Annotated in this window: 39 protein-coding genes, 3 pseudogenes and 2 riboswitches (1 of these 44 only partly in view); of the genes and pseudogenes, 21 read left to right on the forward strand and 21 right to left on the reverse strand. The window is 69.6% G+C overall.

The window, feature by feature from the left end; genetic code table 11:
- From glpR to FRANCCI3_RS20410, 6 genes are all read right to left on the reverse strand, one after another.
- Nucleotides 1–912: the 5' portion of a gephyrin-like molybdotransferase receptor GlpR gene (gene glpR, locus FRANCCI3_RS28405; RefSeq protein ID WP_011438405.1), read on the reverse strand. The gene continues 441 nt to the left of window position 1, outside the view; 912 of the gene's 1,353 nt are visible here — the first part of the coding sequence; the start codon lies at nt 910–912; its stop codon lies beyond the left edge, outside the window.
- A 644-nt stretch (nt 913–1,556) separates the two neighbouring features.
- Complete coding sequence (locus tag FRANCCI3_RS20390) at nt 1,557–2,189, reverse strand: GNAT family N-acetyltransferase (RefSeq protein WP_011438406.1); 633 nt, start codon at nt 2,187–2,189, stop codon at nt 1,557–1,559.
- A gap of 9 nt (nt 2,190–2,198) precedes the next feature.
- A complete protein-coding gene (locus tag FRANCCI3_RS20395; RefSeq protein WP_011438407.1) occupies nt 2,199–2,792 on the reverse strand; it encodes a MogA/MoaB family molybdenum cofactor biosynthesis protein in 594 nt (197 codons plus the stop codon).
- Entirely contained in the window at nt 2,789–3,292 is a 504-nt protein-coding gene (gene moaC / locus FRANCCI3_RS20400; RefSeq protein WP_011438408.1) for a cyclic pyranopterin monophosphate synthase MoaC, read from the reverse strand. Before moaC ends, FRANCCI3_RS20395 begins: the two co-directional genes overlap by 4 nt.
- Nucleotides 3,289–4,686, reverse strand: a complete 1,398-nt coding sequence (glp, locus tag FRANCCI3_RS20405) for a molybdotransferase-like divisome protein Glp (RefSeq protein WP_083494902.1) — start codon at nt 4,684–4,686, stop codon at nt 3,289–3,291. The genes moaC and glp overlap by 4 nt, the downstream gene beginning before the upstream one ends.
- 373 nt (nt 4,687–5,059) lie before the next feature.
- A complete protein-coding gene (locus FRANCCI3_RS20410) occupies nt 5,060–6,034 on the reverse strand; it encodes a UTP--glucose-1-phosphate uridylyltransferase (protein WP_023840985.1) in 975 nt (324 codons plus the stop codon).
- A 343-nt stretch (nt 6,035–6,377) separates the two neighbouring features.
- On the opposite strand from FRANCCI3_RS20410, the gene FRANCCI3_RS20415 reads away from it, so the two are divergent.
- Together FRANCCI3_RS20415 and FRANCCI3_RS29220 are read left to right on the forward strand one after the other, a co-directional pair.
- Nucleotides 6,378–7,238 (forward strand): 5-formyltetrahydrofolate cyclo-ligase, encoded by an 861-nt coding sequence (locus FRANCCI3_RS20415; RefSeq protein WP_023840986.1) that lies wholly within the window; start codon nt 6,378–6,380, stop codon nt 7,236–7,238.
- A 44-nt stretch (nt 7,239–7,282) separates the two neighbouring features.
- Nucleotides 7,283–7,660, forward strand: a complete 378-nt coding sequence (locus FRANCCI3_RS29220; RefSeq protein WP_011438412.1) for an FmdB family zinc ribbon protein — start codon at nt 7,283–7,285, stop codon at nt 7,658–7,660.
- Between the two features lie 362 nt (nt 7,661–8,022).
- On the opposite strand, the gene FRANCCI3_RS20425 is transcribed toward FRANCCI3_RS29220, so the two are convergent.
- Complete coding sequence (locus tag FRANCCI3_RS20425) at nt 8,023–8,253, reverse strand: hypothetical protein (protein WP_173645797.1); 231 nt, start codon at nt 8,251–8,253, stop codon at nt 8,023–8,025.
- A 77-nt stretch (nt 8,254–8,330) separates the two neighbouring features.
- Between FRANCCI3_RS20425 and FRANCCI3_RS20430 the strand changes: the two genes are divergently transcribed.
- The 4 genes from FRANCCI3_RS20430 (at nt 8,331) to FRANCCI3_RS20440 (ending at nt 10,616) form a co-directional block, all read left to right on the forward strand.
- Nucleotides 8,331–8,627, forward strand: coding sequence for a hypothetical protein (locus tag FRANCCI3_RS20430; RefSeq protein ID WP_023840988.1), 297 nt, complete (start codon nt 8,331–8,333; stop codon nt 8,625–8,627).
- Between the two features lie 277 nt (nt 8,628–8,904).
- The gene (locus FRANCCI3_RS27175) at nt 8,905–9,048 is read left to right on the forward strand and encodes a hypothetical protein (RefSeq protein ID WP_023840989.1); all 144 of its coding nucleotides are present in this window, start codon (nt 8,905–8,907) and stop codon (nt 9,046–9,048) included.
- Nucleotides 9,049–9,439: 391 nt separating this feature from the next.
- Complete coding sequence (locus FRANCCI3_RS20435) at nt 9,440–9,721, forward strand: metal-sensitive transcriptional regulator (protein ID WP_011438415.1); 282 nt, start codon at nt 9,440–9,442, stop codon at nt 9,719–9,721.
- A 202-nt stretch (nt 9,722–9,923) separates the two neighbouring features.
- Nucleotides 9,924–10,616 carry an alpha-ketoglutarate-dependent dioxygenase AlkB gene (locus FRANCCI3_RS20440; protein ID WP_011438416.1) on the forward strand — a complete coding sequence of 231 codons (693 nt, stop codon included), beginning with the start codon at nt 9,924–9,926 and terminating at the stop codon, nt 10,614–10,616.
- A gap of 131 nt (nt 10,617–10,747) precedes the next feature.
- On the opposite strand, the gene FRANCCI3_RS20445 is transcribed toward FRANCCI3_RS20440, so the two are convergent.
- From FRANCCI3_RS20445 to FRANCCI3_RS20455, 3 genes are all read right to left on the reverse strand, one after another.
- Nucleotides 10,748–13,498, reverse strand: coding sequence for a serine/threonine-protein kinase (locus tag FRANCCI3_RS20445; RefSeq protein ID WP_011438417.1), 2,751 nt, complete (start codon nt 13,496–13,498; stop codon nt 10,748–10,750).
- Nucleotides 13,499–13,684: 186 nt separating this feature from the next.
- On the reverse strand, nt 13,685–14,323 hold the full coding sequence (locus FRANCCI3_RS20450) for a response regulator (protein WP_023840991.1): 639 nt from the start codon (nt 14,321–14,323) through the stop codon (nt 13,685–13,687).
- Nucleotides 14,324–14,459: 136 nt separating this feature from the next.
- Entirely contained in the window at nt 14,460–18,680 is a 4,221-nt protein-coding gene (locus tag FRANCCI3_RS20455) for a hybrid sensor histidine kinase/response regulator (RefSeq protein WP_011438419.1), read from the reverse strand.
- A 172-nt stretch (nt 18,681–18,852) separates the two neighbouring features.
- Here FRANCCI3_RS20455 and FRANCCI3_RS20460 point away from each other — a divergent pair, with 172 nt between their 5' ends.
- Both FRANCCI3_RS20460 and FRANCCI3_RS20465 read left to right on the forward strand, forming a co-directional pair.
- Nucleotides 18,853–21,153, forward strand: a complete 2,301-nt coding sequence (locus FRANCCI3_RS20460; RefSeq protein ID WP_011438420.1) for a SpoIIE family protein phosphatase — start codon at nt 18,853–18,855, stop codon at nt 21,151–21,153.
- Between the two features lie 225 nt (nt 21,154–21,378).
- Nucleotides 21,379–22,224 carry an ATP-binding protein gene (locus FRANCCI3_RS20465; protein ID WP_011438421.1) on the forward strand — a complete coding sequence of 282 codons (846 nt, stop codon included), beginning with the start codon at nt 21,379–21,381 and terminating at the stop codon, nt 22,222–22,224.
- Between the two features lie 238 nt (nt 22,225–22,462).
- On the opposite strand, the gene FRANCCI3_RS20470 is transcribed toward FRANCCI3_RS20465, so the two are convergent.
- Both FRANCCI3_RS20470 and FRANCCI3_RS20475 read right to left on the reverse strand, forming a co-directional pair.
- Nucleotides 22,463–22,909, reverse strand: a complete 447-nt coding sequence (locus tag FRANCCI3_RS20470) for a hypothetical protein (protein ID WP_011438422.1) — start codon at nt 22,907–22,909, stop codon at nt 22,463–22,465.
- A 372-nt stretch (nt 22,910–23,281) separates the two neighbouring features.
- Nucleotides 23,282–24,736, reverse strand: coding sequence for a diaminopimelate decarboxylase (locus FRANCCI3_RS20475; protein WP_011438423.1), 1,455 nt, complete (start codon nt 24,734–24,736; stop codon nt 23,282–23,284).
- A 648-nt stretch (nt 24,737–25,384) separates the two neighbouring features.
- On the opposite strand from FRANCCI3_RS20475, the gene FRANCCI3_RS20480 reads away from it, so the two are divergent.
- The 6 genes from FRANCCI3_RS20480 (at nt 25,385) to FRANCCI3_RS20505 (ending at nt 36,128) form a co-directional block, all read left to right on the forward strand.
- Complete coding sequence (locus FRANCCI3_RS20480; RefSeq protein WP_011438424.1) at nt 25,385–27,007, forward strand: diaminobutyrate--2-oxoglutarate transaminase family protein; 1,623 nt, start codon at nt 25,385–25,387, stop codon at nt 27,005–27,007.
- Between the two features lie 161 nt (nt 27,008–27,168).
- Entirely contained in the window at nt 27,169–28,833 is a 1,665-nt protein-coding gene (locus tag FRANCCI3_RS20485) for a pyridoxal phosphate-dependent decarboxylase family protein (RefSeq protein WP_011438425.1), read from the forward strand.
- Nucleotides 28,830–30,848: an IucA/IucC family protein gene (locus tag FRANCCI3_RS20490; RefSeq protein WP_011438426.1), complete on the forward strand. Its 2,019-nt coding sequence runs from the start codon at nt 28,830–28,832 to the stop codon at nt 30,846–30,848. Before FRANCCI3_RS20485 ends, FRANCCI3_RS20490 begins: the two co-directional genes overlap by 4 nt.
- 71 nt (nt 30,849–30,919) lie before the next feature.
- Nucleotides 30,920–32,362: a lysine N(6)-hydroxylase/L-ornithine N(5)-oxygenase family protein gene (locus tag FRANCCI3_RS20495; RefSeq protein ID WP_035941600.1), complete on the forward strand. Its 1,443-nt coding sequence runs from the start codon at nt 30,920–30,922 to the stop codon at nt 32,360–32,362.
- Complete coding sequence (locus FRANCCI3_RS20500) at nt 32,359–34,509, forward strand: IucA/IucC family protein (RefSeq protein ID WP_011438428.1); 2,151 nt, start codon at nt 32,359–32,361, stop codon at nt 34,507–34,509. Before FRANCCI3_RS20495 ends, FRANCCI3_RS20500 begins: the two co-directional genes overlap by 4 nt.
- An 11-nt stretch (nt 34,510–34,520) precedes the next feature.
- Complete coding sequence (locus tag FRANCCI3_RS20505) at nt 34,521–36,128, forward strand: glutamine synthetase family protein (protein WP_011438429.1); 1,608 nt, start codon at nt 34,521–34,523, stop codon at nt 36,126–36,128.
- Here FRANCCI3_RS20505 and FRANCCI3_RS20510 read toward each other — a convergent pair.
- Nucleotides 36,088–38,439, reverse strand: a complete 2,352-nt coding sequence (locus FRANCCI3_RS20510; RefSeq protein WP_011438430.1) for an MMPL family transporter — start codon at nt 38,437–38,439, stop codon at nt 36,088–36,090. The two genes, FRANCCI3_RS20505 and FRANCCI3_RS20510, sit on opposite strands and share 41 nt — an antisense overlap.
- 109 nt (nt 38,440–38,548) lie before the next feature.
- Here FRANCCI3_RS20510 and FRANCCI3_RS20515 point away from each other — a divergent pair.
- Nucleotides 38,549–39,316: pseudogene (locus FRANCCI3_RS20515) on the forward strand (TetR/AcrR family transcriptional regulator).
- 90 nt (nt 39,317–39,406) lie between these two features.
- Here FRANCCI3_RS20515 and FRANCCI3_RS20520 read toward each other — a convergent pair.
- The 4 genes from FRANCCI3_RS20520 to gcvPB form a co-directional block, all read right to left on the reverse strand.
- The gene (locus tag FRANCCI3_RS20520) at nt 39,407–40,477 is read right to left on the reverse strand and encodes a hypothetical protein (RefSeq protein WP_011438432.1); all 1,071 of its coding nucleotides are present in this window, start codon (nt 40,475–40,477) and stop codon (nt 39,407–39,409) included.
- 620 nt (nt 40,478–41,097) lie between these two features.
- On the reverse strand, nt 41,098–42,882 hold the full coding sequence (locus FRANCCI3_RS20525) for a GGDEF domain-containing protein (RefSeq protein WP_011438433.1): 1,785 nt from the start codon (nt 42,880–42,882) through the stop codon (nt 41,098–41,100).
- Between the two features lie 577 nt (nt 42,883–43,459).
- Entirely contained in the window at nt 43,460–44,200 is a 741-nt protein-coding gene (locus tag FRANCCI3_RS20530) for an FkbM family methyltransferase (protein WP_232235106.1), read from the reverse strand.
- A gap of 331 nt (nt 44,201–44,531) precedes the next feature.
- Entirely contained in the window at nt 44,532–47,750 is a 3,219-nt protein-coding gene (gene gcvPB / locus FRANCCI3_RS20535) for an aminomethyl-transferring glycine dehydrogenase subunit GcvPB (protein ID WP_011438435.1), read from the reverse strand.
- Nucleotides 47,751–47,805: 55 nt separating this feature from the next.
- Nucleotides 47,806–47,929: riboswitch (glycine riboswitch) on the reverse strand.
- Nucleotides 47,930–48,027: riboswitch (glycine riboswitch) on the reverse strand.
- Between the two features lie 1,045 nt (nt 48,028–49,072).
- On the opposite strand from gcvPB, the gene FRANCCI3_RS20540 reads away from it, so the two are divergent.
- From FRANCCI3_RS20540 to FRANCCI3_RS28420, 4 genes and pseudogenes are all read left to right on the forward strand, one after another.
- Nucleotides 49,073–49,960 carry a hypothetical protein gene (locus tag FRANCCI3_RS20540; protein WP_049761005.1) on the forward strand — a complete coding sequence of 296 codons (888 nt, stop codon included), beginning with the start codon at nt 49,073–49,075 and terminating at the stop codon, nt 49,958–49,960.
- Between the two features lie 230 nt (nt 49,961–50,190).
- On the forward strand, nt 50,191–51,381 hold the full coding sequence (locus tag FRANCCI3_RS20545) for an ISAs1 family transposase (protein ID WP_011434597.1): 1,191 nt from the start codon (nt 50,191–50,193) through the stop codon (nt 51,379–51,381).
- A gap of 58 nt (nt 51,382–51,439) precedes the next feature.
- Nucleotides 51,440–51,847, forward strand: a complete 408-nt coding sequence (locus tag FRANCCI3_RS20550; RefSeq protein ID WP_035959121.1) for a hypothetical protein — start codon at nt 51,440–51,442, stop codon at nt 51,845–51,847.
- 20 nt (nt 51,848–51,867) lie between these two features.
- Nucleotides 51,868–52,113 (forward strand): annotated as a pseudogene (locus FRANCCI3_RS28420) (IS607 family transposase); the annotation flags it as partial.
- Between the two features lie 86 nt (nt 52,114–52,199).
- Here the strand turns inward: FRANCCI3_RS28420 and FRANCCI3_RS20555 are convergent.
- Nucleotides 52,200–52,982: a PIG-L deacetylase family protein gene (locus tag FRANCCI3_RS20555; protein WP_011438437.1), complete on the reverse strand. Its 783-nt coding sequence runs from the start codon at nt 52,980–52,982 to the stop codon at nt 52,200–52,202.
- Nucleotides 52,983–53,278: 296 nt separating this feature from the next.
- Here FRANCCI3_RS20555 and FRANCCI3_RS28425 point away from each other — a divergent pair, with 296 nt between their 5' ends.
- Nucleotides 53,279–53,590, forward strand: coding sequence for a hypothetical protein (locus tag FRANCCI3_RS28425; protein ID WP_035732692.1), 312 nt, complete (start codon nt 53,279–53,281; stop codon nt 53,588–53,590).
- A gap of 137 nt (nt 53,591–53,727) precedes the next feature.
- Here the strand turns inward: FRANCCI3_RS28425 and FRANCCI3_RS20565 are convergent, their stop codons facing one another.
- Nucleotides 53,728–54,723: an AAA family ATPase gene (locus tag FRANCCI3_RS20565; protein WP_011438438.1), complete on the reverse strand. Its 996-nt coding sequence runs from the start codon at nt 54,721–54,723 to the stop codon at nt 53,728–53,730.
- Between the two features lie 1,179 nt (nt 54,724–55,902).
- Between FRANCCI3_RS20565 and FRANCCI3_RS27180 the strand changes: the two genes are divergently transcribed.
- Nucleotides 55,903–56,067: a hypothetical protein gene (locus FRANCCI3_RS27180; RefSeq protein WP_023841005.1), complete on the forward strand. Its 165-nt coding sequence runs from the start codon at nt 55,903–55,905 to the stop codon at nt 56,065–56,067.
- A 110-nt stretch (nt 56,068–56,177) separates the two neighbouring features.
- Here the strand turns inward: FRANCCI3_RS27180 and FRANCCI3_RS20570 are convergent, their stop codons facing one another.
- A complete protein-coding gene (locus FRANCCI3_RS20570) occupies nt 56,178–56,495 on the reverse strand; it encodes a hypothetical protein (RefSeq protein WP_023841006.1) in 318 nt (105 codons plus the stop codon).
- A 449-nt stretch (nt 56,496–56,944) separates the two neighbouring features.
- Nucleotides 56,945–57,094 (reverse strand): annotated as a pseudogene (locus FRANCCI3_RS29225) (ISKra4 family transposase); the annotation flags it as partial.
- Nucleotides 57,095–57,671 lie beyond the last annotated feature (577 nt).

Genomic DNA, 57,671 nt, shown 5'->3' on the forward strand with positions numbered 1-57,671 from the left:
GGCGCAGGCGATCGCGAGCTCCTCGTCGGTGAGCTCCTCCACCGGCTGCTGGCCAACCCGCTCCTCCAGGGAGTCCGGTCCCGGCTGACGCTGCCGGTAGGCGAAGGAGGACCCGATCGGGGGCCGTCGGCGCCGGGCGGCCCGCTCGGCCTCGATCCGCCGGTCCATCGCCGCACGCGCGGTGGCCAGCCGCCGCTCAGTCTGCGCCGACCGGCGAAGATGAACGAGGTACGCGCCGAGTACGGCATCAACGAGGAACTGCCCGGCGATCCACAGCCCGCCGAGGACGGCGGCCAGCACGATGCTCACCGCAAGCAGGACGAGCAGGACGAGCAGGCGCTGCCGACGCACCCGCATCAGGGCGGCACGCTCGGCGTCCGCCCGACGCTCGGGACCGCGCGCAGGAACATCCACCCGCGGATCGTCGGGGTGCGCACCCGACCACCGTGGGCGGCCGGGGCACCCGTCCTCCGAGCCCCCGCCCTCCGGATCCTCGCCAGCAGACCCGCCACCGGATAGCAACGCGCCACCGGTCGAAGCGTCCTCGACGATCGGCGTGCCGGCCGCGATGGGCATCCCGGGGACGACCGGCTGCCCGCCGGGGGCTCCGGCCTCCCGGGACGGCTCGGCGGACACCGAATCCCCGAGCTCCGCGAGGTCGACCGGTCCATCGAAGAATTCCGCGTGCGACATTCCCGTTCCTCCCACGGTGAAGACGCCGCCATGATCGCCGCCGAAACGATCGACGACGGCACCGCCCCGGCCGGGCGGCCGTCGGGAGAGCACCCGCATCGCAACCGTGAAACGCTCGGTGGACCGCTGCTGCGCCGTCGTGTCGTGACGGCGCAGCCACATCGGGATCAGCACGAACCCCCAGACCGCGACGATCGCCACCCAGATCAACGCGCTCATCGGATCACACCTGCACGACCCTGGTCGCTCCCATCATCGACCACCATGATCCCGCCCGCCCCCATACTCCCACCCGCTCCTGTGGTTACGTTGTCAATCTCGCGGGATCTGTGGTCTCCGTGGTGTTCGCCGTTATCGGGGGGAGGGAACGCCGCGGGAAACGCGTCCCACCCACCACCCACTGGATGCGCACCATCCGCGGCGAGCGCGGCGGGTGCGGGCGCTCTGACCATGAGGAGCCTCTTCTCGACACCAACGATTGCGATTTCGTAGTCGACGCTAGTGAGCGAAATCCACGTGGTCACCGACCCGGAGCCCGCGTGTCGCATCCGCAACCGGATGGGCGATGGTGGATGTGTGGTCGTCAAAACGCACCGTGGCACCCCACCAGAACCGCGCATGGCCTATGGAAGCCCTCGTAGAGAGCATCGGCATCCGGTCAGGACCTTCACTTTGTCACCGGATTGAGATCCGGAACGACGGGCGGTGACTAGAAGGGACTACATCCGGTAACCGACACCGTCCCGGTGGCGGAGTGGAACGTGTCACGCAAGCCATGGATCCAGGCATCGTTCTCAGGCGCGGCGGCACCGTCGGGCACGGCACCGTCCGGGCACGGCACCGTCGGGCGGCGCGGCGGCCGCTCAGGGCCGGCTGTACCGGGTCTCCCGCCAGCGGTGCACCAGGCCCTCGGGGACGTCCTCGGTCGTCAGCGCGAATCCGATGTGGTCGTGGTAGCGGCCGTCGATGGCAAGGAAGTGCCGGTGCAGCCCCTCCTCGCGGAAACCGAGCTTCGCGAGCACCCGCCGGCTCGCGGCGTTCTCCGGGCGCACATTCGCTTCCACCCGGTGCAGCCCGACCGGCCCGAAACAGTGGTCGACGACGAGCGCGAGCGCGGTCGGCGTGATGCCTCGACCGGCGTACTCGCTGTCGATCCAATAGCCGACCTGAGCGCTGTTGAACGCCCCGCGCACGATTGTGGACACGGTCACCTGACCGACGAGCCGCCCCTCGAAGGTGATCGCGAACGGCAACGTGGCGCCGAGCCGGGCCTGCTGGCGCAGGCGGTGCCACATCTGACGGTAGATCGAGAGGGTCTGGCGCTGCGCCCAGGTCTCGCGGACCATCATCACTCCGGGTGGGGTCGCCTCCCACGGCGCCAGCCAGTCGGCGTTGCGCAGCCGCACCTCGACCCACGTGGAGGCGTCACGCAGACGAAGCGGCCGCACCTGGACCCGTCCGTCAGTCAGGACTGCCGGCCAACCCGGAGCTCCCACCGTCGCGCCCTATCCGGCGTCAACGGCATCGACGGCAGCGGCATCGACGGCAGCGGCATCGACGGCAGCGGCAGGGCCCGCGGACCCCGCGGCCGGGTGCCCGTGGTCGTCGGCTCCGCGCAGCTGGGCGACGGCATGACCCACCACCCCGGCCAGCACGCCCAGCCCGTCGCGTACCCCACCGGTCGAGCCGGGCAGATTCACCACCAGGGTGGCGGCGACGGTTCCGACGAGCCCACGGGAGAGCATCGCCGCCGGCACGGTCTCCCGACCCGCCGCGCGCAGCGCCTCAGCGAGTCCGGGCACGGCCCGCTCAATCACCTCGCGCGTCGCCTCGGGGGTGACGTCGCGGGGACCGAGGCCGGTGCCACCGGTGCTCACCACCAGGTCCACTCCGTCGGCGACGGCGGACCGCAGCGCCGCGACGATCTCATCCCGCCCGTCCGGGACGATCGTCGCCGCGCCCACCTCGAAACCGAGCTCGACGAGCCCGGCGACGAGCAACGGGCCCGACCGGTCGGCATAGATCCCTCGGTACGCCCGGTCGGAGACGGTGATGACCCGGGCCCGGGCACCCGCGGGAAGGTGGCGCCTGCCACTCATTCCGCGGACCCCGCGTCCGGCGGGGGGTCGGCATGCCAGTCTCCGGAGCGCCCCCCGGTCTTCGCGATCACTCGCACCCCGGTCAGCTCCGCGGCGGGATCCACCGCCTTGACCATGTCGTGCAGCGTAAGCCCGGCGACGGCGACGGCGGTCAGCGCCTCCATCTCGACGCCGGTCCGGTCCGCCGTCCGGACGGTGGCCATGATCACCACACCGTCGTCCCGTACGTCCAGCTCGACCGTGACGCCGGAGATCGCGATGGGATGGCAGAGCGGAACGAGATCGGGCGTGCGCTTGGCCCCCATGATCCCTGCGACCCGGGCGACTGCGAGGGCGTCGCCCTTCGGTAGCCCCTGCCCGCGCAGCAGCGCCACAACCTCGGGAACGACCCGCAGCATACCGGTGGCGGTCGCGGTACGGACGGTGACGTCCTTCGCCGACACGTCGACCATGCGGGCCGCGCCGCGATCGTCGACGTGGGTGAGCCGGGCGGCGGTCACCGGGCCGCCGATCCGGCGGCCCGGGGCACGGCCGCGTTCCCCCGGCCGGCTTCGGCCCGCGGGCCGAAGCCGGCCGGGGAAGCCGGATCCGGGGAAGCCGGATCCGGGGCATCGACGTCCGCAGTGTCCGCAACCACCCAGGCCATGCCGGAGAGAATGGCCCCCGATGCGTCCGGGAGCAACAACGCCGGCAGCCGGCTGCCCGCCGGCACCTCGGTAACCCCCTCGGGGATGATCAGCAGCGCCTGCGCTCCCGCCAGCGAGGTGAGCTGATGTGACCCCTGCCCGCCGGCCAGATGGGCGACGGTGGCGGGTTCCAGGCGCCTACCGTCCCCGCTCCGCTCCAGCCCCACCCTCGGGAAGGACCTCTTCCCGAGGGGGGAACGCAGGTCGGATCCGACGGTCACGACAATCCGCGGGAGCCCGGTGCCGGCGAGACCGCGCATACGTTGCAGGGCCGGGCGGACGAACAGCTCGAACGAGATGAGGGCGCTGACCGGGTTCCCCGGCAACGTGAAGACGGGCACACCGTCGACCAGGCCGAAACCCTGCGGCTTGCCCGGCTGCATCGCGACCCGATCGAACCGGACAGTCCCGGTCCGCGCGAGCACCTCCTTGACGACGTCATATGCCCCGACGCTGACGCCACCGGTCGTCACCACAGCATCCACGTCGGGAAGCACCCCGTGCAGGGCTGCTGCGAAGGCGTCCGGCTCGTCGGGCACCCCGGCCAGGCGGCGTACCACCGCGCCGGCCTCCCGTGCCGCGGCGGCGATGCCATGGCTGTTCGAGTCGACGATCTGCCCGGCGCCCAGCGGTGTACCGACCTCGACAAGCTCGGTCCCGGTGGACAGCACCGCCACCCGCGGCCGGGGATGCACCGGCGGGCAGGCCACGTTGACCGCGGCGAGCAGGCTGATCTGCGCGGAGCCGATGATCGTCCCGGCGGGGAGCACCAGGGCGCCCGGGGCGACGTCCTCCCCCGTCCGGCGGATGTGCAGGCCACGGCGCGGCGCCCGCTGGACCGCAACGGTCCGGCGGCCACCGTCGGTCCACTCGAGCTGGACGACCGTATCCGCTCCCGGGGGCAGCGGGGCCCCGGTCATGATGCGTACCGCGGCGCCGGGGAGCAGCGCGGCCGGCGAACCCGGACCCGCGGGGACGTCGCCGATGACCGGTAGGGAGACGGGAGTGGCCGCCGACGCCTCGGCCACGTCGGCGGCCCGGACGGCGTACCCGTCCATGGCCGAGTTGTCGAACCCGGGAAGCGCGACCGTCGCCCGGACGTCCGCGGCGAGCACGCATCCGTGCGCCTCGTCCAGCCTGGCCTGCCGAGCGCGGGTCGGCCGCACCGTAGCCAGGATCCGCTCGAGGTGTTCATCCACCGAAGTCATGGGCGCCCGTCCAATTCTCTGCCCTTCGATGCACCACTCGTCGCACGCCGGGTCCGGCATCACCCAGGCTACGGCCGTCGAAGCCCGGACATCTCTTACCCGCAGTTACCTTCAGGTATTACCCGCAGTTACCTTCAGGTAGCTCCAGCGGTCGGGGCGGGGGGCGTCCGCTCCGGGCCTCCCGCTCCGGGCCTCCCAGTCCGAACGGCATGCCGCGACCGCCGGGCGCTGGCCGGTTCCGGGAGCGTTCCGGTCCTTGCCGGAGTCGTCACCGGAGTCGTCACCGGAGCCGTCAAGGCCTACCCGAAGAGAAGCCGGCACATCCCGGCACCCTCAGGCGATGAAGCGGATAAATTTAAGCAATATGGATAAATCAGGACAATGCTGCCTTCGGACCACCGGACGCGACATACTCCTCGATCCACGGGTACAGCTCGGGGCCAAGGTCGGCGCGCTCGCACGCGAGCCGGATGACGGCCTTCAGGTAGTCCACCCGGTCACCGGTGTCGTACCGCCGACCCGTGAAGATCACCCCGTGCACGGGCTCGGCGGCAGTGTCGGTGCCGGCGTCCCCCGCGGCACCGGCCGGTTCGACCGCCCGTAGCGCCAGGATCCGCAGGGCGTCGGTGAGCTGGATCTCCCCGCCCCGTCCCGGCTCGGTCCGCCGCAGGACGTCGAAGATCGTCGGCGAGAGGATGTACCGCCCGATGATCGCCAGATTGCTCGGGGCCTGCGCGACCGGTGGCTTCTCGACCAGGTCACGGATCCGCACGATCCCGTACCGGTCGTCGGCACTGCCGGTGCCGGCACTGGTGCCGACGGACTCCACCGTGGCGACGCCGTAGAGGGAGACCTGGTCCTCGGGCACCTCCATCAGGGCGATGACGCTGCCCCCGAAGCGGCGCTGCACGGCAAGCATCTCCTCGAGCAGCAGGTCCCGCTCGTCGATGAGATCGTCACCGAGGAGGACAGCGAACGGCTCGTTTCCCACGTGCGCCGCCGCGCAGAGCACGGCATGACCGAGCCCACGCGGCGACTGCTGGCGGACCGAGTGGACCTCGGCCAGTTCCGCCGACACCCGGACCCGACGGAGACGAAGATCGTCACCCTTCCGTTCGAGGGCCGCCTCGATGTCCGCCTCACGATCGAAATGATCCTCGATCGCCTTTTTCGTGCGGCTTGTGACAAGCAGGACATCGCGCAGGCCGGCGCGGGACGCCTCCTCGACGACGTATTCGATAGCCGGCCTGTCGACGACCGGCAGCATCTCCTTGGGGACGGCCTTCGTCGCCGGCAGGAAGCGGGTCCCCAGACCCGCGGCTGGAATGACCGCCTTCGTTACTGGCATAGCCGAAACCTTAGTCGGGTCCGTGGACACGGGCACCGTCCACGGCCCCAGCACAGGCAATGCACAGCTCACGGCGGCCGCCGGTCCCGCCCGCCGCCCGCCCGGACATGCGCCGCGGGTCCGAGAACGAGCCCGCGGCACTCCGTGCCACCCGGTCCACCACCGACAACACCCCTACCGGTAACTGACAACACCTCCACCAACAATCGACAAATCACCATCAGTAACTATGGGTGCCACAATTGGTAACCTGCGCTCCCTCCGCCCGACATCACGCCCACGTTCGCGTGCCGTATGCCGCGGCAACCCCCCGCTGGCGGCCAACCTGCGGGAGGCTGTCGGTGTGCAGTGGAATGACCGGCCTCCGGGTGATCTCGACGAAGAGCTCACCGTCGAGCTGACGATCCGTCCGCATCCCGGACCGGTGTCCGGACGCGGGAGTCGGCCAGCGGACCCGGGGCGTGCCCGCCCCCGCCACGACGGTGTCGACCGAACCCCCGGCACCGGCCCCGAGGCCGGCGGCGGCTCCGGGCAGATCGCACCCGCCCTAGTCGGCGGCGCGTCGGCGCTGGGTGAGACGAGCGAGGCAGGCGAGGCCAAGGCTCGCCTGCGGGCCCGGCTACTGGTACAGCGCCGCGCATCCGTGGCCCTGCGTCGGGGCTCGCTGTCCAGGTCGGATGCGTCCCGACTGGCCAACCGCATCCAGCGGCTGCCCGAGGTGGAGGCCGCGCGGTGCGTGGCGGCGTATGTGGGGCTGCCCGGCGAGCCGGACACCGCCGAACTGCTCGATCGACTGCTGGCTCGCGGAGTGCGGGTGCTGTTGCCCGCCCTACGCGCCGATCTCGATCTGGACTTCCGGGAGCACGTCGGAACACTGGTGCCCGGCGCGCTGGGTACCCGCGAACCACCGGCGGCGGCACCCCGTGGGGTTCTCGCCGAGGCCGACGTGGTGATCATCCCGGCGCTCGCGGTCGACCGGACGGGCCGGCGTCTGGGGCGCGGTGGGGGCTCCTATGACCGGGTGCTGGCCCGGGTGGGCGCCGACGTTCCGGTGATCGCCGTCCTGCACGACCAAGAGGTTCTGGATGAGATCCCCATGGAGTCCCACGATCACAACGTGAAGATCATCATCACGCCGAGTCGTACGCTACGGTGCGAACCAACCGATGGCACCGGGGAACATCTCGGGCCCTCTACAAGCTAAAGTTGGCAGTCTCCACGTCAGAGTGCCAACTCCGGGAGGAGCACGTGCCTACCTACCAGTACCGCTGCACCGACTGCGGGCGTGACCTTGAGGCCGTACAGAGCTTCAGCGACGTATCACTGACGGAGTGCCCGGCCTGCGCCGGACGACTTCGTAAAGTGTTCGGTTCGGTGGGCGTGGTGTTCAAGGGCAGCGGCTTCTACAAGAACGACAGCCGGTCCAACTCCTCCGGCGGGTCCACGCAGCACCGCCCCAAGGACGTCGGCGACGCCACGGCCACGGGTGGCAGCAGCGAGGCGACATCCGGGGGGAGCACCAACAGCTCCGTCAGCTCGGACTCGTCGTCCTCGACCTCGTCGGGCGGCACCGCCACGGCCTCCTCGACGACGTCGACTCCGGCCTCCAGCACCGCGGCGGCCTGACCAGCCGCTGGATCCGCCCAAGGCGTCCGGGCATCTCGGCCTGGACGCCTTTGGCATGCCCGGACACCGAGCACCCAGCTCCTCCCCGCCGCGGCTCACCCACCGGCCCCCGGATGCGGTAACCGGGAGATGCCGGCGAGGGTTTCCAGATCTTGCGTCACACCATGACCTTGGAAGCCATCTCTTCAGGCCCGGCTACGGCCAGCCCGGAGTTCGGACTTACTCATCTAACGGAAGCCCTTCCGCCCCACTGGCGGCGTTTTTCGGCCACCCTGAACCGGCCGCGCCACCGGGGTGGCCCGGAGCCGCTGGTGCCGACAGATCTGACCTGATGCGGTGGCCTCGGCCGATGGCCGGGACGCCTACTGTTTGCGCCGCCGATAGTGCTCCACGATCCAGGCGTCTACCTCTCGCTTGCGCCAAACCCGGGTGCCTTTGGCACCGCTACCCATCGGCGCGTTGATGACCTGCAAGGGCGCCGGAAACCGGGAGTCCTTGCGTGTCCAGTAGTCCACCGCCTGGCGAGTGATCTTGAGTTGGAACGCGATGTCCCCGATGCCGACCAACTGCTCACCGTCGTCCACGCGGAACATCGTAACCACTTTGCTCTTCCTCAAGAACCTCGCTAGGGTCTAATTTGCTGAGTAGCAAATAGATGGAGGAGGAAACCATGCCCCCCACCCCGCGCCGCCTGGATGAGGTCCGGGCGCTGTTAGACCGGGACGAGGACTACGACGAAGATCCGGTCGGCGATCCGCCGATCACGGTGAGCCGCTACCGGGCGTCGATACGGGCGCTCCTGGCCGCCCGGGTACCGGAGCCCGGGATACTCGCTTCTGCCTGGTCCCAGCGGGAGACGGATGCCTTCCTGGCGGGAAGCCGGGCGACCCTGCGCCTGGTCGTCGAGATAATCGGGCACGCCCTAGCGGCGGCACCCACCGGAGACGGCAGCGGCGGCGTAGATTGACCGGCGGCGAGCGGGCGGCCAAGCGGCCGGGTGGCCGGGTGGCCGCCCGCTCGGTAGCATGCCGGCGGCCATCGGGAAGTAATAAGCACACTCCGGGCAGCCCGCCGAACAACGGCCGGCCCTAACCCGTACCCGGCCGGAGTCCAATCCCGCATCCAATCCTGCAAACGATTCACCCGAAGCACTGTCGGGATCGCGACACCAGACCGCGGCACCAGGCCGTATCCCGCGCCGGGACCTCCGTTGCGAACAACCTGCGCCACACGAGGGGAAGATCATGGGGGCCACAGAGCCGCACGACGACAAGCTGTTCGACGACGAACGCGAGATCGGTTGGGGTGACGAGTCATTGTCCGAGGAAGAGGACCCGGACATCGAACGACTCCTCGCCGATCTTCCACCGCACCACGTCGACCGCTGATCCGGCGGCGAACCCACTCGTCACCACCAGCCCCCGCCACCAGGGCGAGAAAGTGCACCACTCGGCACTTTCCTGGCGCAATTATGGGGCGCCGGGTGCGGTTTGCCAGGAACGATCCGTGCCGGGTACCCAGCCAGCGGGGCGGCGTCCGCGCAGTTGGGCAGGACGTGAACGGGCAACCCGAGCCTGTCCTGGAGGACCCGCGCCGCTGATACCGCACGGGCGGAGAATTCTCACTCACGGTGATGATTGTGGGACGTGTCACCGCCGGGAGGAGCCTCGGTTCGAATTCCAGTCGGCGGTTGGCGCCGGTATCTCACCGAATCCCAATCCGACGACCGGCTCCGGCCCAGGTACCGTAGGGGGGTACCTGGACGGGAAGGCGCGATGGATGCACGGCTACACCAACACCAAGGACGATTACACCGCTCGGCTTCGCCGCATCGAAGGCCAGGTCCGGGGGCTACAGCGCATGATTGCCGAGGACAAGTACTGCATCGACATCCTCACCCAGGTCTCGGCGACGACCCGGGCGTTACAGTCGGTCGCCCTCGGGCTCCTCGAGGACCATCTGACGCACTGCGTGACGCACGCCGCCGCCGAAGGCGGTCCGGTGGCCGACGAGAAGATCCGGGAGGCGTCGGCCGCGATCGCGCGGCTCGTTCGGTCCTGACCACGGCGGTTGCGGTGAAGGCGGTTGCGGTGAGACGACGGACATCGCTTTCGAGGTTCGTCGAGGTCCCCGGGTCGGGTGCTGCGCAGGTCATCCTCGCCTGTTCACCTTCACGGAATATGCCTCCTGGATCTCGCAGGTTACGCCGGACGGCCCCGGACCGGGGCCTGCCGGATGGCGTCGGCCGGGTAGCGTCGGCCGGGTGACGAGCGAGACCGACGGCACCGCGGTGCCCGCCAACGGTGCGGTCGACCGCACCGCGTCGGTGCAACGGATCTGGCTGGACGACCGGTCCTGGGTCGACGTCACGCGCGGATGGCTACGCGAGGCCGACCAGCTGTACGAGACCCTGCATGCCGAGATCCCCTGGCGACAGGGAACCATGTGGCGTTACGAACGCCACGTCACCGAACCACGGATGAGCGCCTGGATCCCGCGGGGTCGGCCGGTCGCCTTTCCCGCCCTGCTCGACGCCTACCGGACCCTGCGGCGGACCTACGGCGTGGAGTTCGACGGCTTTGGCCTGTCGCTGTACCGGGACGGAGCCGACGGCGTCGCCTTCCACCGGGACCGCGAGATGCGCTGGCTCGACGACACGGTGATCGCCATCCTCACCCTCGGTGCCCGGCGACCGTTCCTGATCAAGTCTCGCCACCTGCCGCCCGGCCGACGGATCCTCAACGACCCGGAGGCATCCGGCGCTCGCGACCTCTCCCCGGCCGGCGGTGATCTGATCGTGCTGGGAGGTCGGGCCCAAGCCGACTGGCTGCACGCGGTGCCCAGGGTCCCGGAGCACGTCGCCGGACGCATCTCGGTCCAGTGGCGATGGACGTCCCGGACGGGCCGCCCGGAACAGGGCCCCGGTTACGGCGCCGCGCGCCACTTCTCGCGATAGCCGCCGCCTGCCGGCTCCCCGAGGCATCCTCACCTGCCCGCACCCGCGGCACCACCACCAGCAGCAGGCCGGACATCACGAGGAACGCGACCAACCCGGCCGGTCACCGGGCGGGCCGGTCACCGGGCGGGTCAGTCACAGGGCGGGTCGTAGTGCCGGTGACCGAGGTAGGTCCGCCACTGCTCCCGATTGATGCGGCCCTCGGCCCTGGCACAGATCTCGTCCTCGGCCGCGAGCAGGTCGAGCTGCCAGAGACGGACGGCGTCACCGGCTACGACTGCGAGGACGCCCTCATGTCCCAGAGGTCCGAAGACCGTCGCCGTCGGCGCGGTGCCGACCGGCAGGGTGGCCCGCTGCACCGGCCGGGATGGTGAGCGCATGTCCCAGAGCGTTACCTGACCGGCCGGGGTACTGACAGCGAGGACCCGCCCGTCGGCGGAGAGCGCGATCGAACCGGCCTGGCCTGGCCGGCTCGCGATGGCGGTGAGGCGGTGCAGTCCCCGGGGGCTGTCCAGCCCATAGATCTCCGTCAGCGAGCCGCCGTCGGAGGTACTCGCCACGGCGAGCCACCGGCCGTCCGGGCTGACGAGGAGCTTGCGGACAGTGGCGGGGGCGGTCAGCTGGGCCCGGCGGCGCGGTTGCCCGGCAGCGGTCACATCCCAGACGGAGAGATGGCCTACCCCCCCGACCGCGAGCGAGTCGCCGTCGGGGGTGAAGGCGAGGCTGGTGACCTCCGCCGGCTGGGGCAGCTCGGCGAGGGCGCGAGGATTCTGCGGATGGCCGATGTCCCAGAGACGGACGACGCGATCGGCGCCCGCCGAGGCCAGGGTTCGACCATCCCCGCTCACCGCGACGCTCGCCACCGCACCCGTGTGTCCCCGCAACTCGGCGAGCAGACTCACCCGTTGACCGGTGTTGATCGCCGACTGAAGGTCACCGTCGTCCGTGGACCCGGGCTGGGCCAGCCGCCATAACCGGATCACCCCGTCCGTCCCCGCCGTCACCATGATCGTGGACGCCCGCACACCCGTGGCCGGACCGGATGCGGGTATCAGCGCGACGGCGAGCAGGCCCTTCACCGCGGCCGCCGGGGCGACCCCGGCCGCGAGGGGGCTGCGATCTCCCATGGCCGCGGCCACCGCGGGCAGGTCGGTGATGTAGCGCACCCGGCCAGGGCCGATGATGTTCCACACCGACCCGCCGAAGTCACCGACGATGATCAGATATCGACCATCCGGGGTGATCAGCAGATCGCGGATCGCTCCCGTCGCCGGCCCGATCTGCCGGATGCTCGCATTGACCAGCGCCTCCGCCGCAGCCGAGGTCGGAGCCATGCGGTAGGCCGAGACGGCGAGTTGGCCGGCGAGATCCGGTTCCCGGTCGAGAAGGCGCATCGCGCCACGGGCCGCCTCACGCGACGTGGCCGCCGCGCTGCGCTCCCGCAGCGTATCGACGATCACAACGGTCGAGAGGACGAGCACCGAGACCGCCACGCCGATCGAGAGCACGCGTCGAAGCCACCCGCGGTCCAGGTGATCCCGCGGTGACGATGGTGATGACAAGGCGGAGACATTCCCGGTGCCCTCCTGGACGTAGCTTGCGCGCGCTCTCGCGGCCGCGGTGGGCAGTGGGGCGGGCACACCGGCCAGAGCGGCCGACGGACCGGGAGACGACGGAGCGGGAGACGACGGACCGGGAGACGACGGACGCATCCGCGGTTCTGCTCCGGTACGGACGGCGCCGAGGGCGACCGCGGCGGCCGGCGGGACGGCCGTGATCTCCGCGGCCGGCGGGACGGCCGTGATCTCCGCGGCCGGCCCGGTCCCGAGCACGGTCACGGTTTCGAGTACGGTCACGGTTTCGAGCACGATCTCGAGGCCGTGGATGGCACCGATGGCAGGAGCGGCGAGGTCGCTCGTGCCTACGACCTCCGGTTTCGTCTCGGACTCGACCGTCCGCCTCGTCTGCACCGGCACCAGCGTCTCGATGACACCCGCCGGCAGGGCGAGACGCCGGGTGGGTTCGACCGCCGGCTCCGCCTCGCTTCGTGTCGGATAGGCCATCAGCTGTTCGAGCAGTTCGGCCGCGGCCGGCCGGCGCTTCGGGTCCTTGCGCATCGCCGCCGCGACCAGCTCTCGCAGCTCCGGGCAGAACACGGACAGGTCGGGTTCCGCGTAGACGGCCCGCTGCAGCAGGACCCGGGGCGTTCCGGCACCGAATGGCGGCCGGCCGGTCGCGGCGAACAACAGCATGCCGCCCCAGGTAAAGACATCCGATGCGACGGTGGCGGTCTGCCCGAGAGCCTGTTCGGGCGTTATGAACGCAAGTGTTCCGATACCGGACGGCGGTCCGCCCGGATTATTGATGCTTACCGCATTCATCGCTCGGAAGAGCCCGAAGTCAACCAGCCGCACTCCCTGCCCGGAAAGAACCACATTGATAGGCTTCAGGTCGCCGAGGAAAATTTCCAATTCGTGCAGTGCGGCCAGAGCCGTCGCCAGCCCGACGGCGAGCCGGTAGGTGTCTGGTCCGGACAACGCTGCGCCGCCGGCGACGGTTGCGGCGAGAGTCGGAGCGTCGATGAACTCCGCGACGACGTATGGGGGGCGAGCGCCCGTGTCGAGGTCGAGGATGGCGGCGAGGCAGGACGGCGCCAACCGGCGGATGTTGTCGAGGTCGACGCGCAGGCGCCGACGGAACTCTGCGTCCCGCCCGAAGGGCGCAGTAATCGTCTTGACGAGGACCGGACGCGCCTCGCCGTTACGTGCAAGAAACACTGGTCCTGTCCTGGCGTCGACCAGCTTCCGTTCAACTGTATACGGACCGATAGTCTGGAGATCAGTCCCGGTGAGCCCAGGGAGGTTGCGCCGGGATATCGCCATACGACGAAACCTCCTACGACTGCACAAACCGGCCGTGCCGGCACGGCGGCGGATCTGGTCGACAAATTCATGTTATCGGCGCGAGCCATGGGCCGGGCGCCCCCTTGTGGTGGTCGAGCACCCACACCCACGCCATCCCGCCTAATGTTGGCGGGAGGCCGGATGCCCGCCGACGGGCGTGGACGATCAGGCGTTCGTCGGCCGGGCGAAGGGCTGCAACCGGGTGACGAGTCCGCGGACCTCGGCCCCGGCCGCAGCCAGGGTCTCCTCGGCGGAGCTGCGGCTGCTGCCCTCCAGCAGGACGTCCAACGCGATCAGCCGCTCCGCGATCTCCGTCATCAGATCAAAGTCGCGAACACGCTGGTGGACCAGTTCGGCCAGCCGCTCGTTCTTCTCGAACAGCTCGACGAAGACGCTGACCTTGGCCCGGAGCAACCAGGGGTCGAAAGGCTTCGCGATGTAGTCGACCGCGCCGACAGCGTAGCCGCGGAACGCGTGATGCGGCTCGCGGTCGATCGCCGTCAGAAAGATGATCGGAGTGTCTCGGGTACGCCCCCGCTGCTTGATCCGGTGCGCTGTCTCGAAACCGTCCATCCCCGGCATCTGGACGTCCAGCAGGATCACCGCGAAGTCGTCCACCAGAAGACGCTTGAGAGCTTCCTCACCCGACGACGCCGTGACGAGATCCTGATCCAGCGAGGCGAGAATCGCCTCCAGGGCCATCAGATTGTCCGCTCGATCGTCGACCAGCAGGATCTTGCTGCGGGGCCGTTCCGTGCTCGGCCCACCTTCGCCGTCGACGGAACCGCCGGTCCGCTCGGTCACCCGCCTGCCTCCTCCTTCGCGATCGCCCTGCCGACCCGTGGTGGGCGTCGCCACCCCTACATGATCACTGATCGCTCCCGGCGGCATCTCACCACCCCACCGATAGCCACCCGAATGCGCACCATACGCGATCTGATCAATACAGATACGACCGCATCACCCCGAGGAGGTGCTCCAGATCCACGGGCTTGGTGATGTAGTCGGTGGCTCCGGCGGTGATGCTCTTCTCCCGATCTCCCGGCATGGCCTTGGCGGTCAGCACCAGGATCGGCAGGTCCGCGAACGCCGGCATGTCACGGATCATCGAGGTCGTTTCGTTGCCGTCCATGCCCGGCAACATCACATCCATCAGCACGAGGTGCACGGGCGGGGTGTCCTGCTGCAGCATACGGATCGCATCATGACCGTTGTCGGCGTAGAGGACCCGCATTCCGTACATCTCCAGCGCGCTGGTGAGCGCGAAGACGTTGCGGACGTCGTCGTCGACGACCAGCACCGTGGTGCCGACCAGGGGATCGGATCCTTCCGATCCCTCGGTCAGCGGGCGGCTGGCGGACTCGGTGGACTCGGTGGACTCGGTGAGGAACGGAGTCCCCACCGTGACGGGCTCGCTCGGCCGCCAGCCCGACGTGAAGGCCGCCGAGCCCTCCGCCGGTCCGCTGGCCGCGGCGGACCAGTGGGCGCCGCCGATCCCACCCGCGTCCCCGTGCCCGGCGGTTCCCCCCGCGCCGGGCCCGGAACGGGTCGGGGACAGGGACGAAGACGAAGACGGGGACGAGGGCGCGAGTGCCGCCGTGCCGAACCGGTCGGCGTCGGGGTTCTGCCATCCGTTCGCGGGCCCGGCATCGCGGCCGGCGGACGGCGCGGGTCCGCCACCCGGTTCCGCGTCCACTCCCTCACCCGACCGCCGCCCGAGGTACTGACCCGACGGATCGACGATCATGAGAACGTTGTCTGGCTCGCCCGGCGTGACCCCAAAGGGCGGCGTCTGCGCCGGCGGGGCCGACGGCAGGTAAAGGGTGAAGGTGCTCCCACGGCCGACCACGCTGGAGACCGCGATGGCCCCGCCCAGCAGGCGGGCGATCTCCTTGCTGATCGACAGGCCGAGCCCGGTGCCACCGTAGCGACGCGACGTCGTGCCGTCCGCCTGTTGGAACGCCTCGAAGATCATCCGAAGCTTCTCGACGGCGACCCCGATTCCGGTGTCGGTGACCGCGAACGACAACACCGTGCCCGCGGAACACAGGCTCGGCGAGAGGAAGGGCAGATCCGGCCGGGCGACGGTGACGTCCAGCCGGACGGTGCCGGTGTCGGTGAATTTCACCGCGTTCGACAGGAGGTTCTTCAGCACCTGCTGGAGGCGCTGCTCGTCGGTGACGAACTCGGCCGGCACGTCGGGAGCGAGGTTGACCTGGAATGACAGGCCCTTCTCCTCCGCCACGGGGCCGAAGACCCCGGCGACCGCGTCGCAGAGCGCCGCCGTGCGCACGGTGGTCGCATCGACGTTCATCTTGCCGGCCTCGACCTTCGACAGGTCCAGGATGTCGTTGATCAATTCGAGCAGCTCGGAACCGGCGGAGTGGATCGTCTCGGCGAAGTCGATCTGCTTGCGGGAGAGGTTACGGTCCGGGTTGTCGGCCAGCAGCTTGGCGAGGATGAGCAGACTGTTGAGCGGCGTGCGCAGCTCGTGGCTCATGTTCGCCAGGAACTCCGACTTGTACTGCGACGACAGCGCCAGCTGCTCGGCCTTCTCCTCCAACCCGATGCGGGCCAGCTCGATCTCGTGGTTCTTCTCCTCGAGCAGCGCCGCCTTCTCCTCAAGCTCGTTATTCGTCCGCTGCAGCTCGACCGACTGCGAACGCAGCTCCTGGGTGAGCCGCTGGGACTGGGCCAGCAGCTCCTCCGTCCGCGCGTTCGCCATGATCGTGTTCAGCACCACCCCGATGGTGTCGACGAGCTGGTCGACCAGGGTGAGGTGCAGCTCGGAGAACGGCGAGAACGAGGCCAGCTCGATGACGCCGAGCACCTGGTTCTCGAACACGACCGGCACGACGACCAGGTCGCACGGCGGCGCCTCACCGAGTCCGCTGCGGATGTTGAGGTAGCCGGCTGGTACGTGCTCGACTCGGATACGGTCGCGTTCCAGGGCCGCCTGCCCGATGAGTCCCTCGCCGAACAGGAAGGTGCCGTCCGAGCGGCGCCGGGGCACCGAGCCGTAGCCGGCGACGTAGCGCAGCTTGTCACCCTCGATGAAGTCGAGCAGGTAGACCGTGCCCTGCTGGGCGTTGACCGCTGGCGTCATCTCACTGATGATCATCTGGCAGACCGCGTAGAGATCGCGCTGGCCCTGCATCTTGCTGCCGATCCGGGCCAGGTTGGACTTCAGCCAGTCCTGCTGGGCGTTGACCTCGGTGGTCTCGCGCAGTCGCGCGATCATCTGGTTGATGTTGTCCTTGAGCTCGGCGACCTCGCCCTCGGCCTCCACCGAGATGGACCGGGTCAGGTCACCGCGGGTCACCGCGGTGGAGACGTCGCCGATCGCCCGCAGCTGGATGGTCAGCGTGGACGCCAGCTGGTTGACGTTGTCGGTGAGGTCCTTCCACGTTCCGGCGACTCCGGCTACGGTGGCCTGACCGCCGAGCTTGCCCTCGACGCCAACCTCCCGGCCCACCCGGGTGATCTCCGCTGCGAACGAGGAGAGCTGGTCGACCATCGTGTTGACGGTGTCCTTCAGCTCGGCGATCTCACCCTGCGCGGTCACGGTGATCTTCTGGCTCAGGTCGCCGCGGGCCACCGCCGTGGTCACCAGCGCGATGTTGCGGACCTGACTGGTCAGGTTGCCCGCCATCGAGTTCACCGACTCCGTCAGATCCCGCCACACCCCCGACACCCCGCGCACATGCGCCTGCCCGCCCAGGTTGCCCTCGGTGCCCACCTCGCGGGCGACCCGGGTCACCTCGTCCGCAAACGACGACAACTGGTCCACCATCGTGTTCAGGGTGTCCTTGAGCTCCAGGATCTCACCCTGGGCCGCCACGGTGATCTTCTGCGACAGGTCGCCGCGGGCGACGGCGGTGGCGACGAGCGCGATGTTGCGGACCTGACTGGTCAGGTTGCCCGCCATCGAGTTCACCGACTCCGTCAGGTCCCGCCACACCCCCGACACGGCCCGCACGTGCGCCTGCCCGCCCAGGTTGCCCTCCGTGCCCACCTCCCAGGCGACCCGGGTCACCTCGTCCGCAAACGACGACAACTGGTCCACCATCGTGTTCAGGGTGTGCGCGAGGCCCGCGACCTCGCCCCGGGCGTCGACGGTGATCTGCCGGGTGAGGTCGCCGCGGGCCACGGCCGCCGCGACCTCGGCGATGCTGCGAACCTGGGTGGTGAGGTTGCCGGCCATGACGTTGACCGAGTCGGTCAGGTCGCGCCAGACCCCGGAAACGCCCTTGACCTGCGCCTGGCCGCCTAGCTTGCCCTCGGTGCCGACCTCCTTGGCCATCCGGGTGACCTCGTCGGCGAACGCGGAGAGCTGGTCGACCATCGTGTTGACGGTCGACTTCAGTTCGTGGATCTCACCGCGGGCGTCCACCGTGATCTTCTGACTCAGATCACCCTGCGCAACCGCGGTGGTGACCTGAGCGATGTTACGGACCTGGCTGGTCAGGTTGCCCGCCATCGAGTTCACCGACTCGGTGAGGTCCCGCCACACCCCCGAGACGCCCTTGACCTTGGCCTGCCCGCCCAGGTTGCCCTCGGTGCCCACCTCACGGGCGACCCGGGTCACCTCGTCCGCAAACGACGACAACTGGTCCACCATCGTGTTCACCGTGGTGCCGATCCGCAGGAACTCCCCGCGCACCGGCTGGCCGGCGATCTCCAACGCCATGTGCTGGGACAGGTCCCCCTCGGCCACCGCCGCTATGACCCGCGCCACCTCGTGGGTCGGCCGGGCCAGGTCGTCGATGAGGGAGTTCACCGCCTGCGTCATGTCGGACCAGCCGCCGGGGTTGCCCAGGTCCTCCATCCGCAGGGTGAGCCGACCGTCACGGCGGATCACCTTACTGACCCGGGCCAGCTCACGCGCGTGGCGCTCCTGGATGGCGGCCAGCTCGTCGAACTTGCGCACCACGTCACCGGCGTAGCCGTCCCGCGCCGCGAGGCGGGTCGAGAAGTCGCCCTCGCACAGGCGGGTCAGCCCGTGCAGGAGATCCGCGATCAGCTCGTCGGCGGCGGCCCGCGACGCCCGAGTGTCGTCCACGGGAAGGGATGCATGGGGCACGATGGTCGCGGTAGCGTCACCGCCTGGTGCATCCAGATCATGACGAGCCGAGGGTTGCGGGTCGTATGCGGGGCTCATTGGTCTCCTACCTGAGCTCAGTCGACACGATCGTCTCGGGTCCCGGGCCGGGCGGAGGGCCCGGGTCAAGGGCGGTCTCCCACGGGCACCGGCGTGGGGCGGCGTCGGTGGACAGGTGACACCAGCCGCCAGTATCCGCCTCACGATGGACAACGCAGGAGAGACTGAGTACATGTATGGCGCAGCAGGGGGTGGGACGATGCCGGCGCGCGCCATCGCGTTGCCACCGACGCCCGACTCCCCCCGGGCCGCCCGGCGCTTCCTGCTCGAGGCGTTGCACGGGCAGCTGGACGACGACCTGCTGGACTCCGCGCTTCTGCTCGTCACCGAGCTGGTCACCAATGTCGTCGTGCACGCGGGCACCTCGGCCACCGTGGAGGTGCGCGCGGACGGTGACGGCGTGCGGGTCGGGGTCACCGACCGGCATCCGGTCCGCATCGGCATGGCCCGGGTAAAGAAGGTCGAGGACGCTGACTTCGGCATCGACGGGCTGCGCGAGGACGGCCGCGGCCTCGCCCTCGTCGACGCGCTCGCGACGAGCTGGGGGACCGAGCACGGCCGCGGTGGCAAGACCGTCTGGTTCCGCCTGGAAACCGCCGGCGACGGCTCGCCCACCGCTGCTGTGACCAGTCCCGCTGTGGCTGTGACCTGTCCCGCGCCCCGCCCGGTACCGGCCCCCGTGGTACCGGCGCCGCGTCCGGTCCGGCTGATAGCCCGGGACACCGCCCGTGCCCTCACCGCCGAGGGCGAGGTCAGTGAGCTGCTCGCGCAGCTGGTGGACGCGCTCGCGGTCACCGCCGGGCTGGTGCGGCGTCCCGGGCGCGACGGCGGCCGGTCGGAGACCGTGGCCACGCTCGGGGCCGTCGGCCCGGTTACCGAGGCGCTCTTGTTCCCGCTGGATCCGACGCAGGAGAGCCTCGGCGAACTGCTGCTCTGGCCGGCGGCCGGCGGCCGCCCGAGTGGTTCGGGCGGCACCAGCGATTCGGGCGGCACCAGCGATTCGGGCGGAGTGGGTGTCCCCGGCGACGTCCGCCGGATGGATGCCGCCGCGGCGGCCGGGCTGGACCTGGAACGCATCCGCCTGACGACCCGATGGATGGCCCTGGCCCTCGGCGGCGGCGACATGCGACGCGCCGAGGAGCGCCGCATCGGGATGCTGTCCTTCCTCGCCGAGGCGTCCGATCTGCTGGCGGGCAGCCTGGACCTGAGCCGCTCGCTGGCGCTGCTCGCGCGGTTGCCGGTCCCGCGGCTGGCCCAGTGGTGCGCGGTGTACCTGCACCGGGAGAACGCCGATCCCGCCCTGTGGGCGGCGGCACACGCGGAGGAGAACGCGGCGGGCGCCCTCACCGCTGCCGCGGTCGACCCGGACGGCCCGTTGATGGCGGCGGTGCGCTCCGCGAGCGGAGACCGAGTGCGTTCACTGACCGCGCTCGGCGGACCGGCGCTCGTGATGGTGCTGCGGGCCCGGCGGCGGGTACTCGGGGTGCTCGCGCTCGGCCGCCCCGAGGGCAACGCCTTCGCCGCGGACGAGATCGATCTGCTCGCCGACCTCGCGCGCCGGGCCGCCTTCGCGGTCGACAACGCCCGGCTCTACAGCCGGCAGGTGGAACTGGCCGGCACGCTCCAGGCGGGTCTGCGCCCACCGGAGCTGCCGATGATCGAGGGACTGGATCTCGGTTCCGCCTACGGCGCCGCGCAGTCGGCGGGTCTCGACGTCGGCGGCGACTTCTTCGACCTGCTGTGGGGTCCGCTCGGCTGGACGATCGCCATCGGCGACGTCTGTGGCAAGGGTGCAGAGGCCGCCACCGTGACCGGGGTGGCCCGCGCCGTCCTGCGGCTGCTGACGGGCCGGGGTACGGAGCTCGGCGAGGTGCTGCTCGAGTTGAACCGGACCCTGCGCGACGCCGCGTCGTCTCATCCGAACGGGCAGAGTCGGTTCTGCACCCTGGCCGCCGCCACGATCATGGCGCCGGCCGGCGGACCCGCGGAGGGCGAGCCCGCCGACACCGACACCAGCACCAGCACCAGCACCAGCACCAGCACCAGCACCAGCACCAGCACCAGCACCAGCACCAGCACCAGCACCAGCACCAGCACCAGCACCAGGATCCGACTGCGGCTGTTCCTCGCCGGCCATCCCCAGCCGGTGGTGCTGCACGCCGACGGGCGCGCCTCGCTCGTCGGTCGCCCGGGAACCCTGCTCGGCGTCCTCGACGACGACGAGGTCTCGTTTCCGGGGTTCGAGATCGTCCTGCGCCCGGGCGAGTCACTGGTCTTCTACACCGACGGGGTCATCGAGGCCCGCAATGGCGGGAAGCTGCTCGGCGAGGACCGGCTCCTCGACGCGATCGGGGGATGCGCAGGCCTGTCAGCGCAGGGGATCGCGGATCGCGTCCTGGCCGCCGCCGAGCGGTTTGCCGGCGGCAACCTGCGCGACGATGTCGCGATCCTCGTGGCGCGCGTGCCCGGCTGACCGGCATGATGGACGCTTCGGGGTACCTCCGAGGCGCCTCCGCTACGCCCGCGGGCGTCCCCCCGGGCCCCGCGGGCACGAAGGCCCACGGAAAGGAGGCGCCACCGGCACCGCACCGGATGCCAGATCGACATAGCCTCAAGAGGTGCGATCCGGAAACAGAGGCTTCAATCCCCACCCAGTGGGTAGAGCCACCTCGATATCCTCGCACAGGCTTGGTGGTCGATGAGCGCGTCTTCGGTCCCGATGGATGTGGTACGGCAGGCAACGTCCAGTTGCCCACCCGCAACCCACATACTCGCCGAGCTCCCCTATCTGCCCTCCGCCGTCCCGCAGGCCCGCAGGGTGCTCCGCGAGGGCATCCGGCTGGCGGACCTTCCCGAGGACCTGCGCGGCACCGCCGAGCTGCTCGTCAGCGAGCTCGTGACGAACGCGGTCAAATACGGGCAGCCGCCGCTGTGGCTGCTTATCGAGATACGGCCCGGTCTGATCCACGCGTCCGTGTCGGACACCTCGACGGTTCTGCCGCAGCGGCGTGAGGTCGCGCCGGACGCCGAGGGCGGTCGCGGCCTGCTGGTTCTCGACACGTTGGCGGGCAGCTGGGGGACGGTGGCGGTCGAGTCAGGGAAGTACCTGTGGTTCGACCTGCCCGTGCCGGTTCCGCCGGCGCCGGTGGTGGGTCGGCGGTCCGCCTCCGTCCCCGAAGCCGACGGCGCGGCCTCCCCGGGCGCCGGGAGCTCCTCGCTGCCCGAGGGGCCGTCGTCCGCCGACGGGTCGTCACCCGCCGAACCCACCGAACCTACCGAACCCACCGAACCCACCACTGTGACCCGCTCTGCCCCGGCCGCCCGGTACTCCCCACCGATCCGTCCCGCGCCACGTCCCCCGGCCGCCTCCGCATCGGCCCTGCTGTCGTCCGCCTTCGGGATGTCCCCCTTCCCGGTCCTGTCGAGGCGGCCGGGATCGGACCGTGCCGGATCAGGCCGCACCGGAGCGGCACGCGCGGGTTGGGAGGCGGCCCGGCCAAACGACGCCGAGGCGGCCGTCACGATCATCACCAACGGCCCCTGACGCCGTCACGTCATTCCCCGCCCGGCCCTCCCCCGCAGCGGATGGGTCCGGCATGGTTGGCGAATCACCCGATCAGCGGCTCAGCGGGTCAGCGGGTCAGCGGGTCAGCGCAGAGGTTCTGTGACGCCGGTTACAAAAGGGCGTGCGCTACTTGAAAAGCAATGCGGCACTGAATCGTGACGCCGCGTGACGTCACGATCGTCCAAGCGGGCCTCGCCCCGCCGCGGGCCACGTCCCGTCAGACGACGGACGTCCATCCCTGCCCGACGACGCACCGCCAGATGCGGCCACCCGAACCGGTCGAGCCCCCGATGACGAGCTGGCCCGTGGTCACGCAGTCGGCGGGCTGCGGATCGGTGACGCTGATCCGCACCCAGGGATGCAGGATGTCGTTGCCCTGGTGGACGTTGAAGTTGTCCCCGAACACGCCGGCGCCGCCGGCCTTGTTGACGGCGAAGATGGGTTGGTTCAGATGGTCGTAGACGATGAACAGCTGGCCGTTGGGCCCGCCCGTCGACTGGATACGAAGCCCCTCAGCGCTCTGGTTGGTCGCCCGGAACACCCAGGGGTTGCCGGTGAAACCGCTCTGCGCGTAGGCGTAGCCACCGCCGCCGAGCAGCCCGCCGACAAGGGTCGCCGCGCCGAGCACGCTGATGGTCCTGAGACGATGTAGGTACGAAAACATGGGTCTTCTCCCCGATCGATACTCCCGGCCGTGTCCTGATGTGACTCCCGATCGGCAGTCACGGCTGATCTGATAGGAATGCCACTATAGATTGCTAGTTATCTATTCATTGTGACAGAAGTCCTACTTTTGACCAGCCGAACGGGCCAGAACCACGACACATCGGCCCCCGCCGTCCGCAATGTCCCGTTTGGGCGCCAAGTCGATAAACACTGCGTATCGCCCCATCAACAGATTGTCAATAACCCGAAAAATGCGACTTGGAGTAATATTGTCTAGAATGTCAGAAATAACTGCCATGGCGGCTGGAGCGATGAGCTTGAACCTGGTGCTACCTGGTGCTGAAGGAACATTCCTCTCCCGGGTATCCGATCAGCTCGACCGATCGGTGGGGAACGGAGCATGCCGTGTTCCCCGAAGCTCGATGCGCCGGGCCCGGGGGTGGCCGAGGAAATCCGGCAGTGCGAACTCGTAGCCGTACGCACCCGCCATGGGGAAGACGACGACGTCACCCGGCCGCACCCGATCGACCGTGATGTCACGGGCGAGGGTGTCCTCCGGCGTGCACAGCTCCCCGACCACCGTCACCGGACGACCTTCGACCACCGCCTCCCGCGTGTGCTCCGGCTCCGGCCCACCGTTCCGGCCCGATCTCTCCACGACGGCGAAGTTATGGACGATCTCCCACGATGTCGGCAGCGCGAAATGATGAATTCCGCCACGCAGAATCACGAATTCCGTCCCGTAGGAATGTTTGACGTCGATCACCTCGGCGGCGTACCAGCCGGAGTCGGCCACCAGCATCCGCCCCGGCTCGAAGATTACCCGAGTTCCGTCCGGCACCGGCAGCGAACTTAGTCCCTCACCAAATCGGATTAGGTCAAAGGGCCGGTCACCGCGCCGGTCCGGTTCGAACGGAACCCCGAATCCACCGCCCACGTCGACCATCCGCAGCTCGATCCCGGCCACGGCAGCCGTCCGGACGGCGAAATCGAGACACCACCGGACGTAGCCCAGATGGGCGGCGGCATCGAGATTGCCGGACACTGCGTGGACATGGAATCCGACGACGTCGATATGGGCCAGATCCGCCGCGAGTTCGAGCGCGGCGGGGACCTCCGTTTCGGGGATGCCAAACGCACTCGGCCGACCGCCCATTTGGAGGGAGCCTGCCAGGCCTACCTGGGCCGGGTTGACGCGCACCGCCGCCCGCACCCGACGGCCGAGCCGGGCCGCGACGGCGTCCAGGCGGCGCAGTTCGCCGAAGCTCTCGACGTTGACGACGTCGACGTCGGCCGAGACCAGCGCGGTAAGCAGGGTCATCGACTTTCCCGGTCCGGATGCGACCAGGCGGGGACGTCGGGCGGAGTCGACCCGGCCGTACGCTGCCTGCGCCAGGCGCACCTCGTGCGCGGAGGAGACCTCGAAACCGTCGATGCCCCGACCGCTGGCGCCGGTCCTGGCGTCGCTCCTGGCGTCGCTCCTGGCGTCGCTCCTGGCGTCGCTCCTGGCGTCGGTCGGGCTGGCGCCCGGGCTGGAGTCACTCCGTTCCCGCCCCGACCGAGGGATGTCCGGACCGGTCCCACGCAACAGGGCGTCGAGTATCGGCGGAAAGCTGTTGGCCTTGACCGCGTAGCAGACCTCCGCCCACATGGGCAGGCAGGCCCGCAGCGCCGCGGCGTTCCGCGCGGCCGCCGCCGGGTCGTAAAAGTAGGCGCTGACCTCTCCGGCGCCGGCCGGCCAGGCACGCACCGCGGTCAACACCGGACGGGGGAGGCTTTCGGCGGGCAGGGCGCGCAGCGGCGCGGCCGAGGGCGGCAGGTCCACCAGATCGACTCCTCACTCCAATCAGTCGTCACTCCATCAGTCGTCCGAGACTCCATCAGTTGTCCGAGCTCAGCCGCGTCCCTCGCCAGGGACAGGACAATCCCCTCTGCCGCCAGGCGCACTGCCGCCAGGCGCACTGCCGCCAGGCGCACTGCCGCCAGGCGCACTGCCGCCAGGCGCACTGCCGCCAGGCGCACAGGAGCGATGGCGTGTGGCGCGGGCTGCCGAGTGCGGACGCATGGTCCAGAAGGGTGGTCCAGACAGTGGTCTCGGATGGGTGGTCTCCACCTGGACCCGACGCTGTCGGTTAGCCCGATGGTGGGGCGACGAAACACGGATCGGATCCGCAAACGGTGCCTGATACATCACACGGACCGCATCCGGCTTCCGTGCCGCCGGACGGTCGCGGGACGTTCGTCACCGCCATAACCGGTTGTCTGATTCTGATCAACGGGCGTGTAGTGGACATGCCGCAAACACCACAGCCTGAGGCCGATGTTTCTGCCGCAACCCGACTCCCCCGGACGGACTATGAAGAGACCACCACGTCTGCTTGGCACCACCATAACCTTGCGCGGAGCAACCATGGTGCGACTGGCTTAAGTTAGGCTTCCCTCAATCAGCCTGCGCGAAAGGGAGTCGCCCGCGATGACGGTTTCCGCTCGTGACGCCGCCGGCGGCTCAGCCGGCCGCACGGCGCCCCCCGCGACCGTGCCTTCCGTAACCACGAGAGCCACGACGACGCCCCCTGCGACCACGACCCCCCCGACCACGACCCCCCCGACCACGACCCCCGTCGCCGCCAGGTCCACGCCTGCAGCCCCCACCACGGGTCCCAGGTCCGCACCCACGGACGCCGCGAACCCGGCCACGATCCTCGCGCGTCAGCGTCAGCGCGAATCGGCGGCACGGACCTATGCGCGGACCCTCCCGATCGTGCCTGTCCGGGCGTCCGGAACCATGGTTCTCGGCGCGGATGGCCGCCGCTACCTGGACTGCCTGGCCGGCGCCGGAACGCTCGCGCTGGGACACAACCATCCGGTGGTAACCGAGGCGATCACATCGATGCTTGCCCGAGGCGCCCCGTTGCACACGCTCGACCTCGCCACCCCCGAGAAGGACGCCTTCACCGACGAACTCCGTGGCTGCCTGCCGGCCGGCATGGGGAGCGATGTGAAGTTGCACTTCTGCGGCCCGAGCGGCGCCGACGCGGTCGAGGCGGCCATCAAGCTCGCGCAGACGGTGACGGGCAACCAGACCATCCTCGCGTTCACCGGTGGATACCACGGAATGACGGCGGGTGCCCTGGCCGTGACCGGGAACGTCGCCGTCAAAGATCCTCTGCCGCCATCGACATCCGTCGTACGGCTGCCGTTCCCCTTCCCCTACCGGTGCCCGTTCGGGGTGGGGTCCGGTCGCGCCCCCGGTCCGGACGGTGCCGAGTTGTCCGCCCGCTACATCGAACGTCTCCTCGATGACCCGGCCGGAGGGGTAGTCAGGCCGGCGGCACTGATCGTAGAACCGGTTCAGGGTGAGGGCGGGGTGGTTCCCGCTCCTGACGGCTGGCTCCGCGCCATCCGCGAGATCACCCGTCGCCGCGGCATCCCACTGATCCTGGACGAGGTCCAGACGGGAGTCGGTCGCACCGGGAAGTACTGGGCCGCGCAGCACAGCGGCATCACCCCCGACATCATCGTCATGTCCAAGGCGATCGGCGGCGGGCTGCCACTGGCCGTCATCGCCTACCGGTCTGAGCTGGACACCTGGGCGCCCGGGGCACATACCGGCACCTTCCGTGGAAACCAGCTGGCGATGGCCGCGGGCCATGCCACGCTGCGCCTGGTGCGAGAGGACCGTCTCGACGAACGCGCCGCCCGACTCGGCACGCGCCTACTCACCGGCCTGGCAGAGATCGCCCGGAACCGGCCGCAGGTGGGCGACGTACGCGGCCGCGGGCTGATGCTCGGCGCCGAGATGGTCGATCCGACCGCAGCCCCGGACCTCGTCGGCGCGCATCCCGCCGACGCGAGACTCGCCGGTCTGGTACGTGCCGAATGTCTGCGCCGCGGCCTGATCATCGAGCTCGGTGGGCGGCACGGCGCGGTCGTCCGGCTGTTGCCACCGCTGATCCTCAGCGATGAGGAGGGCGATCGCGTCCTCGCGATCCTCGCCGACGCCATCGATGCCGCCGTCCGCAGGCTCTCCGTCCACGCGGCTTTGGGACACCCACCCGCCGATCAGGCCCACGTCCGGTTCGGATCCGCCGGATGATCCCCCCGCGCAGCCCTGACACACCTGTCGCCACCGCGCCGGCCGGAGAGTCCGCACCAGCCGGAAAGCCCACGTCGGCGGAGGAACGGGGGCGGAGGAACGGGGGGTCCACGGACGGTCCACGGAGGCGGGAGATCCCCATCCTCCCGGGGCTACGGCCGATGGTCGATCTCGCGTTGGCCGCCCTCGACGATGGCCGCCGGATCCGCGGCGGCCCGCTGCCCGCCGGTGGTCCACCGGTGGTGCGCGCCATGACCAGAGCTGCCCTCGGCCTGACTCCGGCCGATCCGGCCCCGGCCGATCCGGCCCCCCCGGACAGTACAGGGACCCTGCTACCGAGGACCGGAATCGGCCCGTCGGCCGCGCTGACCGGCCTGGTCGAAGCCCTGGCCGCCGGTTCCGCGGACCCGGCGGACCCGTGGTGCGCCGCCCATTTGCACTGCCCTCCGCTGGCGGTCGCGGTCGCCGCCGACCTCGCCGTGAGCGCCCTCAATCCGTCCCTGGACTCCTGGGACCAGGCTCCCGCGGCCACGACGATCGAGACCGAGGTCGTCGCGACCCTGGCCGCACTGGTCGGCTTCGATCCGGACCGGGCCACCGGCACGATCACCACCGGTGGGACCGAATCGAACCTGATGGGCCTGTTCCTCGGTCGGGACGCGGCCCGCCGTGGCCCGACCGGGCAAGACGCTTTGGGCCCGGCCGCCCCAGGTCACGATGCCGGGCACCAAGGAGGCCCCGGGCACCGAGGAGCGGACCGGCCGGCACCTCGGGTGTTCCGTTCGGCGGCGGCACACTTCTCGATTGATCGGGCGGCGTCCCTGCTCGCGATCGACGCGCCTCCGGTGCTGGTCATCGAGACCGACGACCGGCACCGGATGCGCGTCGAGGCGCTCCGTCACGCCCTGGCCGCGCACGCCGGGCCGGCCATCGTCGTGGCCACCGCTGGTACCACCGATGCGGGCGCGGTCGACCCGCTTCGGCAGATCGCCGCGGTGGTCGAGGAACATCGCCTCCGGTTAGGTGGGTCGCAGGACCCGAGCAGGCCATCGGGCATGGAGGCAAGGTCCGGCAGGGCGGCCTGCTGGTTTCACGTGGACGCCGCCCACGGCGGCGGCGCGTTGCTGTCCGAGCGGCTGGCCGGCCTGCTGGACGGACTCGACCTCGCAGATTCGGTCGCACTGGATCTGCACAAACTCGGCTGGCAGCCGGCGCCGGCCGGGGTCTTCCTCACCGCCCGCGACGACGGCTGGGCCAGCCTCGCGACACGGGCGGAGTACCTCAACCCGGAGGATGACGAGGCGGCCGGCTTCACCAGCCTGCTGGGCCGGTCGCTGCGGACCACCCGCCGCGCGGACGCCTTCCCCATCGCGGTCACCCTTCGGGCCCTCGGCCGCGACGGTCTCGGCGCCCGGGTGGATGCCTGCCATGATCTCGCGCAGCACGCGGCACGGACGGTGCGCGCCGACCCCCGTCTCGAACTCGCCTTCCCGGTAACACTCAGCACCCTCGTCTTCCGCTACCGGCCGCCACAGGCCATCTCGGATCCGACCGCGTCCGGCCCCACCGCATCCGGCCCCGCGGGCCCGCCCTCCCCCGACCGGGTGGACCGGATCAACGCCCGGCTGCGCCGGGAACTGCTCGTCGCCGGCCGGGCCGTCGTGGGGCGCACCCAACTCGGTCCCCGTCACGCGGTCTTCCTGAAGCTGACTCTGCTCAATCCCGACGCCACCACGGCGGACGTCGACGCGCTGCTCGGGCTGATCGCCGAGACCGGGGACGTCCTTGCCGCCGGTGGTTCCACCAGGGCCCGGCGGCGGTCGTGACCGGCGATCGACCGCAGTCCGAGGCCATCGCGGACGCGACCATCGCGGACGAGATCGTCACGGAGACTCTGCTGCGGTGCTGGGTGCGGGAGACAGGCGTCCGGTTACCGGCAGACGCCCGGACGCTCGGCATCGACCTACCCGCATCCGGCCTGTCCGTTCGGGCGACGTTGACGCACCACTCCCCGGCCGGATGGCACGGGTTCGGACCACCACGCCTGGTTTGCGCGGCCCGCGAACCAGCCCCGGTGGACGCGGGCCTGCTCGCCGCGCTGCTCGTCCGAGAGGTCGTCACGCGGGATGGGCTACCGCCGGCCCTCGGCGCCCAGGCGCTGGGAAGGATCATCGATTCCGCCGGCTGGATCGCGAGCTGCCTCGCGGCCCGCGGTCCCGGGCCGGACCCGGCCACCATCCCCCCGTTCCTCGCCGCGGAGCAGGCCCTGATCACCGGTCATCCGTTCCATCCGGCGGCCAAGAGTCGCCAGGGGGCTTCGCCGGAGGCACTGGCCACCTACTCTCCGGAAGTCGGCGGGTCCTTTGCGCTGCACTGGTTCGCAGCCCATCCCTCCGTGGTGACCGTCTCGGGCAGTACGACGACCCGCTCCGGAGGGCGGGACCAGGCCCTCGGCACGAACGGCCGGGGCCTGATCCGGCTGCTGGCGGATCTGGCCAGGGAAGACGCTGGGGCCGAGGAGCCGAAGTCCGACCTCTCGGCCGCGTCCGGTTCCGGACCAGACCGACATGGCCCACCCGGGCTCACGGGGTCCCCTCGGACCGGCGGACGCGATCGCCCGGACATTCCCGCCGGTTACGTCGTGGTACCCGCGCATCCCTGGCAGGCGGACGAGGTCAGCAGGCGGGAACCGGTCGCCGAGCTGCTTGCGGACGGCCGCCTGATCGACCTCGGGGTGTCCGGGCACCGGTGGTATCCCACCTCGTCGCTGCGTACCGTCTGGCGGCCGGAGATCCCGGTGATGCTCAAGCTCTCGCTGGGGATGCGGATCACCAACTCGCGCCGGGTGCTGCAGCTCGACGAGCTGCGGCTCGGCGCGATGACCGCGAGGCTGATCGACGCCGGTCTCGGCGCGGCGCTCGCCGCCCGACATCCGAACTTCCGCCTCATCGGGGAGCCCGGTTGGGTGGCCGTCACCCGACCGGGAGGGGAGGGTCGGCCCCGAACCGGCCCCGCAACACCGCTGCGGATCGGGTCCGGCGAGCGGCGCGACGGAGGGCGCGACGAGGACGGCGTCGGGCTGGAGACCGCCGTCCGGGTCAATCCGTTCGGGTCAGTCGACCGGGTGGTGTGCGCCGCGGCACTCATCGCGCCCAGGCCCGAGCGGACCACGGACAGCCGTGGCCGGGCCCGGACGGCGATGCTTCCCCGGATCCTCACGACGCTGGCTGGCTCGCTGAGCGATCCCCTCCCGACGCTGACCGACGCCTGGTTCGACCGTTACCTGACCGTGGTAGCCGCCCCGGTGGTGGACCTCTACCTGCATTTCGGGATCGGCGTCGAGGCCCACCTGCAGAACACCCTGGTCACCCTGGACGCGGCGGGCTGGCCGATCGCCGGCTGGTACCGCGACAGCCAGGGCTACTACGTGGCCACCTCCGCCACGGCGGAGGTGCAGCAGCTGCTGCCCGGCTTCGGTACCGGGCTCAACGCGATCTTCGATGACGCGCTGGTGGCCGAGAGGACCATCTACTACCTGTTCGTGAACAACGTCTTCGCCCTCGCCGGCGCGCTCGGGGTCGCGGGTGTCGCGGACGAGCGCCGCCTGCTCGGGCGGGTGCGTGGCCTGCTCCATCGGCTGGACGAGGATGGCCCACGCGGGCGGGGGCTGCGACCACCCGCCGCTCGCCGAGCACTGATCACCAGGCTGCTCGACTCCCCCACCCTGCCATGCAAGGCCAACCTGCGCACCTGCGTGGACGGGCGGGACGAACTGGTCGGACCGGTGGCCACTCAGTCGGTGTACGTGCCGATCCCCAACCCGCTCCTGGAGGCCTCGTGACCTTCCGCGCCCCGTCCACAGCTCGCGGCGAGCGCCCGCGTACCGTCGACGACGGATCGGCGTTCGCGGGTCTGCCGGCGGGGGGCGAACCGCCCTACGACGTGGTCGGGGTCGGGTTGGGGCCGTTCAACCTGTCGCTTGCGGCCCTGGCCGACGGGCTGCCCGGCCTGCGGGCCGTCTTCTTCGACCAGGCGCCGGCCTTCAGCTGGCATCCCGGCCTGCTGTTGGAAGGTACGACCCTGCAGGTGCCGTTCCTCGCCGATCTCGTCACCCTGATCGACCCGACCAGCAGATGGTCCTTCCTGGCGTACCTGCGCGAGCATGACCGGCTCTTCCGCTTCTATCTCTACGAACGGTTCCACATCCCCCGCCGGGAGTATGACGACTACTGCCGGTGGGTCGCCGACGGTCTCGACTCCACCCACTTCGGCACCCGTGTCGAGGCGGTCCGCTGGGATCCCGACACCCGCCTGTTCCAAGTGACGATCGTCCAGCCCCACCGGTCCGATCAGGCAGGGCAGTCCGGCGCGTCCCCGACACGGGTGGTGACCGCTCGGCACCTGGTCCTCGGGATCGGAACCGAACCGATCATGCCGCTGGCCTTCGCGGGGATGCCGAACGGGCGGGCCTTCCATGCGGCCGAGTACCAGCAGCGGCGTTCCGCGCTGGCGGGGCTTTCCCGGGTCACGGTGGTCGGCTCCGGACAGTCCGGGGCGGAGGTGTTCGCGGATCTGCTCCGCGCACAACCGGTGACCGGCCATCAGCTGACCTGGATCACCCGCACCCCCGCCTTCGCACCGATGGAGTACTCCAAACTCGGCCTCGAACAGTTCACCCCCGACTTCGTCCGCTATTTCCACGGTCTGGAGCAGACGACCAAGGACACGCTCGTTCCGGCTCAGTGGCAGCTCTACAAGGGGATCGACGCGGACACCATCGCGGAGATCTACGACCTGCTGTACGAACGGACGATCGGCGGGGCGGACGTGGCGGCGACGCTGCTGCCGGGCGTCGTCGTGGAGACGGCCTCGCAGCGGGACCGGGGCGGTGAGATCACTCTCGGCTGCCGCCACCGCGATCAGAACCGCGCCTTTCCCGTCCACACCGACGCGGTGGTGCTTGCGACCGGATACGCCGCCCGCCGGCCGACCCTGCTCGATCCCATGGCCGGACTGATCGACGTCGACGACAGGGGCCGCTTCCGCGTCGACGCCCGGTACCGGGTGGCGACCGACGCCGGTCTGACCGGCCGTGTCTACGTCCAGAACGCGGAGCTGCACACGCACGGCGTCGTGACGCCCGACCTCGGCCTCGGTGCCTGGCGCGCCGCGGTCATCCTCGACGACCTGACCGGCGGCGACGCCTACCGGCTGCCGTCGCCGTCGGCGTTCACGACCTTCGGGGTCCCCACCCGGTCGGGCCAGCCTGACGGGAACGGCCAGGCCTTAGGCGAGCGGCGCGTACGGCCGCGCGATCCGGCCCCGACCAAGACGGCCGGGACGGCCGGGCGTTGACCACGTCATGGTCCGCGCCACCGCCCGCGGCACCGTCCCCGGGGCGGACCGGGTCGGCGGACCGATGGCGGCAGGCCGGCCGTGCCCTGCTGGCCAAGCTCATCGCCGAAATGGCCTACGAGGAGCTACTCAGTCCGCAACCCGACGAGCCAGCGGATGCCGCGGCCGGGCCGGCGGGCTCCCCGGGCGGGCCGCCACCCACTGCACCGGCACGGACGAGCGATCCCGCGGTGCGCGGCGTGACCCCGGACGGGCGCAGGCACCCCCCGATCGGACGGGGTCCCATCCAGGGTTACCGGCTCCGAGCCGGGGGCGTCACATACGCTTTCACCGCCCGACGTGGCACATTCGGGTCCTGGTGGATCGATGCCGCCACGCTGACCCGCTCGGTTACGCCGCCCGGCCCGGACGGCAGCCCCCCCGAACCGGGCACCGCACCGACCGTTCCGGGCACCGCACCGGCGGACGACCCGATCCGCTTTCTCCAGGACATGCAGGTCCTGCTCGGCTGGTCCGATCCGGTCCTCGCCGACGTGGTACGCGATCTGCTCGCCACCCAGGCAGCCGATCATCATCTGCTCGGAACGGCGATTCCCGCGGTGGATCTCGCCGATCTGCCGTTCGTCGCGCTCGATGGGTACCAGACCGGCCATCCCTGTCTCGTCGCGAACAAGGGACGGCTCGGTTTCGGCGCGGCCGCGGCCGTCTACGCCCCCGAGGCGCGCCGGCCCTTCCGACTGCGATGGGTGGCCGCACACCGCGCGATCGGGCGGTACAGCGCCATCGCCCCCAAGGCCATCGACCTTTCTGGCCAGGGCGCGCCGACCGTGCCCGACCTGCTCACCACGGAACTCGACGAGCAGACCCGCGCCCACTTCACCGATGTGCTCCGCGGCGCCCTGCCGGACGAGCCACGCCGGCCGGGCCCCGCGCCCCTCTCCGCCCCACCCGCCGGACCACCCGCCGGTACGACGATCGCCGACTATGTCTGGCTACCCGTCCACCCGTGGCAGTGGGAGAACGTAATCGTGCCGCTCTATGCGGCCGAGATCGCCACCGGCCTGCTGGTACCGCTGGGCGAAGCACCGGACCGGTACCTGCCCCTGCAGGCGGTGCGCACCCTCGCCAACGTCGACCGGCCGGACCGGCGGAACGTCAAGCTCGCGCTGATGATCCGTAACACGCTGGTGTGGCGAGGGATGTCGGCGGCTGATGCCATCGCCGGGCCGGCGATGTCGAGCTGGCTGCTCGGGCTTCGCGACGCGGATCCCTTCCTGCGCGACGTGACCCGGGTTCTCCCGCTTCCGGAGGTCGCCGGCGCCACCGTCCGGCACCCGGCCTACGACGCCGTCCCCGACGCGCCCTACCGCCTCCACGAACTACTCGGCGTGCTCTGGCGTGATCCGGTGGAGCGGTTTCTCGACGGCGGGGAGCGGGCGCGCAGCCTCGCGTCCCTGCTGGCGGTCGGCTCCGACGGTCGGGCAGTCGTCGCCGAGCTCGTGGCCCGCTCGGGCCGGCCGGCGCACGACTGGCTCGCCGCGCTGTTCGCCGCTCTCCTGCCGCCGCTGCTGCACTACCTGTACCGGTACGGCGTGGCCTTCACGCCGCACGGCGAGAACGTCCTGTGCATCTTCGATGCCGAGGAGATGCCCCGCCGCATAGCCGTGAAGGACTTCGGCGCGGACATCGAACTGGTGTCCGGCGAGTTCCCCGAGCGGCGGGGGATGCCACCGGAGGCGGTCGAGCACTGCCGGCGGTGGCCCGGCCCGGTCCTGGCCCACTCCCTGCTCTCGGCGGTGTTCGCCGGGCACTTCCGCTTCTTCGCGGTGCTCGTGGCGGATCATCTCGATGTGGACGAGAACCAGTTCTGGCGGCTCGTGCGGGCGACGGTCGACCAGTACCACGCGAGGTTCCCGGCCCTGCGGGAGCGGTTCGCCTCGATCGATCTCCTCGGGCCGGCGTTCGGTCGGGTCTGCCTGAACCGCGAGCAGTTCGCGGGCGCCGGGTTCCACGATCGCGCCGACCGGGACGGAGGCTTCGACCTGATACACGGCGAGGTCGCGAACCCACTGCACGATGTGTCCACCCTCACGACGGGCCCGGCGCGACCGGCAGCCCCGACGGAACCGGCGCCGCCTACGGCATGAACGGAGAACGCATGACATCGTCGCCGGTTCCGACCCCGCCATCGGCCCAGGTTCCGGCCCGTCCCGACCCCCCGGACCCGCTTGAGCCACCTGAGCCGATCGGGCGGCCCGCACCGCGGGTCCAGCCCCGCCCGATCGGCCCCGGGTCATCGTCCGATCAGGCGCTCGGGGAGAACGCGGCCGGCCGGGGAGTGCTGCGTGACCTGCTGGCCGGAGCCGAACCGGTCGAGGAGATCATCGTCGCCACCGTCGACCTGCAGGGCCGGCTCGTCGGCAGCGCCGTGTCCCCGGAGCACTTCACCGGACCGGTGCTCGCCGATGGCCTCGGCGCCTGCACCTACCTGCACGCCGTCGACGTCGACATGAAGACCGACGGAGGCTACCCCCACTCGCCCTGGTACGACGGCTTCGGTGATCTACGGCTCCAGCCCGACCTCACCACGTTGCGCCGCGCACCCTGGCATCCGTCCGACGCGGTGGTGTTCGCGGACGCGTTCTGGCCGGACGGGTCCCCGGTGGGCGTCGCTCCCCGTGCCGTGCTGCGTCGACAGCTCGACGCGCTCGCAGCCTCCGGTCTGACCGCCTTCGCCGGGACGGAGCTGGAGTTCCTGGTCTTCCGCGAGTCCTACCGTCGAGCTGCGCGGCGCTCCTATACCGATCTCACCCCGGCCAGCCGTTACAACATCGACTACGCGCTTTCCGGCACGGAAGGCCTGGACGATCTGGTCCGACGCCTCCGGCGGGCGATGGCCGGCATCGGGGTGGCGGTCGAGTCCGCGCGCGGGGAGGTCCATCCGGGACAGTTCGAGATCGTGTTCCGGTATGCCGATGCGATGCAGGCCTGCGACAACCACACCCTCTACAAGACCGCCGCCAAGAAAATCGCCGCGGCGGGCGGGCAGGCCCTGACCTTCATGGCGAAGTACGACGAGGGCGAGGGGAACTCCTGCCATGTTCATCTGTCCCTGCGCGGGACGGACGGGGCGTGTGTGTTCGCGCCGTCCCCCGAAGGTGAGGGGGCGCTCGTCCGGCACCCCGGCTTGGCCCCACCGGGCATCGCACCCCCCGGTTTCCCACCCCCCGGCTCTCGCGACGACATCGCCGGGATGTCCGCGCTGATGTGCTCGTTCGTGGCCGGGCAGCTCGCCTGCATGGCCGATTTCGCGTTGCTGTACGCGCCCAACGTGAACTCGTACAAGCGCCTGGCACCGGGCTCATTCGCTCCGACCGGAGTCAGCTGGGGACGGGACAACCGGACCTGCGCCATACGGGTGGTCGGCGACGGGCCGGGCCTGCGCGTCGAACATCGGGTGCCGGGCGGTGACGCGAATCCCTACCTCGCCGTCGCCGGGATGATCGCGGCCGGCCGTTACGGCATCGAGCACCGTCTCCCGCTCGAACCCGGACGGGTGGGCAACGCCTTCACCATGCCGGACGTGCCACGGCTGCCCGCGACGTTGCGGGAGGCGGTGGACCGATGGCGCGCCAGTGCGGTGGCCCGGGCCGCCTTCGGTGATCGGGTCGTCGCCCATCTGGCCCATGCGGCCGAAGTCGAGCTCGCCGGCTACGAGCGGACCGTCACCGACTGGGAGCGCCGGCGCGGCTTTGAACGGTTCTGACCCCGCCCTGCTCCGGGACGGAGTATTCGCGTAGTCCGAACCGCCGATACAAAGTCCGCAAGGGGCCAGGGGCCCACCAGTTGTAGTCGCCGGCCACCCGCATGAAGGCGGGGACCAGCACCCCGCGGATGAGGGTGGCATCGAGCACGATCGCGAGCGCGGTGGCGATCCCGAACATCTGGATGAACCGGACCGACGAGGTACCGAACGCGACGAAGGTGACGGCGAGCAGCGCGGCGGCGGTGCTGACGATCCGCCCGACCCGGGCGAGCCCGGTGGCGACCGCCTCGGTGTTGGGCGCGCCGGCGTCGTGCGCCTCCTTGATCCGGGAGAGCAGGAAGACCTCGTAGTCCATCGAGAGCCCGAAGGCGATACAGAAGAGCAGGACCGGCATGGAGGTGTCCAGCGGGCCTGGGGTGAAGTCGAGGAACCCGGACAGGTGGCCGTCACTGAAGATCCACACTGAGGCGCCGAACACGGCGCACATCGCCAGCCCGTTGAGCACGATGGCCTTCACCGGTAGCAGCACGCTGCCGGTGAACAGGAACAGCAGCACGAAGGTCGCCAGCGCGATCAGCCCGAGGGCGACCGGGAGACGGTCGGCGATCGTGGTCTTGCCGTCTACCAGGACGGCGGATGCGCCACCGATCAGCACGCTGGTCCCCACGGGCGCCGGCACCGCACGCGCGGCCCGGACGAGGGCCTGCGCATGGTCCGACGCATAGTCCACCGCAGGTACGACCTGGAGGGAATCCGCTCCGGCGATCGCGAACCGGCGGCTGGCCGGACCGGGCGGTACGACCCGGCGCCCGTCGATGTGGGACCCGAGGGCGCTGTCGACCCGGGCCACGTCCGGCAGTTCGGACAGCGCGGTCGCGTAGGAGGCGAGCGCGGACCGGTCGATCATGCCCGGCCCGGTGGCTTGGACGACGACGTCGAGCGCGCCGCCGATGTCGGCGGCGAACGCGCCCCGCAGGGCGTCACCGACGATCCGGCTGTCCGCCGAGCCCGGCTTCAGCACCCGGTCGTCCGGGGTGCCGAAGTTCACGTGCAGAAAGGGCGCCCCGAGGACGAGCAGAACCGCGATCACCGGCAGGCCGGTGAGCACGGGGTGGCGCATCACGGTGCCGGCGACCTGACGCCAGAACGGCGAGTCGGCCGCCTCCCGCACCACGACCGGCGCCGACCCGACCGGCGCCGACCCGACCGGCGCCGACCCCGCCGCGCCCGCGGGCCCGATCGCCTCGCCGCCCCGGGCACGACCGGCGCGGCGACGCCGCACGAGCCCGAGCAGACCGCCGATCCCCCAGGCGTTGACCCGCTCGCCGAGCACCATCAGCAGCGCCGGCAGGGCCACGACGGCGGCCAGCATCGCGACGAGGGTCACCGAGATCCCGGCGTAGCTCATCGACTTCAGGAAGAACGGCGGGAAGACGAGCATCACGGCCAATGCCACGATCACCGTCGCCCCACTGAACAGGATCGTCCGGCCGGCCGAGCGGACCGTCCCCTCCACCGCGGTGGCGCGGTCCCGACCCGCCGCCAGTTCCTCCCGGAACCGGCTGACCATCAGCAACGAGTAGTCGATGCCCAGCCCCAGGCCGAGGGCCGTCGCCAGGTTCACCGCGAAGATCGACACGTCGGTAAGCTCACCGATCACCGAAAGCGCGGCGAAGCCACCCAGCATGCCGAGCAGCCCGATACCCAGCGGCAGCAGGGCGGCGACCACGCCCGCGAACGCGATGACCAGCAACGCCAACGTGATGGGAATGGCGAACGACTCGGCGGCGGCGAGGTCGGCCGAGACGTGTCCGCTGATGTCCTCCCCGACCGTCGCGGCCCCACCCGGTCGGACCGTCACCGCCCCCGGCGCGTCCGCCCACGACCCATAATGATCAACGATGTCGGCGGCCTGGTCATCGTCCTGGACACTGGCGACGACGAGCGCCTGCCGACCGTCCCGCGAGCGCAGCGCCGGACCGCCCCCCGTCCAGTAGGACACGACGTCCCTCGCCCCGGCCTGGGCGGCGAGATCGGCCGCAACCTCCTTCCCCGCGGCGACGACCGCCGCGTCGTCGACATCGCCCGCCCGGGCGGTCACCAACAGGAGGAGGTTCGGGCGGCCGTGGAAGCGGGCGTCCAGGACGTCCTCGGCTCGGGAGGAGTCCGACGCTGGATCGTCGAACCCCCCCGTCTGGAGTTTGCCGAAGGCACCGCCCGCGAGCCCACCGGCGCCGAGCAGCACGAGGAGCGTAAGGACGAGGACCAGACGCGGGCGGCGCGTCACGAGCGCCACGAGCGGAGTAAACACGGAACCCTCCGAAGAGCAGGCGATGCTGAAGAGAACAGTGTTCGCGATCGCTGCTCGTGTCAAGACGCATCCGTTCGCAAAGTTGACAGCGTTCTCGTCGAGACCCACCATGACCGTGGTGAGCAGTCCGGTTCCCCGTCGCGAACGACTGCGGCAGGCCACTCTCGACGAGATCAAACAGACCGCGCGCGCCCAGCTGGCCGAGCGTGGCCCGGCTGCGCTCTCCCTACGGGGGGTCGCCCGGGTGATGGGCATGGCCCCATCGGCCCTGTACCGCTACGTGGACAGCCGGGAGATCCTGCTGGCCGAACTGGTCGCGGACGGGTTCGCCTCGCTGGCGGAGGCCCTGGAGGCGGCCTTCGACGCGGCCGATCCGCATGACCACCTACGACGCTGGCTCCAGGTCGCCCGCGCGCAGCGCCGCTGGGCCCTGGACCACCCGACGGAATACGGACTGATCTTCGGTCCCGGCATTCCCTGTGCCACGTCGACCAACGACCGGATGATCACACAGCTGCACCGCGCGGTCGCGGTGCTGTTCCGCTGCATGAGCGAGTCGACCGGGGCCGGCATGATCGACACCGCCGCGGTGGACGCCCAGCTCACCCCGCCGATGCGCGCCAGCCTGCAAGCCTGGGGACGCGACCACGACGTCGCGATCGACGCCGCCGGACTCGCCGTGTGCCTGGCCGTCTAGACCCAGTTGCACGGCTTCATCTCCTTGGAGATGTTCGGGCACCTCCCCCCCGCCCTTGACGACATCGACGAACTGTTCGACCGGCAGATGGCGGACGCGATCATCCGCGTGTGGCGAGGCGGGTACAACCTCGCCACGGTGATGCCCGTCCCGCCGGCCGACCGACCGGTCGCGAAGTGACCACCCGGTGCCGGCCAGTCGGTCCGGTGATTGACGGTCCGGTGGTCGCCGGGCAGCGGTTCAGCTGCCCGGCGACCGGCCGCCGGACGGTCAGGCCGAGGTCCGCATTCGCCGCCCCAGTGCGTCGAGCGCGACCCGACGGGTACTCTTGATCTCCGGCAACCGCGCCTGATAAGCCGGTGCCGTGGCCAACGGCTGGTAGAAGCCGAGCCGCGGAACGAAGTCGGTGTCGTCGTAGCCCGGCGGCCGGTGCAACGCATACGTACGACCCGGGAAAAGCAGGTCGTAGTTGTCGGCGATCTGCCAGATGGCGACGTGCGGGTCGACCCGCCGACGCTGAAAGTACGCCTCCAGGACATCGATTGTGAAACTAATCTCATGGAACTGTTTGACCAGGCTGTGGTAGTGCTGGCCGACCTGATACTTGATCGGTAGTTCGACCTGGAGACTATCGGAGTAGTCGAGCAGATCGAGAGCCAGAACCTTCAGTGACGTCTCGACGCCGTACCCCCGCGAGAACGCCAGCGCCGCGAAGACGTCCGCGTCGATGACGAACTCCCCGATCAGCGGCTGGATTGTCCGAGTGATGGACGGCACATACCTGGCGAGCTGTTTCGACAACAGCGACCGCAGCATCTCGGTGGTTCGCCCCCCGGGCTGCCCGTCGCCAGTCACTCTACGCGAACTTCCGTTGACGAAAAGCGGGGCGTTATCGGCAGTCGCGGCGGCAGCCAGGACACCCACTGTATATGGATCATAGCTTTCCAGATCGGCGTCATGGAAGATGAGCCGACTCCCGAACGCAAGATAGGCGAGACTACGCATCGCACCCGCCTTGCCGCCGGTCGTGGTGGCCTCTCGGCCCGCGTGACGCTGCAGGACCGACTCCCCACGCACGACCCAGCTGGCGCCCGCGTCGGTCGCGATGCGCATCAGGCCATGTTCGTCCCCGTCCGACGACGGGTCGACAACCACGCCGATCTCGTCCAGCACGCTACGCTCCTGCATCCAGCGTTGCCGGTTGAGTGCGATGATGTCGCCGAGAGTTCGAGCCGCCTCCGGGCCACGGGCCGGGATGAGCAGACTCAGAGTGATGCCCTTGGCGAGTTTGTCGACCTCGATTGAGTCGAGGTCGAGGCTGGTGGGTTCGAGCGTTCGCACGGACGCCCCTCTCTCGTGACCTTTCTTCGGTACGGACAGCCCGTACCGGTGATGACGTCCAGATGGGGATCTGGTGCGGCATTGCCGGCGGTATCAGACGGGCTGGGTAGGGAATCCCCCGGCCACCCCGGACCGCATGATTGCGTACCTCCGTTCACAACGCCTCATCCGCCCGAGTCGTAGCCGGTACCTCCCCGCGTGTTCCGGTTCACCGCTTCCGCCTCTCGACCACCCGGGAACGATCGGTCCGCCACATGCAGGTGCTGGAGCGTCAAAGTATCGGTCTTACGACCGTGTCCGTCACTCCCCATCTTTCTCGAGGGGGAACAACCACCGCTTCTGGGACAAGGAGCGAACACTCGGCGCCGCACCAGCACGGCGCATGACCCCGCCGTGCCACGGAGAGTACCCGACCAAGCGCCCGGAACGGTTACTCCAGGACCGATCCGAAAGAACTACCCCCACACGGCCCGCCGATGCCACCGGATGGGCAGAATCGCTCACGGCGTCCTACTCTCTTTCGATCATGGCCATGGAAGGAAGACCGGCGCGCGGCCGGACCATCCCGAGGACGGACGATCGGGCGGCGCTCGCCGACCTGCCCGCCGCCGTGGCCGCGCTCACCATCGCGTACGCCGGGACACCACGGCGGATACGGCATCCGGGGCTGGGGGCTGTCTACTCGAACCAACCCTCTCGCCGACGTCATGCCCACCGACGTCATGCCCACCGACGTCATGCCCACCGACGTCATGCCCACCGACGTCATGCCCACCGACGTCATGCCCACCGACGTCATGGCCCGGTCTGGCGGAGCCGACCGCGACCCGGTCCCGTCCCGCGGCCTTGGCGGCGTACAGCGCGCGATCCGCGGCTGCGACGAGCGCGAAGGTGTCGTCCGCGTGATCGGGGAGGGCCGCCGCTCCGACCGAGACCGTCACAGCGATCAGCAGCGACTCCTCGCCGGTGTCTCCCCGGACACCGGCACCCGACCGGGCCTGGCCGCGCGCCCTCGTCGGCTCCGCAGACCCCGCAGCCCCGGACTCCCCCGTGCGGGCCGGCGGATCCGGAACTCGCGGCGCGGGCAGGACGATCCGGACGGGTTCTCGTCCGACGCCGCGGCGCAGACGTTCGGCGATATCGGCGAGGGCGTCTCCCCGGACATTCAGCGTGAGCAGCGCGAACTCCTCACCCCCGTAACGGGCGACGACGTCACCGGGACGGGTCACGACCAGCAGTCGCCGAGCCACCTCCGTCAACACCTGATCACCAGCCGGATGGCCGAATCGGTCGTTCACCGACTTGAAGTGGTCGACGTCAACGAGGATCAGCCCCATTCCGGATCCGGTGCGTCGTACCCGACCGGCCGCCAACCTCATCTCGGTCTCCAGATAGCGGCGGGTACGCAGGCCGGTCAGCCCGTCCGTGATCGCCAGACGCCGCTGGTCGGCCTCCAGGCCCGCCATCCGAACGATGATCAGAATCATCATGATCGCACTTACGGCCACGGCGACCAGCAGATCCCGTAGATCACCACGGATCACCTGCACGGCCAGCACGGTCGGAGCCACCAGCCCGGCACTCGACAGTGCCACCAGGCGCCGGCCGCTGCGCGCCTGCGCACGCGGGGACGCCGGCCGCGTGAGGTCGACCATGGTCGGATGCAACCCGGCGGCGCCGAGGGCGAGGTTGCCTGTCAACCAGATCGCGTCGAGGTAGTTGCCGACCTCGAAGGTCCCGTTCGTCTGCTGCACGACGTAGATGGTGTCGGCGGTCAGGTTGGCGAGCAGATTGCCCGCCAACAGGAAGAAGGCGGGTGGGCGGCTCCCGTGCCCCAGCACGAGACGGATGGCCACCCCCAGCAGCGCCAGATCCATCGCCGGATAGGCCACCGAGGTGACGCCGACGAACAGATCATGGTCCGCACGCACCTGCGGCGCGATCAGGTAGAGCCAGGACAACAGAACCGCCGCGAGCAGGAACATCGATCCGTCGAGCAGGCCGGCGATGTCCCGTTCCTGGGTCCGTCGCCGGGTCAGCAGAACGAGACCGACGACGAACAGCGGATAGTGGCCCAGATATAACACATCCGGCAAGGCCGGATACTCTGTGATGTCAAGCACATAGTGAAAGATGTAGAAGGCACCATCGCCTATGGCGTACATCACCTGGCTGATTCCGATCAGCAGCCAGGGACGTCGGTCGGCCAACTCCTGGCGTCGCAGGCCGAGGAACACGGCCCCCGCGGCCGAGGCGCTGAGGCAGAGGTAGATGACCAGCCGGACGGCACGTGGGCCGCCGGTCGTGGGAAACTGGCCGTAGACGAGGATGGCGATCAGACCGAGACAGAGATAGACAAGCCAGACGTGGCTACGCCAAGCGCGCCGCCACGATGGAGCCGGCATCACCCCTCGGTTCGCGACGCGGGATCCGTGCGGGACAGCGGACGTGGCAGCGGTGCCGGGGTCCACCGGGAGGTCCGGGCCGGTGCGTCGTCCAGCTGAACGTGATGCCGTTGATGGGCGTTCGTTGTCGGGTTGACCGAGGGAATCGAACCTGTCGACCGTGCAGGACCGGCTGGCGGTGAACAGCCGCCCCGGAGGGACCGGGCCATGAGCAGCCTCTCAGTGTGGACGTACGGGTGGTACGCGTACCGGCCACGTACGCCTGTGGTGCCTTGCGGCATTCCGTTGCCGCTCACGGCACCTACAGCGCCACTGAGCCCACCCGTCTGGTTTCGACGGGTCGGAACGCCGCGACCTACCGAAACCGTATCGAATGGTTGCTCTTCGTACAGGAACATTTGAAGCCCGATGGGCACTATTGTCCGATCATTTGTCCGATCATTGTGCGGGATTCGCCCCGTCCGGACGGATCTCGACTGGCGCGGTCACGAAGGGCGAGCTTCGCCCGGACCACTACGAGCCGATGATCGGCAAGTCAGGCCGACGACCGCCGTCGCGGACGTTTCCGCGACGCGGGTCAGGGGTGGGCGACGAAGTTGAAGTGCGCCCCCGACGCGAAGGTCGTCCGGAACATGGGCAACGTGTAAGGACCGTCGCCGTCCAGATCGAAGATGCGCAGTCCGAGATCATTGTCGACGAGCGTGTACATCTCGTCGGCCGTCGTACCGTAGTCCCGGGCACCGGCACCGAACTCGAAGACGAGATGCGGCCGGCTGGAGCCGATCAACTTCTGGCCACCCTTGAACACCCCGTACTCGGCCCCCTCGACGTCAACCTTGATCAAGGTTGGCCGGTAGTCGGCCGGCATCGCGTCGTCCAGCGTCTCGACGGCCACCTCGATCCGTTCGACGTCCTCACTGTCGGGCACCCGATCACGCAGCCCGCTGTAGGCGGGCCTGCTGCGGACGTAGGTGAAGGGCAGCACCCCCGGCTGGTCGGCGAGCGCGGCCTGTCGTACCTCCACCGCCGGGAAATCGGTGGTCAACGCCGCGGCCATGTGCGGCAACGGCTCATAGGCGACGTGCCGGCCTCCCGGGGCGTGCCGGAGGATGGTCCGCAGAACGTCACCCTTGTGCGCGCCCACGTCGATACAGTTCGAGTCCTCCCGGAGGACGAAGGACAGCAGCAGCGCCAGATGCCGGTCGTCGCTGCGATTGCGGCGGGCGGTAGGAACGACGTTGTCACGCACCAGCTTCAGCGCCGGGCCGAGGCCGATGTCGACCGCCACCCGCCGGGCCCTTGCCAGCTGCTTTTCCATCCGAGGATCCATCCGCCGCGACCTCCTGTTGTTCAAGCGGTGACCTGCCGGAGTGTCATCGCCGAATGACCCATTATGACAGTCAGTACACCACTATTGGGCGAACATGATCCACGGTCAAGACCAGTAACAGGAATTTCAAGTCCACTTCATTCCCGCTCGACCCCGCTCGACCGATAATCCTTACGTCACGAAAGAGTTCGACTTCTGAACCCTTCCGCAAGGGAAGGGTTCAGAAGTCGCGGCAGACTACCCAGCGAGACCGTTCGACCTCGCATCGGCCGCCGCCGCGATGGAGAAAATCGACGGCGGCCGCGCCGGCATCCCGTCCTCAGCGGGCTCCGGCGAGAATCTGCTCGTCGACCGGCTCCGCGGCGAAGGATCCCACCGGTGGGCAGGTGCAGACCAGGTTGCGATCACCATAGGCGCCGTCGATCCGACGTACCGGGGGCCAGTACTTGGCGGCCCGCAGCGAAGCGACGGGATAGGCCGCCACCGATCGCGGATAAGCGTGTGACCATTCGTTGGCGGTAACCATCTGTGCAGTATGCGGAGCATTATGCAGGGGATTGTCGGTCCGCGGCCAGATACCGTCTCCGACCTTGTCCGCCTCGGCCCGAATGGAGATCATTGCGTCGCAGAAACGATCGATCTCGCCGAGATCCTCACTCTCCGTCGGCTCGACCATCAGTGTTCCGGCAACCGGGAATGACATGGTCGGAGCATGGAAACCGTAGTCGATGAGACGCTTCGCCACGTCGTCCACGGTGACGCCGGTCAGCTTCGTCAACGGCCGTAGGTCCAGAATGCACTCATGGGCGACCAGCCCGTCCCGGCCCGCGTAGAGCACCGGATAGTACGGATGCAGCCGGTGGGCAATGTAGTTGGCGTTCAGGACGGCCACCGAGGTTGCCCGGCGCAGGCCGTCCGCCCCCATCATCCGAATGTAGGCCCACGGAATCATAAGAATTCCGGCCGAGCCCCACGGGGATCCCGAGATCGGGCCCACTCCGGTGGCCGGTCCTGCCTCCGGCCGCAGCGGGTGGTTCGGCAGATAGGGCAGGAGTTTCTCGACCACGGCCACCGGGCCGACCCCCGGACCCCCGCCCCCATGCGGGATGCAGAACGTCTTGTGCAGGTTCAGGTGGCTCACGTCGGCCCCGAACTGCCCCGGCCTGGCGAGCCCCACCAGAGCGTTGAGATTCGCTCCGTCGACGTACACCAGACCGCCGGCCTCATGCACGATCGCGCACGCCTGCCCGATGCCCTCCTCGTACACACCATGGGTCGACGGGTAGGTGACCATCAGCGCGGCCAAGGCGTCCGCGTTCGCGCGGGCCTTGCGGGCCAGATCGTTCAGGTCGACGTTTCCGTCGTCGTCACAGGAGACGACGACCACCCGCATTCCCGCCATCGCGGCGCTCGCCGCATTCGTCCCGTGCGCCGAGGAGGGAATGAGACAGATGTTTCGCACCACGGATCCGGGAACAGCATGATCGCGGTGATAGGCCCGGATGGCGAGCAGCCCGGCGAGCTCACCCTGGCTGCCGGCATTCGGCTGGAGGGAGACCCCCGCATATCCGGTGATCTGCGCGAGCCAACGCTCCAGGTCCTGAATCATCGCGAGGTATCCGGCGGCCTGGTCCAACGGGGCAAATGGATGGATGTCAGCGAATTCCGGCCAGGTGACCGCGGCCATCTCAGTGGTCGCGTTGAGTTTCATCGTGCACGACCCCAGGGGGATCATGCCCCGGTCAAGAGCCAGATCAAGATCGGACAGTCGACGCAGATAGCGGAGCATCGCGGTCTCCGACCGATGGTCGTGGAACACCGGATGCTGCAGGTAGGGATCCGTACGCACCAGTTCGGCGGGCAGCGCCACCGGCTCGTCCGCCGCTTGGTCCGCCTGGTCCGCCTGGTCCGCCTGGTCCGCGCGGGCCACGAGATGATCGTTCGCCGCCGCGACGGACCCGGTCCAGGCCCCGGTCCGGATCTCGGTCCCGGTCCCGGTCCCGGTCCAAGTGATGCCCGCCGTCGCCTCCGGGCCCACCCCGAAGGCCGACCGGACGGCCTCCAGCTCGGCCTGGCCCGTCGTCTCGTTGCAGGAGATACCCACGTGGTCGTCGTCGACCAGCCGCAGGTTCACGCCCCGCGCCAACGCGTCCGCAACCACCTGGGTGGCCCGGCCCGGCACCGCGGCGAGGACGGTGTCGAAGAACGCGTCGTGCACCACCGTCACACCGGCGGCGCGCAGGCCTTCGGCGAGGCGCACCGCGTGCCCGTGGATGCGACGCGCGATCCCGGCCAGGCCCTCCGGGCCGTGGTAGACCGCGTACATGGAGGCGAGTACCGCGGGCAGCACCTGGGCCGTGCAGATGTTGCTCGTCGCCTTCTCCCGTCGGATGTGCTGCTCACGGGTCTGCAGGGTGAGCCGGTACGCGGGTGCGCCGTCCGCATCGACCGACACCCCGACGAGCCGCCCCGGCAGGGACCGTTCCAGCCCCTTGCGCACTGCGAGGTAGCCGGCGTGCGGGCCTCCGAAGGACAGCGGTAGTCCGAACCGCTGCGTGCTCCCCACCGCGATGTCCGCGCCGAGGTCGCCAGGCGCCCGCAGCAGGGTCAGCGCCAGCGGATCGGCGGCGATCGTGACGACGATGCCGCGCTCCCTCGCCGATGCGATCACAGCACGCACATCCCGCAGGACGCCCGCCGGCCCGGGATAGGACAGCAGCAGGCCGAAGGCCGCATCCAGCTGCGCCGGGCCCACGGCCGTGAGTCCGGCTGCGAGATCCGCGACCACCACATTGATCCCCAGCGCCTCCGCCCTGGTCGCGACCACCGAGACGGTCTGCGGGAGGGTGTCGGCATCGATGAGGAACGTCGCGCGGGAACCCTTCGCCGTCCGAAACGCGATCTGCATCGCCTCGGCCGCCGCGGTCGGCTCGTCCAGCAGGGAGGCTCCGGCCACCGCAAGGCCGGTCAAATCAGTGATCATCGTCTGGAAGTTGAGCAACGCTTCCAGGCGGCCCTGGGAGATCTCCGGCTGGTACGGCGTGTACGCCGTATACCACGCGGGGTTCTCCAGGACGTTGCGCTGGATGACTCCCGGCATCACCGCGGGATGGAATCCCAGCCCGATCATCGAGGAAACCGGTCGGTTCCTGCTACCGAACGCGCGTAGGGCCGCGAGCACCGCGGGCTCGCTCAGCGCCGCGGGAAGATCCAGATCATGGTCACGGATGCTTGCCGGGACGGCCGCGTCGGTGAGCGCGGCCAGTGATTCCACCCGCAGCGCATCCAGCATCTCCCGTTGGGATGACGGGTCCGGGCCGATGTGCCGATCGGCGAACCGCGGGATGGCCGCGGCGGGCAGCCGCCTCGCACCGTTCCTGCCCACCGCCGCGGCACTGCCCTGTCGCGGCGCCCCCGACCGCGCGTGCGACGACGCGGGACTGATGGTGGCGGTCGTGGCGGTCGTGGCCGGTCCATCGGCAGCCGTGGCCGGTCCATCGGCATAGGGGGTGTCGTCGTACTGGGTGACGTCAGGCATGATGACTGCTCCGGAGGTCGGGCGACGACGGATCATGCCGGCGCCGCGGCGGGCCTCCCCCTCTGTCATTGACCTGAGAGCTTCACCAGCGCCGCCGCCGGCAGTCCGGGGAGCTGCGGGCGGGGAACGCGGCTTTCACCGTCGGCGGGACACCCCACGGCGTCCACTTTCCAGAGTTGCCTGACCCGGCGGTTGGGGGCCTGAGAGTTTATGGGGAGAGCTTGCTCCTTCGGCGTCCCGAACGGCGAGCGACCGGGACTCTCCCGCACGGGCGTGAGCGGCATCGGTATGGAGTTGTGGGACGGGGCACGGATGACCCGGGGATGCCTACCAGTAGCGAATGATCGACTCCCAACTGGCGCCGGTCCCCTCGACGCCGGCTGCGTTCAGCCACGATTCCACTCCCCGAACACTAGCTGCGGGGGCCCCGCGGGCCAACCAGCGTCCCCCACCGAAACCTGTCCGCAACATGAACACACGAACCCGTGGGGCCGTGGGCCCCGACCACGGGCTCACGGGCTCACGGGCTCATCGTTCGTCCGCCATCCGATCCCGCGGGCGGTGGCAGCGGCCTCGGCGTCAAGGCCGCCCGCCGGTAGGCGATACGACCGCGGATAACTATATATTTAGACACATGTCACAACTCTACAAAAAATATCAAGAAACATCAAGATTCCGAGATGTGCTTCAGGACTGACGTCGAAAAACCGGGCCATGCCCCCTGGAATGCCCTCCCGATGCTCTCCCACCCGCGCGGACGACACCTACACAGATGAAATGCGAGGTATCGCCGGGTCGCCGGACTGCACGCGCATCATACGGTTCATCTGCACCATCCGACGCCGACGCCCGCCATGAAAGGTGCGGCCGGGCAGGCCGAACGCGGACACAGACACGAGGGCGTCATCACACGAGCTGGATAGGAAGACGGCCAGTAAGCCGTCATCGTCGACTACCCGGCAAAAAATTCGCCATGGCAATTGATCATGTGGCAACCACCGCCTGGGGTTGAACCGGTGCGGCGTCTGGACTTAACCTACGGATGCCGGCTGCGCGAGCTTCATTGCACTAGCTTCATTGCACGGCGACCACTCTGGGCGATGGCAAGTAGGAGGAGAACTCCTCTTTCCGCCGTCCAACATCACGGGGAGGTAGAGCTCGATGCAGGGCCTTCGGTCACTGTTCAGAGGTCGATGCGCCCTTATCCCGTCACTCCACACGCAGGGCACGGATGCGTATCCGCATCCCGGCAGCCCGGCGGTCGCCGGGGTGCCAGCGGGGAGACCGGTACAGCCGTTCCACCATTGGAACCCGACCGGGCCATGAGATCGCTCCAGAGAGCACAGTCCTTCGGCCAGCTGGCATCCCTGGTCAGCCTGATCGGGGTGGGTGTCGCGCTCAGCGCGCTGTTTCAGCTGTTCCACCTGCCGAATATCTCGAAGGTGCACGGCTATCGGATGGCCATCGCGGTGCTGCTGGCGGTCGGCCTGTACGGCGCCACGCTGGGGATCGCCCGCGCGGCCTGGGCGGACATCCGCCGGATCGTGCTCGTCGTCACCGTGGGCGTCGCCCTCAAGGCCCTGCTGATCGGTGGCGCCCTGGCCCTCGCGCTCGGCGACCCGCTGTACCTTCTTCTTGGCGTGGTGGTCGCCCAGATCGATCCCCTGTCGGTAGCCACGCTCACCTCGGGTTCGCGAATGTCCGAACGCGGTCAGGATCTCCTGCGTAGCTGGGCTGCCTTCGACGATCCCGTGACGGTACTCCTTACTGTGTCCCTGGTCACAGCGGTCGGTTCGACGTTCGTCAAGGACCAGCCCGCGATGACGCCGGATCTCGGTGGACCGTCGGGAGTCAGCGGTTTCTTCGTCGGCTTGGCGCTCAACCTCGGCCTCGTCACCCTCACCGCCCTGCTGTGGCGGGGCGCCAAGAGAAACGCGACCAGCGCCCTGGCATTGACAACGGGTCTGATCATGGTGGCAGCAGGGTTCTTTCTCATGCTGGCGGTAGCAATCGGTGGGCTGATCCTCCGTCCCGATGCCAAGCTCTTCCCCGAGCGCGGGGACGACTTCTTCCCCCACCTCGTGGAGAGGACCGTACGGGTCGCGTTCTATGGTGCGGCGGTCGCGCTCGGCCTGCTTCTCCAGGGCTCCGGCACGTTCGCGCTTTGGTGTGATCGTGGCCGTGCGTCCTGGGTGGCGCTGATCGCGTGATCGATCCAGGTGTTCGTTGTTCTGGCCTGCTGGGCGGTGCCCTGGCCGGTTCTGTCAGCTGAGGTCCCGGTCCGCCCGGAGTTGGCTGGTGGGGTCCCGGTATGCCCTGATCGGGCGGGCGCGGGGGTCGGCGGGCGGACACGGCCAGGTCACGCGTCGCTGAGAAGAAGACAGGCACGGCGCCTGTAGATCACGGAGGTGTCTAACGTCTTCGTGGTCCGGGAGCGCACGTGCCTGTGGGGGCATTGTCGCGTGACGCGGCCGGTGTGGTGGGAGCCGGCGCGGTGTCGCGTGAGGGAATCTGGCAGCGGCTGCACGCGATGGGCGAGCACCGGGGCCGACGTGGGCGGGTCTACCCGCTGGCGGTGCTGGCGGCGGTGTGGCTGTGCGCGCTGACCGCGGCGGGCCATGACCGGGTCACCGCCGTGATCGAATGGCTCGCCGGCACCACGGAGGAGGAACGGCGCCGGCTGCGGCTGCCGTACGACCCGTTTGACGGCTACCGGCTGCCGAGCGAGTCGACGATCCGCCGGTTCCTCAACGACACCGACGACGCGCGGCTCGCCCGCGCACTGCTCGATCCGCCGCTGGCCGACCCGGCCCCGCCGAAGCCGGCGTCACCCGAGGCGGCGGGAGAAGCGGTGCGGGCGGTCTACGCACTGGATGGGAAGACCAGCCGCGGCGCGAAGCGCGCCGACGGGCGGCAGGTCCAACTGGTCGGGGTCGCCGACCAGGCGACCGGCCGGCTGGTCAACCAGCACGAGGTGGACTCGAAGAGCAATGAGACGAAGGCGTTCCGCCCTGTCCTCGAGCCCCTCGACCTTGCCTGCGACCTGTTGACCTTCGACGCTCTGCATACCGTGCGCGACCATCTCGACTGGCTGGTCACCGACAAGAAGGCCCATTACCTTGCGGTCGTGAAGGGCAACCAGCCAACGCTGCGCGCGTTCCTGGCCGCGTTGCCGTGGGCGGACGTCCCGGTCGCCGACACCACCCACGACCATGGCCACGGCCGTGACGAGACCCGCACGCTGAAGGCCGCGACCGTCGAGCACGCCGAGTTCCCGCACGCCCGCCAGGCCGTCCGGATCCAGCGCTGGCGCCGGGAGAAGGGCAGGAAACCCAGCCGGGAGACGGTCTACGGCATCACGGATCTGGCCTTCGAGCAGGCCTCGGCCGGGTTCCTCGCCGACGCCGCCCGCGGCCAGTGGATCATCGAGAACCGTCAGCACCACGTCCGTGACGTCACTTTCGGTGAGGACGCGAGCCGGAGCCGGACCCGCCGCGGCCCGGCCAACCTCGCGATCTTCCGCGCCACTGTCGCGCACGCGGTCCGCGCCGCGGGCCACCGCTACGTTCCGGCCGGGCGCCGGGCCTGCAAGACCGCCACCGCCGCGCTCGACCTGCACGGCTTTCCCTGACGATACGGACATCCAGGCCGTCCCGTCGGCGCGCGGACGAGCCGGTCATAACGCGAACGTGCCGGAGCCCTGCCTGCTTCTCTCCGGCGGAATCGCCTTTGTCCACGGGGCCGCTCTGGGAGCCGCAGCCTTCGCCGCACAGGGTCTCGTCGGCTACCTTCTGACCCACCGCATGTCCCGACGTGACCGGGTTTATCTGGCCGCTTCCCAACAGAACGGCATCACGAGTATCGTGCTGTCCCTGGCCTTGGAGCCGGCGATTCCCGGGGTCGCCGCCGTCGTCGCTCCGGCGATCGTCACCATCAACCTGCTGCACTGGCTGATCAATCGCTGGATCGGCACCAGGCCGAGCGTCTTCGGAATCACCGCCGCGGACGACGCGGCCTTCGACGACCGCGGCCTTCGACGACCGCAGCCTGCCGCTGCGGGAGATGTCCCCGCGGGGCAGCGACCTGCTGGCTGTTGAGTAAGTGATGCGATGTGTGAGTGAACTTGAAGCAGGGGGCGCAGCGTGCGGGTGCCCACTACGTCACCGCCTACCGCTGGTTTCGGGAAGGGAAGCTGCCCGTACCGGCGCGCCCGGTCGGGCAGCTGATCCTGGTCGAGCCGTCCGCCGTCGAACGCCCCGCGGGAGCCGCCGCGGTGTACGCGCGGGTCTCCCCCGCCGACCGGCGTCCCGGCCCTGACCGTCCGGTTGCCCGTGTCACCGCATGGGCAACCGGACGTGAGCTCGAAGACCTGCTCCGGCTGTGGGGCCGCCATCCGGCAACAGGTGGCTGCGAGCAAGGCGCCTACTCATGCTTCATGACCCGCAACGGTCAGACGAAGACCGTCTCGGCTGGGCGCAGGAGCCGCGCCAAGGCCTCGGCCGGAAGCACCGCAGCATCGGCCGGATGGGTTGAAAGCGGAGCAATCTGGGTGCGGTAGCAGTCGACCGCTCGCTGCTTGGCCCGATGCACGTCGACGGGAAGATGCACCCGTCGCGCCCTGGCCCAAGGAACTCGCGGGTCGTCCGGCACCGCCCAGTGCCAGGTCCAGATGGGGTACTCGAGCAGCCGGGTGCCCGCCCGCGCGGCGGCGATCTCCGCCGCCCGACCCGTCGCCTCATGATCTGGATGACGATCCCCGGCATACGTCGCGAGCAGCCACCCGTCGGCGGTGAGCAACGGTTCCAGCTGGTCGGCCAACAACTCCTCGTGCCCGGCGACCCGCCCGTCGCGCAGGCCGACCCGATGCACCGGTACCTGGGCCAGGCCGAGTTCGGCGAGAGCGGAATGCTGTTCCGCCACCCGTCGCCGCGCAAGCTCGGCCGGCGACAGCGTCGGAGATCCGGGATGGGATGCATCACCATCAGTCACAGCAACAACGGTGAGCGACACACTCAGCGTAGACAGGATGGTCATCAGACCACCGATGCCCAGCACCTCATCGTCCGGGTGGGGAGCCACGATCACCGCGTTTGTGGGCGGAACGGTCAGGTCCAGCTCCGCCCACCCCGGATCCCATCCCTGCCAGACCGATTCGGGGGTCCCGCTGTCGTCGGCGAAGGGCCGACGCTCGTCCGCCACGCGTTCCTCCTGCATCGTTCTTCCATACGGCATGCGGCGCGGCACCGCACGGACATCGGTGCGGTCATCGGCAACGCCACACGCACGGGGCGGCATAGCGCCCCCACGACGCCGGCAGGCACCATCACAGTCCCATCTTCCGGGCACAGTCCCATCTTTCGGACAAAGCCCACTCTCCCGGGTGCGCCCACGTCGCAAGCAGGGTGGGCGGGGCGGGACTGCGCTGGGCTTGAGCGACGGGCCGAAACGCGACGGGCCAGAACGCGACGGGCCAGAACGCGACGGGCCAGAACGCGACGGGCCAGAACGCGACGAGACGCGGGAACTGCGTGGAGCCGGTGATGATCGAGGGGTACCGATCGTTCGAGCTGATAGGGCACGGCGGTTTCAGCACGGTCTACCGCGCGGAACAGGAGATATTCGATCGCCGGGCCGCCGTCAAGGTGATGCATTCCGATCTGCGGGATCCCGCGGCCGAGCGTCGTTTCGTGCGCGCATGCAAGGCGACCGGGCGCCCCACCGGACATCCGCGCCAACACGGATACAGCCAGGCATGGGAGTACCTACCGGCTACAGTCGTCACCCTGGACGGACAGAACGAGCCCATTCCGGGGGTACCGGCCTGTTCGGGCTATCTGTAGCCGTTGCGCGAGTACGGCCGGGAACGGGCCCCTCGGTCGAGGCCACACCGTCGAGGCCATGCTGTCCATCCGGCGGAGTCCAAGGTCCATCCGCCGGCCCGTCCGGCACCCGATGTCGGCCGACCGGAGTGCCACGGTCAGATGCCGACGAGACGACGCGGGGACGGGATGGTCTCGACGACCTCGTCCACGACGTCCTCGGCGATGACGCGGCGCAGTTCCGCCTCGGGGCTCAGCACCAGCCGGTGTGCCAGGACCGGCTTGGCCAGCACCTTGACATCGTCGGGGGTCACGAAGGCCCGTCCCTGCGACGCGGCACGCACCTGGACGGCCCGAAGCAGCGCGATACTGCCTCGTGGGCTCGCCCCCAGGCGGACGACATCCGGCAGCGTGCGGGTCGCGGCGACCAGATCGACGATGTACCGCCGGAGGGCGGGTGCCACATGGATGGCGAGTGTCCGGGCCGCGTGGGCCACCACGTCCTCCGCCCGCATCACCGGTCTCAGATCCTCGATGCGCCGACCCACCTGCCGACCATCGAGGATCTCCAGCTCCGCAGCGAGGGAGGGATATCCCATCCGCAGTCGCATGAGGAACCGGTCCAAGCGGGCCTCGGGCAGGCTGTACGTGCCGTCCAGGTCGATCGGGTTCTGCGTCGCGACGACCATGAAGGGCCGCGGTACCGGATAGCCGGTCCCATCGACGGTGACCCGCCCCTCCTCCATGGCCTCCAGCAGAGCCGACTGCGTCTTCGGCGAGGCGCGGTTGATCCCATCGCCGATGACAAGATTGGTGAACACCGGGCCCGCGCGGAGTCCGAACTCGCCGGCACGCTGGTTGTAGACCATCGTCCCGATGATGTCCGCGGGCAGCAGGTCGGGCGTGAACTGGATGCGATGACAGCCGGCGCCCACCGACGCGGCGAGGCTGCGGGCCAGGGAGGTCTTCCCCAGACCGGGGACATCCTCGACGAGGAGATGGCCGTCGGCGAACATACAGATCGTCGCGAGATCCACCACCTCACGCTTGCCGCGGATGACCTTCTCGACGTTTGCGACCACATCATGGAAGGAGGCTGAGAACGTGGCAACCGCGGACCGGTCGCCAGACGTACTGTCGCGGCCGTCGCCCATGCGGGTCACGCGCTGCCTCCTAGCCCAGTGGTGTCGGGGAACGAGGACCGTCCGAGCGATGCGGACAGCGTGCTCAATCACCGGAATGGGCTCCTCGTGGGTTGATGGAGGCGGACCGTGCCGGGCGAGGGGGCAACCGGCCCGGTCCGCCCACGGGCGGCGGGGGGAACCGCCCGGGTACGGCGGCCCGCGGCGGCCGTCGCCGCCGCAGAGCCGATCCGTTCCGCTGCGATAGACGACGAGCCGACCCGCTTCGTTGTTCCATAACCCGACTGAATTGTCGATCCAGTGATCCTATGACCGGATGGTATCGTCGATCGCTTCGATTCGTGCAGATCTTGCTACTCTCCGTAGAGATCTGGGTGTGACATCACGAAAGGCGGCACGAGGGTCGCAACCTGTCGACCGAGAGAGGCGTCTTACGCGACAAGAACGACAACCCCGCCCAGACGGACCATCCCGAGATGGGCAACATCAGCCCAAGATGCTTATGGCCTGTCCGCGTATTGTTGGGTGATACGTGGATATGTGGTGAGCGATGTACCCCTCCTACGGCGCTCACCCGGAGGTGTCTGTGTGGGCGGGGTGGCCCGCCCACACAGACACCGGCACCGCAGCCAGACGGCGTCGGGCCCATGAACGAAAATCGATGGCCAGCCGGTCCAGGCCCCTCAGTTCGACGACGCGGAATCCGACAACGTCGTGCAGGCCGCGGTCGTGCAGGCCGCGGGACCCGGGTCGAAGCCGGCGGTTGCATGGTGAGGACATGGGTGAGGACGAGGTAGGCACCGCTGGGCAGGGCGTCCACGAGGCGGCGGACAATGCCAGGCTTCAGGAACGGTCCGGATGCGGTCGGTGGCGGGCGGCTGGACGGCCGTCGGGCCACCCGGGGCGGTAGGAAAGGAAGTGCGTGCGCACGCGGGCGGTCACCGAGATCCATAAACCCGCGGAGCAAGATCCGTGAACCCGCGGAGGCCCTACGGATAGTGAGGTGCAGAACCCGCGACGCATCATTCGTCACGTTTTGTAGCTTCATCAGAGATACATTAACGCGAAGGAAACACTGATTTACGCCCCAGAAACCCTACCGTGCGAGCCTCCTTCTACGTATCACCCGGCTTCCACCCTCGAGCCGGGCAGGCCAACCGGTAATCTCAGCACGGTGAGGTGATTACAGCTATGCACGACATTGTGACGATAGCCGCCACTATTAACGAGCGTCCCACTCTCGAGGAAACCGACGCGATGCTGGCCGAATTGCGGCGGCTACCACGCGATGGGAAGACCATCGAGCTGATCGATGAACTGCTCGAATTCCGGTCGCTCCTGAAGGCGACGGCCTGAGCTGTACCCCCGGAGCGACCGGAATCGAACGATCGGAACCAGTAATTATCCCGACAACCCGGCGGAGTTTCGTGTTCCGGACGGTGTCGTCGGATCACCCGTCTGTCGGGTTACTGCTGACCCCCGCCGAACGGCTGGCCCTGCTGCTGCTGCTCGCCGCCCAGCCCCGAGGCGAAACGCTCCCCAGCGATTCCTCCACCCTGAACACCCGCGCCTACTCCCGCAAGCTCCAGGAGTCGGTTCTCGACGTACCGCTCGCTGTGGTGCGTCTTGTCCGCGATCCGCTGGACGAGGTCGTTGACGCTCGTCGCAGAGTCAAGGTCCGCCGGGCTCACCTGACCGAACTGGTCAAGGATACGGTAACGAATCTGCCGCCAGTTCTGCCGCAGCTGCTGTTCCACCTGCTGCACCTGCTGCTGTTGAGCCATTTTCCCTCTTTCTCCTCTCGAGCAGAACATCCGGATGCGTGTCGGCCAGCACCGGCCGGCACGGGAGGGACGTTACCGCAGCCGAGTCGGGCGACGTCAAACCCGAGAACCGATATGAATGTATCCTCATGCATCCGACGTCCGGCACCTGCGAGTCGCATTCAGAGCACATCGCTTCGTGCTGGTTGAGAAGATGACCGCAGCAGGGTGGAACTCGCACCAAGGGAACAAAGTGCCGCACTGTACAGGATTCTTGAAATCTCGGTTGAACAACGTTTCAGAGCGGCGGAAATCCTGGACGATGGGCGGGTGGTCATCCGTCCGCATGCCCCTCGGCCTGCCGGCAGGTGCCGGTCCAGAAAAGTCAGTACGTGGACCCCGCCGCCCCGAGAGTTAGACAGACCACCATCAACCCAAACGGACGCTCGCTCAGTGAGCCTCATACCTCATTCGAGTCCCCAGCGGGTGGCGGTGAGGTCGAGGCGGTCCTTGACGAGGTGGCGGCAGGTGCCCTCGACGACGCCGGTCGCGATCGGCCAGCCGTTGGCGAGCGCGGTGTCGTAGCCGAGGTAGGCGGCTTTGGCGGTCAGGTAGGGGGCTTTGGCGGTCAGCCAGTTCCGGGCCAGCTCGACCGCCTGGCGCTCGCCGACCCGCTGCCCGGTGAACCGCTCCACCGTGGCGACCGGCGCCACCCCGGCCCGCGTCTCCCGTTCGGCGAGCCTGTCCAGACAGGCCTGCAGCAGCGCCCGCTGCACCTCCCTGCCCCGATCGTGGATCAGCTCCTCGAGCGCGTCGGCTGTCGACCCCGCCGCGGCGCTGCCCGCCAGGTCCGCCTCCAGCGCGGAGTACAGTGCACGCGCCGCCGCGAACAACCCCGCCCGCGCGGCTTCCGTCGCTACTCTGCGCCTGGCTCTGGGTGCCAGCCAGCGCCCGATCGGCCTGGGCGCACCACGAACATGGTCCCTCGGCGACAGGCCATCGAGCACAGCATCGAAGTCCGTGCACGACCGGCTCGACACCCCAGGTCAGCGGACGCTCCGGCTCGGCCGGGTCGCCGGTGTTGACCTCCAGGCCGTGGATGAACGCGAACATAGCTCGGCCAGGCTGACAGCCGCGCCACGACGATCGGCCCCTCGGCAATGACCTCGTGCCAGGCCTCCGCATACCGACAGGCAA

The organism is Frankia casuarinae (assembly GCF_000013345.1).
Taxonomy (GTDB): Bacteria; Actinomycetota; Actinomycetes; order Frankiales; family Frankiaceae; genus Frankia; species Frankia casuarinae.

What these genes read in the sequence shown, in the direction of transcription:
- FRANCCI3_RS20395 (WP_011438407.1), bottom strand. Translation starts at nt 2,792, where the DNA reads ATGAGTGGCAGGCGCCACCTTCCCGCGGGTGCCCGGGCCCGGGTCATC.
- FRANCCI3_RS27175 (WP_023840989.1), top strand. Translation starts at nt 8,905, where the DNA reads ATGGGGGCCACAGAGCCGCACGACGACAAGCTGTTCGACGACGAACGC.
- FRANCCI3_RS20455 (WP_011438419.1), bottom strand. Translation starts at nt 18,680, where the DNA reads ATGAGCCCCGCATACGACCCGCAACCCTCGGCTCGTCATGATCTGGAT.
- FRANCCI3_RS27180 (WP_023841005.1), top strand. Translation starts at nt 55,903, where the DNA reads ATGCACGACATTGTGACGATAGCCGCCACTATTAACGAGCGTCCCACT.
- FRANCCI3_RS20430 (WP_023840988.1), top strand. Translation starts at nt 8,331, where the DNA reads ATGCCCCCCACCCCGCGCCGCCTGGATGAGGTCCGGGCGCTGTTAGAC.
- FRANCCI3_RS20480 (WP_011438424.1), top strand. Translation starts at nt 25,385, where the DNA reads ATGACGGTTTCCGCTCGTGACGCCGCCGGCGGCTCAGCCGGCCGCACG.
- FRANCCI3_RS20530 (WP_232235106.1), bottom strand. Translation starts at nt 44,200, where the DNA reads ATGGAAAAGCAGCTGGCAAGGGCCCGGCGGGTGGCGGTCGACATCGGC.
- FRANCCI3_RS20565 (WP_011438438.1), bottom strand. Translation starts at nt 54,723, where the DNA reads ATGGGCGACGGCCGCGACAGTACGTCTGGCGACCGGTCCGCGGTTGCC.
- FRANCCI3_RS20540 (WP_049761005.1), top strand. Translation starts at nt 49,073, where the DNA reads ATGAGATCGCTCCAGAGAGCACAGTCCTTCGGCCAGCTGGCATCCCTG.
- FRANCCI3_RS20555 (WP_011438437.1), bottom strand. Translation starts at nt 52,982, where the DNA reads ATGCCGTATGGAAGAACGATGCAGGAGGAACGCGTGGCGGACGAGCGT.
- FRANCCI3_RS20505 (WP_011438429.1), top strand. Translation starts at nt 34,521, where the DNA reads ATGACATCGTCGCCGGTTCCGACCCCGCCATCGGCCCAGGTTCCGGCC.
- gcvPB (WP_011438435.1), bottom strand. Translation starts at nt 47,750, where the DNA reads ATGCCTGACGTCACCCAGTACGACGACACCCCCTATGCCGATGGACCG.
- FRANCCI3_RS20470 (WP_011438422.1), bottom strand. Translation starts at nt 22,909, where the DNA reads ATGTTTTCGTACCTACATCGTCTCAGGACCATCAGCGTGCTCGGCGCG.
- FRANCCI3_RS20570 (WP_023841006.1), bottom strand. Translation starts at nt 56,495, where the DNA reads ATGGCTCAACAGCAGCAGGTGCAGCAGGTGGAACAGCAGCTGCGGCAG.
- glp (WP_083494902.1), bottom strand. Translation starts at nt 4,686, where the DNA reads ATGACTTCGGTGGATGAACACCTCGAGCGGATCCTGGCTACGGTGCGG.
- FRANCCI3_RS20465 (WP_011438421.1), top strand. Translation starts at nt 21,379, where the DNA reads ATGAGCGCGTCTTCGGTCCCGATGGATGTGGTACGGCAGGCAACGTCC.
- FRANCCI3_RS20410 (WP_023840985.1), bottom strand. Translation starts at nt 6,034, where the DNA reads ATGCCAGTAACGAAGGCGGTCATTCCAGCCGCGGGTCTGGGGACCCGC.
- FRANCCI3_RS20435 (WP_011438415.1), top strand. Translation starts at nt 9,440, where the DNA reads ATGCACGGCTACACCAACACCAAGGACGATTACACCGCTCGGCTTCGC.
- FRANCCI3_RS20525 (WP_011438433.1), bottom strand. Translation starts at nt 42,882, where the DNA reads ATGCCGGCTCCATCGTGGCGGCGCGCTTGGCGTAGCCACGTCTGGCTT.
- FRANCCI3_RS20425 (WP_173645797.1), bottom strand. Translation starts at nt 8,253, where the DNA reads ATGTTCCGCGTGGACGACGGTGAGCAGTTGGTCGGCATCGGGGACATC.
- FRANCCI3_RS20445 (WP_011438417.1), bottom strand. Translation starts at nt 13,498, where the DNA reads ATGGCGATATCCCGGCGCAACCTCCCTGGGCTCACCGGGACTGATCTC.
- FRANCCI3_RS20460 (WP_011438420.1), top strand. Translation starts at nt 18,853, where the DNA reads ATGTATGGCGCAGCAGGGGGTGGGACGATGCCGGCGCGCGCCATCGCG.
- FRANCCI3_RS20485 (WP_011438425.1), top strand. Translation starts at nt 27,169, where the DNA reads ATGGTCGATCTCGCGTTGGCCGCCCTCGACGATGGCCGCCGGATCCGC.